This window comes from Sandarakinorhabdus sp., assembly GCF_040398665.1.
Classification (GTDB): domain Bacteria; phylum Pseudomonadota; class Alphaproteobacteria; order Sphingomonadales; family Sphingomonadaceae; genus Sandarakinorhabdus.
This window is the reverse complement of the sequence record NZ_JBBATQ010000001.1, coordinates 166056-223098: the sequence shown is the minus strand read 5'-3', so window position 1 is coordinate 223098 and position 57043 is coordinate 166056. Positions and strand designations below refer to the sequence as shown.

Annotated in this window: 52 protein-coding genes (1 of these 52 running past the window's edge); 22 read left to right on the top strand and 30 right to left on the bottom strand. The window is 65.9% G+C overall.

Annotated features, from left to right (window positions below):
• Together ABWP22_RS01035 and ABWP22_RS01030 are read right to left on the bottom strand one after the other, a co-directional pair.
• Window positions 1-1758, bottom strand: partial view of a transglycosylase domain-containing protein gene (locus tag ABWP22_RS01035; protein ID WP_353198068.1) — the 5' portion only. 213 nt of this gene lie to the left of the window's left edge; the window shows 1758 of its 1971 coding nt (coding positions 1-1758); its start codon is at window positions 1756-1758; its stop codon lies off the left edge, out of view.
• Window positions 1758-3350 (bottom strand): peptide chain release factor 3, encoded by a 1593-nt coding sequence (locus tag ABWP22_RS01030; RefSeq protein WP_353198067.1) that lies wholly within the window; start codon window positions 3348-3350, stop codon window positions 1758-1760. Before ABWP22_RS01030 ends, ABWP22_RS01035 begins: the two co-directional genes overlap by 1 nt.
• A 202-nt stretch (window positions 3351-3552) precedes the next feature.
• Between ABWP22_RS01030 and ABWP22_RS01025 the strand changes: the two genes are divergently transcribed.
• The 3 genes from ABWP22_RS01025 (at window position 3553) to ABWP22_RS01015 (ending at window position 6718) form a co-directional block, all read left to right on the top strand.
• Window positions 3553-4602 (top strand): D-alanyl-D-alanine carboxypeptidase family protein, encoded by a 1050-nt coding sequence (locus tag ABWP22_RS01025; RefSeq protein WP_353198066.1) that lies wholly within the window; start codon window positions 3553-3555, stop codon window positions 4600-4602.
• 10 nt (window positions 4603-4612) lie between these two features.
• Window positions 4613-4999: a RidA family protein gene (locus tag ABWP22_RS01020; RefSeq protein WP_353198065.1), complete on the top strand. Its 387-nt coding sequence runs from the start codon at window positions 4613-4615 to the stop codon at window positions 4997-4999.
• 612 nt (window positions 5000-5611) lie between these two features.
• The gene (locus ABWP22_RS01015; RefSeq protein ID WP_353198064.1) at window positions 5612-6718 is read left to right on the top strand and encodes a hypothetical protein; all 1107 of its coding nucleotides are present in this window, start codon (window positions 5612-5614) and stop codon (window positions 6716-6718) included.
• Window positions 6719-6773: 55 nt separating this feature from the next.
• On the opposite strand, the gene ABWP22_RS01010 is transcribed toward ABWP22_RS01015, so the two are convergent.
• Window positions 6774-7520, bottom strand: coding sequence for a class I SAM-dependent methyltransferase (locus tag ABWP22_RS01010; protein WP_353198063.1), 747 nt, complete (start codon window positions 7518-7520; stop codon window positions 6774-6776).
• A gap of 89 nt (window positions 7521-7609) precedes the next feature.
• Between ABWP22_RS01010 and ABWP22_RS01005 the strand changes: the two genes are divergently transcribed.
• The 7 genes from ABWP22_RS01005 (at window position 7610) to ABWP22_RS00975 (ending at window position 13001) form a co-directional block, all read left to right on the top strand.
• The gene (locus ABWP22_RS01005) at window positions 7610-8029 is read left to right on the top strand and encodes an ABA4-like family protein (protein WP_353198062.1); all 420 of its coding nucleotides are present in this window, start codon (window positions 7610-7612) and stop codon (window positions 8027-8029) included.
• Window positions 8026-8220, top strand: coding sequence for a DUF1289 domain-containing protein (locus ABWP22_RS01000; RefSeq protein WP_353198061.1), 195 nt, complete (start codon window positions 8026-8028; stop codon window positions 8218-8220). Before ABWP22_RS01005 ends, ABWP22_RS01000 begins: the two co-directional genes overlap by 4 nt.
• Entirely contained in the window at window positions 8217-9224 is a 1008-nt protein-coding gene (locus ABWP22_RS00995; protein ID WP_353198060.1) for an LLM class flavin-dependent oxidoreductase, read from the top strand. The genes ABWP22_RS01000 and ABWP22_RS00995 overlap by 4 nt, the downstream gene beginning before the upstream one ends.
• Before the next feature lie 97 nt (window positions 9225-9321).
• A complete protein-coding gene (locus ABWP22_RS00990; RefSeq protein WP_353198059.1) occupies window positions 9322-9756 on the top strand; it encodes a UDP-N-acetylglucosamine--LPS N-acetylglucosamine transferase in 435 nt (144 codons plus the stop codon).
• The gene (locus ABWP22_RS00985; RefSeq protein ID WP_353198058.1) at window positions 9753-10241 is read left to right on the top strand and encodes a glycosyltransferase; all 489 of its coding nucleotides are present in this window, start codon (window positions 9753-9755) and stop codon (window positions 10239-10241) included. The genes ABWP22_RS00990 and ABWP22_RS00985 overlap by 4 nt, the downstream gene beginning before the upstream one ends.
• A complete protein-coding gene (locus ABWP22_RS00980) occupies window positions 10238-11038 on the top strand; it encodes an acyl-CoA thioesterase (RefSeq protein ID WP_353198057.1) in 801 nt (266 codons plus the stop codon). The genes ABWP22_RS00985 and ABWP22_RS00980 overlap by 4 nt, the downstream gene beginning before the upstream one ends.
• Before the next feature lie 31 nt (window positions 11039-11069).
• Window positions 11070-13001 carry an alkyl/aryl-sulfatase gene (locus ABWP22_RS00975; protein WP_353198056.1) on the top strand — a complete coding sequence of 644 codons (1932 nt, stop codon included), beginning with the start codon at window positions 11070-11072 and terminating at the stop codon, window positions 12999-13001.
• 71 nt (window positions 13002-13072) lie between these two features.
• Here ABWP22_RS00975 and ABWP22_RS00970 read toward each other — a convergent pair whose 3' ends face one another.
• The 4 genes from ABWP22_RS00970 to ABWP22_RS00955 are packed head-to-tail and all read right to left on the bottom strand — an operon-like array spanning window position 13073 to window position 22452.
• On the bottom strand, window positions 13073-17293 hold the full coding sequence (locus tag ABWP22_RS00970; protein WP_353198055.1) for a hypothetical protein: 4221 nt from the start codon (window positions 17291-17293) through the stop codon (window positions 13073-13075).
• 2 nt (window positions 17294-17295) lie between these two features.
• Entirely contained in the window at window positions 17296-19149 is a 1854-nt protein-coding gene (locus ABWP22_RS00965) for a hypothetical protein (RefSeq protein ID WP_353198054.1), read from the bottom strand.
• 1 nt (window position 19150) lies between these two features.
• The gene (locus ABWP22_RS00960) at window positions 19151-21127 is read right to left on the bottom strand and encodes a heme-binding protein (protein ID WP_353198053.1); all 1977 of its coding nucleotides are present in this window, start codon (window positions 21125-21127) and stop codon (window positions 19151-19153) included.
• Window positions 21124-22452: a multiheme c-type cytochrome gene (locus ABWP22_RS00955; protein WP_353198052.1), complete on the bottom strand. Its 1329-nt coding sequence runs from the start codon at window positions 22450-22452 to the stop codon at window positions 21124-21126. The genes ABWP22_RS00960 and ABWP22_RS00955 overlap by 4 nt, the downstream gene beginning before the upstream one ends.
• 293 nt (window positions 22453-22745) lie before the next feature.
• Between ABWP22_RS00955 and ABWP22_RS00950 the strand changes: the two genes are divergently transcribed.
• The 7 genes from ABWP22_RS00950 (at window position 22746) to ABWP22_RS00920 (ending at window position 27953) form a co-directional block, all read left to right on the top strand.
• Window positions 22746-23516, top strand: a complete 771-nt coding sequence (locus ABWP22_RS00950) for a helix-turn-helix transcriptional regulator (RefSeq protein ID WP_353198051.1) — start codon at window positions 22746-22748, stop codon at window positions 23514-23516.
• 45 nt (window positions 23517-23561) lie between these two features.
• Window positions 23562-24149 (top strand): outer membrane lipoprotein carrier protein LolA, encoded by a 588-nt coding sequence (locus tag ABWP22_RS00945; RefSeq protein WP_353198050.1) that lies wholly within the window; start codon window positions 23562-23564, stop codon window positions 24147-24149.
• A 244-nt stretch (window positions 24150-24393) separates the two neighbouring features.
• The gene (locus ABWP22_RS00940) at window positions 24394-25188 is read left to right on the top strand and encodes an exodeoxyribonuclease III (RefSeq protein WP_353198409.1); all 795 of its coding nucleotides are present in this window, start codon (window positions 24394-24396) and stop codon (window positions 25186-25188) included.
• The gene (gene ribA / locus ABWP22_RS00935; RefSeq protein ID WP_353198049.1) at window positions 25185-26258 is read left to right on the top strand and encodes a GTP cyclohydrolase II RibA; all 1074 of its coding nucleotides are present in this window, start codon (window positions 25185-25187) and stop codon (window positions 26256-26258) included. Before ABWP22_RS00940 ends, ribA begins: the two co-directional genes overlap by 4 nt.
• 86 nt (window positions 26259-26344) lie before the next feature.
• A complete protein-coding gene (locus ABWP22_RS00930) occupies window positions 26345-26857 on the top strand; it encodes a L,D-transpeptidase family protein (RefSeq protein ID WP_353198048.1) in 513 nt (170 codons plus the stop codon).
• A 433-nt stretch (window positions 26858-27290) separates the two neighbouring features.
• Complete coding sequence (locus ABWP22_RS00925) at window positions 27291-27545, top strand: type II toxin-antitoxin system RelE family toxin (RefSeq protein ID WP_353198047.1); 255 nt, start codon at window positions 27291-27293, stop codon at window positions 27543-27545.
• Window positions 27546-27554: 9 nt separating this feature from the next.
• Window positions 27555-27953: a helix-turn-helix domain-containing protein gene (locus ABWP22_RS00920; protein ID WP_353198046.1), complete on the top strand. Its 399-nt coding sequence runs from the start codon at window positions 27555-27557 to the stop codon at window positions 27951-27953.
• A gap of 259 nt (window positions 27954-28212) precedes the next feature.
• On the opposite strand, the gene ABWP22_RS00915 is transcribed toward ABWP22_RS00920, so the two are convergent.
• From ABWP22_RS00915 to ABWP22_RS00900, 4 genes are all read right to left on the bottom strand, one after another.
• A complete protein-coding gene (locus ABWP22_RS00915) occupies window positions 28213-29436 on the bottom strand; it encodes a DUF3644 domain-containing protein (RefSeq protein WP_353198045.1) in 1224 nt (407 codons plus the stop codon).
• A gap of 42 nt (window positions 29437-29478) precedes the next feature.
• Window positions 29479-30162 carry a hypothetical protein gene (locus ABWP22_RS00910; RefSeq protein ID WP_353198044.1) on the bottom strand — a complete coding sequence of 228 codons (684 nt, stop codon included), beginning with the start codon at window positions 30160-30162 and terminating at the stop codon, window positions 29479-29481.
• A gap of 272 nt (window positions 30163-30434) precedes the next feature.
• Window positions 30435-31967: a S10 family peptidase gene (locus ABWP22_RS00905; RefSeq protein WP_353198043.1), complete on the bottom strand. Its 1533-nt coding sequence runs from the start codon at window positions 31965-31967 to the stop codon at window positions 30435-30437.
• 59 nt (window positions 31968-32026) lie between these two features.
• Window positions 32027-34246, bottom strand: coding sequence for a ribonuclease R family protein (locus ABWP22_RS00900; RefSeq protein WP_353198042.1), 2220 nt, complete (start codon window positions 34244-34246; stop codon window positions 32027-32029).
• Window positions 34247-34467: 221 nt separating this feature from the next.
• Here ABWP22_RS00900 and ABWP22_RS00895 point away from each other — a divergent pair, with 221 nt between their 5' ends.
• On the top strand, window positions 34468-36291 hold the full coding sequence (locus tag ABWP22_RS00895) for an ABCB family ABC transporter ATP-binding protein/permease (RefSeq protein ID WP_502951073.1): 1824 nt from the start codon (window positions 34468-34470) through the stop codon (window positions 36289-36291).
• A gap of 90 nt (window positions 36292-36381) precedes the next feature.
• Window positions 36382-37578 (top strand): trypsin-like serine protease, encoded by a 1197-nt coding sequence (locus tag ABWP22_RS00890; protein WP_353198040.1) that lies wholly within the window; start codon window positions 36382-36384, stop codon window positions 37576-37578.
• 63 nt (window positions 37579-37641) lie between these two features.
• Here the strand turns inward: ABWP22_RS00890 and ABWP22_RS00885 are convergent, their stop codons facing one another.
• From ABWP22_RS00885 to ABWP22_RS00860, 6 genes are all read right to left on the bottom strand, one after another.
• Complete coding sequence (locus tag ABWP22_RS00885) at window positions 37642-38193, bottom strand: fasciclin domain-containing protein (RefSeq protein WP_502951070.1); 552 nt, start codon at window positions 38191-38193, stop codon at window positions 37642-37644.
• A gap of 132 nt (window positions 38194-38325) precedes the next feature.
• A complete protein-coding gene (locus tag ABWP22_RS00880) occupies window positions 38326-39105 on the bottom strand; it encodes an anti-sigma factor (RefSeq protein WP_353198039.1) in 780 nt (259 codons plus the stop codon).
• Entirely contained in the window at window positions 39102-39677 is a 576-nt protein-coding gene (locus ABWP22_RS00875) for a sigma-70 family RNA polymerase sigma factor (RefSeq protein WP_353198038.1), read from the bottom strand. Before ABWP22_RS00875 ends, ABWP22_RS00880 begins: the two co-directional genes overlap by 4 nt.
• The gene (locus ABWP22_RS00870) at window positions 39674-40429 is read right to left on the bottom strand and encodes an ABC transporter ATP-binding protein (RefSeq protein WP_353198037.1); all 756 of its coding nucleotides are present in this window, start codon (window positions 40427-40429) and stop codon (window positions 39674-39676) included. Before ABWP22_RS00870 ends, ABWP22_RS00875 begins: the two co-directional genes overlap by 4 nt.
• The gene (locus ABWP22_RS00865) at window positions 40426-41202 is read right to left on the bottom strand and encodes an MlaE family ABC transporter permease (protein ID WP_353198036.1); all 777 of its coding nucleotides are present in this window, start codon (window positions 41200-41202) and stop codon (window positions 40426-40428) included. Before ABWP22_RS00865 ends, ABWP22_RS00870 begins: the two co-directional genes overlap by 4 nt.
• Window positions 41199-42218: an alanine racemase gene (locus tag ABWP22_RS00860; RefSeq protein WP_353198035.1), complete on the bottom strand. Its 1020-nt coding sequence runs from the start codon at window positions 42216-42218 to the stop codon at window positions 41199-41201. The genes ABWP22_RS00865 and ABWP22_RS00860 overlap by 4 nt, the downstream gene beginning before the upstream one ends.
• 80 nt (window positions 42219-42298) lie before the next feature.
• Between ABWP22_RS00860 and ABWP22_RS00855 the strand changes: the two genes are divergently transcribed.
• Window positions 42299-42529 (top strand): hypothetical protein, encoded by a 231-nt coding sequence (locus ABWP22_RS00855; protein ID WP_353198034.1) that lies wholly within the window; start codon window positions 42299-42301, stop codon window positions 42527-42529.
• A 9-nt stretch (window positions 42530-42538) separates the two neighbouring features.
• Here the strand turns inward: ABWP22_RS00855 and ABWP22_RS00850 are convergent, their stop codons facing one another.
• From ABWP22_RS00850 to trmB, 5 genes are all read right to left on the bottom strand, one after another.
• Window positions 42539-43474 carry a ribose-phosphate pyrophosphokinase gene (locus ABWP22_RS00850; protein WP_353198033.1) on the bottom strand — a complete coding sequence of 312 codons (936 nt, stop codon included), beginning with the start codon at window positions 43472-43474 and terminating at the stop codon, window positions 42539-42541.
• Window positions 43475-43550: 76 nt separating this feature from the next.
• Window positions 43551-43949: an 8-oxo-dGTP diphosphatase MutT gene (gene mutT / locus ABWP22_RS00845; RefSeq protein WP_353198032.1), complete on the bottom strand. Its 399-nt coding sequence runs from the start codon at window positions 43947-43949 to the stop codon at window positions 43551-43553.
• A complete protein-coding gene (locus ABWP22_RS00840) occupies window positions 43949-45379 on the bottom strand; it encodes a M48 family metalloprotease (protein WP_353198031.1) in 1431 nt (476 codons plus the stop codon). Before ABWP22_RS00840 ends, mutT begins: the two co-directional genes overlap by 1 nt.
• 44 nt (window positions 45380-45423) lie before the next feature.
• On the bottom strand, window positions 45424-46374 hold the full coding sequence (locus tag ABWP22_RS00835; RefSeq protein ID WP_353198030.1) for an acetyl-CoA carboxylase carboxyltransferase subunit alpha: 951 nt from the start codon (window positions 46372-46374) through the stop codon (window positions 45424-45426).
• A 70-nt stretch (window positions 46375-46444) separates the two neighbouring features.
• Window positions 46445-47161, bottom strand: coding sequence for a tRNA (guanosine(46)-N7)-methyltransferase TrmB (gene trmB, locus ABWP22_RS00830; RefSeq protein WP_353198029.1), 717 nt, complete (start codon window positions 47159-47161; stop codon window positions 46445-46447).
• Window positions 47162-47317: 156 nt separating this feature from the next.
• Here trmB and ABWP22_RS00825 point away from each other — a divergent pair, with 156 nt between their 5' ends.
• Complete coding sequence (locus ABWP22_RS00825) at window positions 47318-48736, top strand: NAD(P)H-dependent flavin oxidoreductase (RefSeq protein WP_353198028.1); 1419 nt, start codon at window positions 47318-47320, stop codon at window positions 48734-48736.
• A 105-nt stretch (window positions 48737-48841) separates the two neighbouring features.
• Here the strand turns inward: ABWP22_RS00825 and ABWP22_RS00820 are convergent, their stop codons facing one another.
• From ABWP22_RS00820 to ABWP22_RS00810, 3 genes are all read right to left on the bottom strand, one after another.
• A complete protein-coding gene (locus ABWP22_RS00820) occupies window positions 48842-49525 on the bottom strand; it encodes a DUF1223 domain-containing protein (RefSeq protein WP_353198027.1) in 684 nt (227 codons plus the stop codon).
• A gap of 62 nt (window positions 49526-49587) precedes the next feature.
• Complete coding sequence (locus tag ABWP22_RS00815; protein ID WP_353198026.1) at window positions 49588-50595, bottom strand: zinc-dependent alcohol dehydrogenase family protein; 1008 nt, start codon at window positions 50593-50595, stop codon at window positions 49588-49590.
• A gap of 165 nt (window positions 50596-50760) precedes the next feature.
• On the bottom strand, window positions 50761-51756 hold the full coding sequence (locus tag ABWP22_RS00810) for a 2-hydroxyacid dehydrogenase (protein WP_353198025.1): 996 nt from the start codon (window positions 51754-51756) through the stop codon (window positions 50761-50763).
• A 77-nt stretch (window positions 51757-51833) separates the two neighbouring features.
• On the opposite strand from ABWP22_RS00810, the gene ABWP22_RS00805 reads away from it, so the two are divergent.
• Window positions 51834-52331, top strand: coding sequence for an SH3 domain-containing protein (locus ABWP22_RS00805; protein ID WP_353198024.1), 498 nt, complete (start codon window positions 51834-51836; stop codon window positions 52329-52331).
• 170 nt (window positions 52332-52501) lie between these two features.
• On the opposite strand, the gene ABWP22_RS00800 is transcribed toward ABWP22_RS00805, so the two are convergent.
• From ABWP22_RS00800 to hemC, 5 genes are all read right to left on the bottom strand, one after another.
• Window positions 52502-53011 (bottom strand): DUF1003 domain-containing protein, encoded by a 510-nt coding sequence (locus ABWP22_RS00800; protein ID WP_353198023.1) that lies wholly within the window; start codon window positions 53009-53011, stop codon window positions 52502-52504.
• Between the two features lie 73 nt (window positions 53012-53084).
• The gene (locus ABWP22_RS00795; RefSeq protein WP_353198022.1) at window positions 53085-54479 is read right to left on the bottom strand and encodes an MFS transporter; all 1395 of its coding nucleotides are present in this window, start codon (window positions 54477-54479) and stop codon (window positions 53085-53087) included.
• Window positions 54476-55483: a hypothetical protein gene (locus ABWP22_RS00790; protein WP_353198021.1), complete on the bottom strand. Its 1008-nt coding sequence runs from the start codon at window positions 55481-55483 to the stop codon at window positions 54476-54478. The genes ABWP22_RS00795 and ABWP22_RS00790 overlap by 4 nt, the downstream gene beginning before the upstream one ends.
• A 9-nt stretch (window positions 55484-55492) precedes the next feature.
• The gene (locus ABWP22_RS00785) at window positions 55493-56161 is read right to left on the bottom strand and encodes a uroporphyrinogen-III synthase (RefSeq protein WP_353198020.1); all 669 of its coding nucleotides are present in this window, start codon (window positions 56159-56161) and stop codon (window positions 55493-55495) included.
• A complete protein-coding gene (gene hemC / locus ABWP22_RS00780) occupies window positions 56161-57042 on the bottom strand; it encodes a hydroxymethylbilane synthase (RefSeq protein WP_353198019.1) in 882 nt (293 codons plus the stop codon). Before hemC ends, ABWP22_RS00785 begins: the two co-directional genes overlap by 1 nt.
• Window position 57043 lies beyond the last annotated feature (1 nt).

Sequence of the window (57043 nt, the reverse complement as noted above, 5' to 3'; positions counted from 1 at the left end):
GAAGCCCCGCCACAGCCGCGCCGGCAGGCCGCCGCCCACCAGGCTGGCCGCCATCGGCGAATTGTCATCATTGCCCACCCAGATGCCGACCACCAGATCGCCGGCAAAACCGATGAACAGCGCGTCGCGGTGGTTCTGCGTGGTGCCGGTCTTGCCCCAGGTCGGCATCGACAGCCGCGCGGCGTTGCCGGTGCCATTGCGCACCGCCGATTGCAGCAATTGCATCATGTCGGCGCGCACCGGCCAGCTTGTCGCGGTGGCTTCGGGCGGCGTGACCTTTTCAGGCCAGGGATCGGCGCGCCACAGGCCGGTGGCGCGCACAGGATATTTGCCGCTGGCCACCGCCGCAAAGGCGCGCGTCATGTCGATCAGCGGGATCGGCGTGGTGCCCAGCGCCATCGCCGGATAGATGCTCACGCCGCCTTCGATGCCGAGTTTGCGCACCTGCCGCGCCACTGCCGATATGCGGACCTGCTGCGCCAGCTTGACCGCCGCGATGTTGGAGCTGGCCGCGAACGCCGTGGCGATGCTGATCGGGCCGCGGAAGCGCAGATCATCATTCTTCGGCGCATAGCATTCACCCGGCTGCTGGCCCGGCTCGCAGATTTCGATGGGTTCATCGACGATGGTGTCACCGGGCTTCACCCCGGCTTCCAGTGCGGCCAGATAGACGAACAACTTGAACGAGCTGCCCGGCTGGCGCTGGGCCTGGGTGGCGCGGTTGAAGCTGCTTGTCCGGTAATCCGTCCCGCCGACCATCGCCACCACCCGGCCATCCAGCCGCATCGCCACCAGCGCGGCCTGCGTGACGTTCAGGCCCCGGGCGCGCGCCAGACCATCGGCGATCATGTCTTCGGCGATGCGCTGCAATTTGGGATCGAGCGTGGTTTTCACCACCGTCTCGCCATAGGCGGCATCATTGGCTTCCCGCGCTTCGGCCAGCACCCAATCGGCAAAATAGCTGCCGGTGGGCAGCGGCTTGCGCCCCGGGCGATAATCGGCGGCGCGTGCGGCCTTGGCCTGCGCCGCCGTGATCGCACCGGTTTCCACCATCGCTGCCAGCACCTGCACGGCGCGCGCCCGCGCCCGATCCAGATGCCGCGATGGCGCCAGCCGCGACGGCGCCTGCACGAGGCCCGCCAGCATCGCGGCTTCCCCCAGGGTCAGTTGTTCGGGGGCCTTGTCGAAATAGGTGCGCGCCGCCGCGCGGATGCCATAGGCGCCATCGCCGAAATACACCGAGCTCAGGTAATTCTGCAGGATCTCGTCCTTGCTCAGCCGCGCTTCCAGATAGAGCGCGATGATGATCTCCTGCAGCTTGCGCTTGATGCTGCGTTCGGCGGACAGGAAACTGGTCTTGGCCAATTGCTGGGTGATCGTCGATCCGCCCTGGCGCACCCCGCCAGCCTGGGCATTGGTGACCAGCGCACGCAATATGCCCATCGGATCAACGCCGAAATGCTCATTGAACCGGCGATCCTCGATGGCGATCAGCGCGGCGGGCACATAGGCCGGCAGGCGCGCGATCAACACCGGCTCTTCCTTGTAATCGCCGCGCCGCGCCATCGGCTTGCCGGTCATGTCGGTGATCACCAGGCTGGGCTGCTTCAGTGGCTCCAGCGCCCGGCCGAGTGGTGCGGTCGCCACCAGCCAGGCCAGCAGCGCGGCGAGCAGCCCGACAACTGCCACCACGAACCACCAGCGATACGGCCGCACCTGCCTCCAGATGGTTCCAATGCTGGCGGGCAGGCTGGCCATCACGCACGTTCCCGTGTGGCGGAAAAGCGGATGGCCGGATAACGGCCCTGCACGAAATTCAGATCCCAATTGTCGCGCGCCATGAAAACCGGCGCGCCGTCGCGGTCTTCGGCCATGGCGCTGCGATGCTCCTCCATGAAGCTTTTCACATCGGCCGGTGCGCCGCCGATCCAGCGGGCGGTGTCATAGGGGCTGGCTTCGAAACTGGCGGCGACGCGATATTCGGCCTCCAGCCGGCTGATCAGCACCTCGAGCTGCAACTGGCCGACCACGCCGACAATCCACTGGCTGCCGATGGCCGGCTTGAACAATTGCGTCACGCCCTCTTCGGCCATATCGGTCAGCGCGGTTTTCAACTGCTTGGATTTGGTCGGATCATCCAGCCGCACGCGCCGCAGGATTTCCGGCGCGAAATTCGGGATGCCGGTGAACGTCACGTCGTCGCGCTCCACCAGGCTGTCGCCCACCCGCAGCACGCCGTGGTTGGGGATGCCGATGATGTCGCCCGGCCAGGCTTCGTCGGCAATCTCGCGGTCCTGCGCGAAGAAGAAGATCGGCGAGTTGATGGCGATCATCTTGCCGGTGGCCATCTGTTTCAGCTTCATGCCGCGCCGGAAGCGCCCGCTGGCCAGCCGCAGGAACGCGATGCGGTCGCGGTGCTGCGGGTTCATGTTGGCCTGCACCTTGAACACGAAACCCGAAACCTGCGCGCCCATCGGATCGACCGCCGCGGGCAGCGCCGGTTGCGGGCGGGGGCTGGGCGCCAGATTGGCCAGCGCTTCGATCAGATCGACGACGCCGAAATCCTTCAGTGCCGAACCGAAAATCACCGGGGTCAGCGCGCCGGCACGATATTGCTCGATATCCAGCGAGGCATAGCCGCCTTCGGCCAATTCGGCCTGTTCGCGCAACCGCCCGGCCATCGGCCCGGCCAGCGCATCGATGCGCGGATCATCAAGGCCCGTCACCTGCACGACATCCCCGGCCAGCCGGCTGTCGCTGCCATCGGGCCGGTGAAAGCGATGTGTTTTCAGATCATAAAGCCCGGTGAATTCGCCGCCCATGCCGGCCGGCCAGTTCAACGGCGCGACTTCCAATGCCAGCATGTCGGCGATTTCATCGAGCAGATCGAACGGGTCGCGGCCTTCGCGATCCACCTTGTTGATGAAGGTGATGATCGGCACGTCACGCAGCCGGCAGACTTCGAACAATTTGCGCGTCTGTGCCTCGATGCCCTTGGCGGCATCGATCACCATCACCGCGGAATCGACGGCCGTAAGGGTGCGATATGTGTCTTCGGAAAAATCCTCGTGGCCCGGCGTGTCGAGCAGATTGAAGGTGATGCCGCCGCGTTCGAAGGTCATCACGCTGGAGGTGACGGAGATGCCGCGCGCCTGCTCGATCTTCATCCAATCCGATCGCGCCCGGCGGTTTTGCCCACGGGCGCGCACTTCGCCGGCAGCATGGATGGCACCGCCGAACAGCAGCAATTTCTCGGTCAGCGTCGTCTTGCCGGCATCGGGGTGCGAAATGATGGCAAAGGTCCGCCGCCGCGCGACCGGACCGAGCAAAGGGGAAAGGGGCGCGTTCATCAGGGGAGCGGCATCCAACAACAGGCGCGGCGCATGGCAGATGTGCGCATAAAGGGCAATGGGGCCGCAATCTTGCGCGAGGCCATGCGTGGTTTCACCGTGCATTTGCTGCGACAGGGCGCAGCACCGGCAATCGCCCCCTATGCAGTGGCGCGACAATCAGGTTAGAGTTCGAATTGGGGATGTAGAGGGAGCAAAACGCTTGTCGATCAAGGCTCTGGCGCGATGTCTTGCAGTTCTGCTGGCGTTGCTGGCGCCATCTGCCTTTGCTGCAAGCCTTTATTCCGCGCCGCGCTATGCCGCGATCCTGATCGACAATGCCACCGGCGAAGTCCTCTATGCCCGCCGTGCCGATGAAACCCGCTATCCGGCGTCGATCACCAAGGTGATGACGCTCTATGTGGCGTTCGAGGAAATCGCCGCCGGCCGGCTGGGCCTTGATGACAATATCCGCATCTCCCGCCACGCTTATAATCAGGCGCCGTCAAAGCTCGGCCTGCGCGTTGGCGCCACGATCAGCATGCGCGATGCCATCGGCGTGATGGCCACCAAAAGCGCCAACGACATTGCGGTCGCCGTCGCCGAACATATCAGCGGCAGCGAAAGCGCCTTCAGTGCGCGGATGACGGCAACCGCCCGCCGGCTGGGCATGATGGGCTCGGTGTTTTACAACGCATCGGGCCTGCCCAACCCCGATCACACCACCACGGCGCGCGATATCGCGATCCTGTCCCGCGCCATGCTCCGTGATTTTCCCGATTTCTACCCGGCGTTCAGCCAGGCGCACTATCAATATCGCGGCCAGGCCGTCGCCAATCACAATCATCTGCTGCGCACCATGCCCGGCGTCGATGGCATCAAGACCGGCTTCACCAATGCGGCTGGTTTCACGCTGGCCGCGTCCGCCGTGCGCGATGGCCGCCGCCTGGTCGCCGTCGTGCTGGGCGGCCCAAGCCGTTTGGGCCGTGACAACAATGTCGAGGATCTGCTGAGCATCGGCTTCGATGTGCTGGCTGCGCGCGCGCAAGGCCAGAGCTTCACCGTCGCCAGCCGCTTTGCCGAGCCGGACGATTTGCCCGATGCGGTGATGGATGTGCTGGCCGGCGATGTGGCGGCGATCGACGGTGAAGTCCAGCAACCGGTGCGCGCCGTGCAGCAGGTGGACGTCGCCAGCGCCATCAGCACGCTGGGCGAAACCGGCCTGTCCGCCCCGCGCCTCGCCGGCGGCGGCGGTGGCCTGCCGCGCCGCTGATCCACATCCCATGACCATCACGCGCATCCCCTCCGGCGCGCCGTGGGAGGCCAAGGTCGGTTACTGCCGCGCCGTCGTCGCCGCGCCGTTCGTGTTCGTGTCGGGTACCGTCGGCCGCAATCCCGACACCGGCGACCTGCCGCCCGATGTGGAAGGCCAATGCGCCAACGCACTGGCCATCATCGCCCGCGCGCTGGCCCAGGCCGGCAGCGATTTCGCCCATGTCGTGCGCGTTACCTATTACCTCTCCAACCGCAGCGATTTCGAACCCTGCTGGCCGCAACTGCGCGCCGCCTTCGGTGACAATCCGCCGGCGAGCACGGTGATCTTCGCCGATCTGATCGACCCGGCGATGAAGATCGAGATCGAGGTGACGGCGGTGTTGCCGTCGGAATGAGGGGTAAGGCCCGGAACTCAGATATTCCCGCGGGGTCGTACGCGCTCTGGAAGCCGCCGGTCGTTCCTTCTCAACCGGGCGAGCCACAACGACCGACCCTGGCACAATGCCGCTCATCCATCAGGCTGCGGTGGGCGACAGTTTCCGATAACAAGCCGGAGATTGGCGAGACGGGCCATCGAGCTTTTGATTGGATCACGCCAATGTTGCCAGTGCAGCAACTCTGCCGGATAGAGTGACGTGGCCATCGATCCGCCAAGTCGTGCCGGGGAAACCACTCTTGCCTGCATCTTGTATCGTCCTCTCCGGCAGACGCCGGAACGCCGCCACGGCCAAACGCTTGGTCGTTGCTTTCGCTGCCTGGGGACTTCGCGTCTGGCGGGACACTGCGCTGCGCTTGCGCGAGGCCCATGATCAGGCGGCCAAGGCGGTGGCGGCGCAAGTCTGCCTCCCGTGCTGCCGTCACTTCGCATGAACGGCTACTGGCCCAGCCCGTGGCCTGCCGAGGATGGCGGGTCCCGGCGGCTGGCCGTGCCCGTGCAGGGTCAGGGCTTTGCGATTGCCCCGGGCGAACGGCTGGCCGTCACCACGCGCAACACGCTGATGTCGACGATGACGGTGCTCGGCGATGCGGGCGAGGTCTATCTCCTCACCCACTCTGCGCTGCGCGGGCAGATCGGACTGCCGACAACATCGCGGGTCGAACGGATCGATCCCCTGACGTTGAAGACCATCGATCGTTCGCCCAGGCTTCCGGGCGGGCCGATGTGGCCGGGCGGCATGGCTGTCCACGTCAATGGCGACCTCTACGTGGTTTATGGCCGCTGGGCACACCGGCTGGACCGGCGCTGTCGGCTCAAGGCATCGCTGCGATTGCCCGTTGATCTCGCCTATAATTCGTTCGTCGTGCTCGACAACGGGCTGATCGTCACCAAGAACCTGTCCGAAACAGTAACTGCGTGCCTCACGGTCATCGATCCAGAAACGATGACCCCGGCCTGCGCCGACATTATCTGCCCCGAACCGTCGATCGCGCGGCTGAGCGCGATGGGCGATAAGGTCTATGTCATCGGCGTGCGATCGATTTTTCGTTACCAATGGACAGGCGCCACGCTGACGCGCGATCCCGACTGGCGTTTTGATTATGCGCAGGGCACGCAACAGAGCCACGGCTGGGACGTCGTGCTCGATGGCCAGCAGGCCTGGTTCATGGATAACGGCCGCCATCGCTATCGCACCAGCATGATCGGTCGCGGCGTGGTGCCCACACCCAACCGGCTGATCCGCGTCTCGCTTGCCGATGCGGCCGATCACGATGCGATTGAAATCAGCAGCATGATCGGCGGCAGCGTGACCAACCCGCCGCTGATCGATCCGGTGCGAAAGATCGTGATCGGGTTTGATTCAGCCAATCGTGTGCTGGCAGCGTGGCGATTCGGAACAGGCTTGGTCCCGCTGTGGCGCAAGGACCATATTGGCGCGGCGAGCCATATGCTGCTTGATCCTTGCTCCGGCCAGATCGTGACCAACGATTACACGCCGCGCGGTGGGGAATCCGTGGTCGTGCTCGATATCGAGACCGGTGCCGAACGGGCAAGGGCGCTGATCGGCGGCATGATGCAGGGGGTGGTGTTTCCGTCGATTGGATGGGATCGCGATTTCTACTGGTGTTCGATGAGCAAGCTCGCGCGCGTCTCCATCGCCGGCCAGCCAGGCTGAACAAGGTGCCAGCCCTTGCGCCATCACCCCGGCGAACGCCGGACTGAAGGGAAGATCAGGGCTTCACGAACCGATAGTAGAACCGGTTCGTCTTCCCCCGAACCGACGGATCGAACACCAGTTTCGCCGGATCATCGCCGGCCACTTCCAGGATCGGCACGCTGCCGGCAAAACGGAAGCCGGCGCGGGTCAGGTCGGCTTTCACCACTTCGGCGTCGATGCGGTGGGTCTTGTCGGCCTGGGCGCGGCTGTCCATGCCGGGCAGGCCGTAATGATCGATGATGATCACCACGCCGCCGGGCTTCAGCGCGGCGAACAGCTTGGCGTTGTAGGCATCGACCTCGGTGCGCGGATATTTATACTGGGCGCTTTGCCAATAGAGATCATGGTAGGTCAGGTGGAAGAAGGCGGCGTCCAGCCCGTCCGGCATTTTCGCCTCGCCGGGCGCGCCGACGATCAGTTCGGCGTTGGGCTGGCGTTTCTGCAGGGCGGCCCAGGCGGCGGCGGTCTTGGGATCGTCCATGTAACTGACCGGCTCGACCGCAAACACCCGGCCCTTGGGGCCGACATGGCGCGCCAGCAGCTCGGTGTAATAGCCTTGGCCGGCCATCACATCCATGACGCGGGCGCCGGGGCGGATCAGGCTTTGCGCCAGCACCGCCGCCGGCATCCGGCCCGCATCGAGCGCCACCATTTCGGCCGGCCGCCCCGGCGCGCCGACGCTATCGGCCGCTGCAGCGGGGGGTGCCGCCGCCATCAGCAACAGGGCCATGCCGGCCAGACCAACAATGCGCATCTTCATCCTCCCCTGCGGTTTGTGGCATCCTATCGCAAGCTGGCGCGGCTTGCCATGCTTGACCGCGCACGGCCACACCGTCACTGTCCGCCACGATGACGCCTGACAGCCTGTTCCAGATCGCCAGCACCGTGGTGTTGCCCGGTTGGGCAGCGCTGGCCTTCGCGCCGCTGGCCCGCGCCCGCTGTGTGCTGATTGCGCGCATCATCGCGGTGTTGCTGTCCGGCCTCTATGTCTCGCTGCTGGCGGCGGGGCTGGCCGGTGAAGGCCCGCCGGCCGGTGCCAGCTTCGATACGCTGGAGGGTGTGCGGCTGCTGCTGTCATCGCCGGCGGCGCTGCTCGCCGGCTGGGTGCATTATCTGGTGTTCGATCTGTGGGTGGGCAGTTGGGAGGCCGAGGATAACAAGCTGCCGCACTGGCTGCTGCTGCCCTGCCTGGCGCTGACCTTTGTCGCCGGGCCAACGGGGCTGCTGCTCTATCACCTGCTGAAGGCCGCGCGGACGCTGCGGACATGAGCGAGGCCCGCACTGTCGCCAGCCCGTGCACCAACGTCTGCCGCATCGATCGGCGCAGCGGCTGGTGCGAAGGCTGCCGGCGCAGCATCGACGAAATCACCCGCTGGTCGGTGGCCAGCGACGATGAACGCCGCGCCATCCTGGCGGCGCTGCCGGGGCGCACCATCCCGAAACGGAGCCTGTGGCGATGATTCCCCTCTCGGTTCTCGATCAGACGCCGATTGCGCAGGGCATGACCCCGGCGCAGGCGCTGGCCAACAGCATCGATCTGGCCCGCCACTGCGAGGCGCTGGGCTATCACCGCCACTGGTTGGCCGAACATCACGCCAGCCACGCACTGGCCGGCAGCGCGCCGGAAATCCTGATCGGTGCGGTCGCCAGCGCCACCAGCCGCATCCGCGTCGGTTCCGGCGGGGTGATGCTGCCGCATTATTCGCCGCTGAAAGTCGCCGAACAGTTCAGCCTGCTCGCTGGCCTCTATCCCGGCCGCATCGATCTGGGCCTGGGTCGCGCGCCGGGCAGCGACCAGCGCACGTCGGTGGCCCTGCAGCAGGATCGGCGCCAATATGCGCCGAACAATTTCCCGCAACAGCTTGCCGAGCTGATCGGCTATCTGGAGGGCAGCCTGCCCGAAGATCACCCGTTCGCAGCCTATGCCGCCACACTGCCCGGCCAGCCGCACGCGCCCGAACCCTGGGTGCTCGGCTCCTCGCCGGACAGCGTGGCCTTCGCGGCTGACATGGGCCTGCCCTATTGCATCGCCGATTTCATTGCGCCGCGGCAAGGCGCGCTGGCGGCGCAGTATCGTGCCCGCTTCGTCCCGCGGCATCAGGGGGATCAGCCGCGCGTGATGGTGGCGGTATGGACCGTGTGTGCCGAAACCGATGCCGCTGCCCAACGCCTGGCCGCACCTGCGCGGATGATGTTTGCCCACATGATGATGGGCAAATCCATCGCGGTGCCGGATCCGGATGTGGCGGTGGCGTGGCTCGCCGATCGCCCGGAAGTGGCGCGCGGCTTTGCCAGCCGGCGGGTGGTGGCGGGCAGCCCCGCCACGGTGCGCGCCGGCCTGGAAGCGGTGGTGCATGAATATCGGTGCGACGAGCTGATGCTGGTCAACATCCTGAATGGCCATGATGATCGCAAGGCCAGTTACACGCTTGCGATGGATGCCATGGCGATGGTCCCCGCCTGAGAAGCAATTCTGAACAGTGGATTTTGTGCAGCGCAGCGCCTAATGCCCCCATCCTTGGGCTTCAGCCGAATCACGGGGTCAGACAATGCAGCGGCGGGTGTTGGCAATCGCATCGGGGGGCGGGCATTTCGTGCAGTTGATGCGCCTGGCCCCGGCCTGGGCGGGGCATGCGGTGTCCATCGCCACGGTCGATCCCGGTACCCGCCTGTTGGCCGGCGATGCGCCGTTCTTCACCTTCCGCGATGTGTCGCGATCGGATTGGTGGCGCATCCCGCTGGCCACGCTGGATATTGCCCGAATCCTGATCACCGTGCGCCCGCAGGTGATCATCACCACCGGCGCGTTGCCCGGCCTGATCGCCTCGGCGCTGGCGCGGCCGTTCGGGGTGCGCAGCCTGTGGGTGGACAGCATCGCCAACAGCGAAGTTCTGTCGGGCAGCGGCGGCCAGGCCGGCAAGCTGTGCAACCAGGTGATCACGCAGTGGCCGCATCTGGCCAGCGGCAAGACCGAACACTGGGGCAACGTGTTGTGAGCCTGTTCGTTTCGGTGGGATCGATGATGCCCTTCGATCGGCTGTGCCGCGCCATGGATGAATGGGCTGCGGCCAATCCGGGCGTCGCGGTGGAAATCCAGATCGGCAAGGGCGCCTATGAACCGCGCCACGCCCGCTGGGTGCGCAGCCTGCCGCTGGCCGAATATCAGGCGCGGGTTGCCGGCTGCGCGCTGTTTGTCGCCCATTGCGGCATGGGGTCGATCATCACGGCGATCCAGGCCGGCAAGCCGATCCTGATGCTGCCGCGCAGCCACGCGCTGGGTGAACACAACACCGATCACCAACTCGCCACCGCCAAACATGTCGGCATTCGGCCCGGCCTGCACCTGGCCGCCGATGCCGATGATCTGAAGGCCCGCGCCAGTGCCTTGCTGACCGATGCCGGCCAGGCGCCGGCGCCGATTGCGGCGCATGCCGATCCGGCCTTCACGGCGCGTATCCGCGCCTTTATCGAGGCGGCATGATCCCCATCACCCCCGGCGACACGCCAGGCCATTATCGCCTGACCGTGACCAAACCCCTTTGTGTCGGCCCGCCAGATTCGATGTTCATGTTTGGCGGCATGGGTCTGGCCAGCGCACTGGCCGCGGTGGAGGCGCACACCGGCCGACCGACGGTGTGGGCGGCGGCGCAATATCTGTCGTATGCGCGGCCTGGCACCGATCTCGATCTGGAGGTGGTCGTGCCAGTGGCCGGCAAGCAGACCAGCCAGGCCCGCGTCATCACCCGCGCTGGCCATCAGGAGATCATCACCGTCAACGCCGCGCTGGGCAGCCGGCCAGACAATCCGCATCAGCAATGGGCGGAAATGCCCGACGTGCCGCCACCGCAGGATTGCCCGCCTATGGTGATCCGCTGGAACCGTGACCGGGATGACCTCAACAGCCATTTCGACCGACGGGTCGCCCATGGCAGTTTTGGTGCGGCGCGCGGCACCGCGCCGCCCTCTCCCGATGGCATTGGCAGGCTGTGGGTGCGACCCAGCGATTTGGCTGTGCCCATCGATCGGCTGGCGCTGGCGGTGATGGCGGATTTCCTGCCGTCGGGCGTCGGCAATGCGCTGGGCGCGCATGCCGGCGGCAACAGCCTCGACAACACCATCCGTTTCATGAATGTCGTGCCCACCGAATGGGTGCTGGCCGATATGCGCATCCATGCCGTGCATGCCGGCTTTGCCCATGGCCGGGTGCATCTGTTTGCCCAGGATGGTACGTTGATGGCCACGGCCAGCCAGAGCATGATTGTCCGTATTCACAGTTGAGCAGGGGGCAGCGCAGGCGTAGCCTTCGGTCATGACACCGCATCTCATCGCCCTGCTGCTCGCCTCTGCCGCCGCTGCACCGCCCACCAGCCCGTCGTCAAGTCCGCAGGTGCGGGCCGACAATGCAGCGCTGGCCGCCACGCTGGATTGGGCGGACGAGCAGGATTTCGATTTCGCCTCGCGCGGCTATCTCGGCACCATCGCTGACGGCAAGATCAGGGACGCCGCCGGCAACGTGTTGCGCGATCTGGCCGATGAAGCCCAGTTCAGCGGCGCGGCGCCCCCCACCGTCAATCCCAGTCTGTGGCGCAACGCGGTGCTCGGCGCCAAGCACGGGCTGTTCCAGGTGGCGGATGGCATCTGGCAAGTGCGCGGCCTCGATCTGGCCAACATGACCGTGATCCGCGGCGCCACCGGCTGGATCATCGTCGATCCGCTCACCGGGGCCGAATCGGCGCGCGCCGCGCTGGCGCTGGTGACGGAGAAACTGGGCCAGCGGCCGGTGGTGGCGGTGATCTATACCCACAGCCATGTCGATCATTTCGGCGGCGTGCTTGGCGTTACCACCGCGGCCGATGTTGCGGCCGGCAAGACGGCGATCATCGCGCCCGATGGCTTTCTGGAACATGCGGTATCGGAAAATGTCATCGCCGGCCCGGCCATGCTGCGCCGCGCGACCTACATGTTCGGCACCACCTTGCCGCGCGGGGCGACCGGGCATGTCTCGTCCGGCCTGGCGGCGATGGGCACGCCGGGTACCTATGGTCTGATCCCGCCCACCGACAGCATCACGCCCGGCAACGATCGGCGGGTGATTGATGGGGTGGAATTCCAGTTCCAGCTGACGCCGAACACCGAGGCGCCAGCCGAAATGAACTTCTATCTGCCGGCGTGGCACGCGTTGTGCCTTGCGGAAAATGCCAATGCGTCGCTGCACAATCTGCTCACGCCGCGCGGCGCGCTGGTGCGCGATGCGAAGGGCTGGGCCGATTATCTGGTGACGGCGCGGCGGCGTTGGGGGGCTGATGCCGATGTGCTGTTCACCAGCCATTTCTGGCCGCGCTGGGGCAAGCCGCAGATCAACGATTATCTGCTGCGCCACGCGCAGGCCTACGCCTTCGTGCACAACGAAAGCGTCCGCCTGATGAACCAGGGCCTGAATGCCGTGGAAATCGGCGAGGCGATCCAGTTGCCGGCGCCGCTGGCCAGGGCGTGGTTCAACCGGCCCAATTATGGCAATCTGAAATTCAACGCCCGCGCGGTCTATCAACGCTATCTGGGTGCGTTCGATGGCGATCCCGCCAATCTCGATCCGCTGCCGCGCGCCGATCTGGCGCCCCGGCTGGTGGCGCAGATGGGGGGTGCCAAGAAAGTGCTGGCGGCCGGCAGGGCGGCAGCGGCCAAGGGCGATGACCGCTGGGCCGCGACCTTGCTCTCTACACTGGTCCGCGCCGCGCCCGACACGCCGGGCGCGAAGCCGGCTCTGGCCGCTGTGTATCGGCAATTGGCCTGGCGCGCTGAAGCCGCGCCGTGGCGGGATTTCTACCTCACCGGCGCGCAGGAACTGGAACAGGGGATCAAGCCCAGCCCGGTGACCAATGCGGCGGGCATTGCCGCCAATCTGTCGGTGGCGATGCTGCTCGATTCGATGAGCGTGCGGGTGCTGCCGGAGCGCGCGATCGCGCCGATGACCATCGCCTTCGAGATTCCGGACACCAAGGAACGCCATCTGGTGACGGTGGGCAACGGCGTGATGCTGCACGAACTGGCCTCGACCGACGCGGCGCAGGCAACGCTGGTGGTGCCGCGCCGCGCGCTGATCGGCCTGATCGGCGGCGCGGTGAAAGCGCCCGATCTGATGGCGGCGGGGCAGTTGCAGATCAAGGGTGATCTGGCCGTCATTCAGCGGTTCATGACGTTGTTCCAGCCGCCGAAGGGCGATTTCCCGCTTGTGGCACCGTAGGAGGCAACCCTGTTCAAGTCATGCAGGGTTTGATCCAGCATGACGGGTTGTTTATGGGCGGTGCCGGCCTGTTATTTCCGCAGCGGTGACCAGTCCGTCATGCTCACCCGGTCGGTCACACGATAGGGTTGGCCATTTTCCCCGACGAAGAAGCGCTCCGTCTCCTTGCGGTTGAACGGGCGTGATCCCAGCCGGCCGAGGATGGCGATCTGGCCGCCGGTTTCATCGACGGCGCGGTCCCGGTCCAGCCCCTTGGACACGGCCAGTGCTGGCCGGCCGGTACGGGCAAAGGCGATCAGTTCCGGCTTGGGCCGCGGCGAGAAGCCATAGAAGGCCGGCTGGCTGTCCGGGCTGGTCAGTTGCAGCACTTTCACGCCGTTCTTGCCATCGGCCACATAGGCGAACAGCGTGGCGTTGGTGCTGGCCACCACCACATCCTCGGCATCGTTCAGCGTGCCGTCGGCTGTGAAGCGTTGATAAAGCTGCGGCGCCAGCGGCTTCTTCACATCGACGATGATCAGGCCCTCGCCCTTGGCCGCGACATAGGCATAGGTGCGCGCCAGATAGAATTTGCGCGCGTCGGCAATGGCAAAGGTCGCTTCCGGGCGATGAATGGGTTTGGCCAGATCGGCGATGTCGAAGACTTCCAGGCCCTTGGCGGTGGTCACCCACAGATAACGGAACTGCACCGCACTGGCGCGCGCGTCCGTGAGCGGCAGCGCGCTGGTCAGCTTCGGCGCCTTCGGATTGTCCAGGTTGATCACCACCAGGCTGCGCGGCGTGGTGACATAGGCCATATGGCCGGCCAGCGTGATGTGGCGGGCACCGGTCAGCACGCCATCCGGGTTCCATGCCGACTTGCCGCCTTCAAGCACTGTGCGCTTCAGGAAATTGTTGCGCGGTTCGCCATCGGCCAGCGTGTCCACATCGACCAGCACCAGGCCCTCGATGCTGTCGGTCACCACCGCATAGCGGTAGATTTCGTGCATCTTCTGCTCCTGGTTGAAGCCGGCGAGCGGATCGGCCAGCGCTTCGCCCTTGGCGCGCGCGCTCTGCTCGCCAACGATCTTGTCATTGCGCGCCACCGAGATCGATTGGGTGGTGGCGATGGCCATGCAGGTGGCATTGCTGGTTTTCACCTGGGCATCATGGCCCAGCGCCGAGAAGGGCGATTTGACGATGCGTTCCGAAACGCCCTTGTTCGAAAGATTGGCAATGTCATAGGCGACAAAGCCGCCACGGCCTTCGGCAACATAAAGATACTCGCCGCGGTTCTGGATGCAGCGCACTTCGCCCGACGTGGCTTGCGTGATGTTGCGGATCTCCTCGGCCGGGTTGGTCTCGCCCGACAGGCGCTTGTCGAAGATCTTGCCACGCGTCCAGTTGATCAGCTCGCGCTTGTTGCGCTCCACATGCAGCTTCCAGAAATCCGGATAGGCATAGCGGTGCAGGTAGGAACCGAACACCGCCTGCGGTTCGCCGAATTCGGTGACGCGCACGGCTTCGACGCCACGATCCAGGCCGAAAAACGCGTGCATGCCGACGAAATTGACGAAATTCGTACCCTGCAACGTGAGTTGGGCGAGAATGGCATTGTTGTCGTCATCCTCGCTGACATGGCAATCGGTGCAGGTCTTGGTTTCCTGGGTGCGCACCGTGTGCGGGAAATGCGGCGCGAAGGCCTGGGACGAAAATCCCGATGCCGAGATCGGCGTCTGCTGCACATACAGCCGTTCGCGGTTGATGTTGGTGGAGGTGAGGATCAGCGCCGATGAGGAGCGGATCGGCGCGATGATGCTGCCCTTGCTGGTCTGGTGGCGGCCGAGCTGGAACATCTCGTCGCGCGCCACCTGCGGGTTGTAGGTGGCGTAATTGCGGGTCTCCTGCTCTTCATATTTGTTGGTCTTGGCTTTCCAGTTGGCCTCGATCGGCAGGTGGCAGCCGCCGCAGCTTGTGGTCCAGCTGGTATGGCAGCTGAAACAGGCCATGTTGTCGTCGTTGTGGGCCCGTGCGGCCACGCCGGGGCCAAAGCTCATCTTGCCGCCGGTGGCTGCCAGCGTGCCGACCAGCTTGGCGCGCGCCGCCTTTGCGTTGAAATCCGGGTGGCCCTGGGTGACGCTGTCCTTCACCAGCTTTACCCGCCAGACGAGGCTGGGATCGCTGGCCGAACGCTGCACCAGCACGCGGCGGCCAGCGCTGTCCTGGCTCCATTCGAAGCGCAGCCGGCCATCGGGGTTGCGGATGAAGGACAGATCGGTGCCGGCCGGCGGTGCGGCCAGGTTGGAGGTGCGCAGCGTGGGGTATTTGTCGGCAGTGCCGTGGCAATCCTTGCAGCCGATCTCGACACTGTTGGCGACTTCACCGTGGATGAAGCCATTGCCGTGGCTGTCTTGCGCGAAATGGCAATCGGCGCACTGCATGCCCACTTCGGTGTGGATATCCATCATGTGCACGGCCTTGCCGGGCTGGCCGGGGCCGGGCACGGCGGCGGGCTTCACGAACTGCGGGGTGCCGGCCTTGCGGAATTTTTCCGGGTCATTGGGATCGATGATGTGCGCGGTATCGGTGCCCCAGGTCGCCATGTTGCCGCCGGCATCGAGCAGATTGCCTTCACGGTCGCGCTTGTAGACGGCGCGGAAATTCCAGCCGTGGCCGTGATAATCGGCCATCTGCGTGTCCTTCATGGTGCCGTTGCGATCGTTGACCGTGCGCAGGAAGTCCACGTCGCTCCAGGCCCCGCGCGCGGCAGCGCCTTCCGGGTTGCGATCATTGGTTTCGCGCACTTGCGCCGCGGTCGGGTAACGCTGGCGTTTGAACAGGCGCTGATACTCGTCCTCGCTCATCCCCGGCGGCTTGGGATAGGGATTTTCGGCGCCCGGCCACATGCGCGGCGCATCGCTTTCATAATCCCACATCGTGTAGCCATAGTAGGTGTTCACGAACATGTTGGGCTGGTGCATGTGGCAATTCATGCACAGGGACGACGGCATGGCCCGCGTGAAGCTGTGCTTGAGCGGGTGGCCGCTTTCGGTTTTGGAAATCGTCGGGTCGGCGCTCTGGCTCTGCCCGTCGCGGCCACCGGCGGCATAGACGCTGCTGTGCCGGATCTCGCGATCATTGGCATAAACGACATGGCAGGAACCGCAGCCGGAGGTGCGATAGTCGCCCGGCTGATCATTGGTGCCCATGAACCAGGTGAAGGGATCGTTGAGGCGGGTCTTGTGGATGTTGATCACCGGCACGGCGATGCGCAGGCCGGTGCCGGGGCCGCGGTTCGATTGGCGGATGTCGGGACGGCCGGGCTCTTCCAGCCGCTGGATGGCGCCCAGGCTGTTGGGCAGGCCGATTTCGGGAAAATTCGGGTTGATGTTGCGGCCGCCGCGCTCGAACACGCGGAAAATGTCGCCGGGCGGGATCACCTGCCAGGCCGGCAGCGGCGCCAGGAACGGCAGGCTGCCACGCGCCCGTTCGGCGGCGGTGAGGCTGCCGATGCCCGTGCCGCCATTGCCGGGCGCCCACACCAGCGCCGGCAGGCTTTCATCGTGGTGGCCGCCCGCGGCTGCTCCATGCCCACCGGTCGCCGTACCATGGCCGGCTTCGGGGGCGTGGCCGGCATCATGCTTGATGCCGACCTCGCCATGGCCCGAAGCATCGCCATTCCACGCGCCGAGCAGCGCACTGGCCTGGCCGGGGCGCACATAGGCTTCGCCCAGCACATAGTTTTTGTACGGCAAGATGCCGTTGTTGTACGATGCGCCGCCGAACAGCATCGCGCCAGTGGCCATCAGGCTGCGTTCGGCGCGCTCGATGATCTCAAGGTGGCAGGCGCCGCAGGCATCACGCGCCGCGCGATAATCGGACGGGTTCACGAACCGCACGAATTCCGGCGTTTCGCGATTGAGCAATGTGTAGCTGCGCTTGGGGTTCGCCGAGGATGGGAAATGCCAGGCTTCGGGGAAGCGTGGCAGCACATGGGCTTCATCGCGCAACTTGATATAATTGCGGTCAGTCGCTGCAAGCGTGGCAGATGCCACCACCTTCGGGTCACCACCATGGCAATCGGTGCAGCCGAGCACGACCGATTTCGGCGCATGCATCGTCACTTCGTCGCTGGCGGTGTGGCAACTGATGCAACCGGCCGATTTGGCATCGGCATCCGTCTGCACCTGCCATTTCGGGGCCGGGGCGGCGCGCACGCGGGCGTAGTCGCGCTCCACGGGCAGCTCGCCTTCGGATGCGATGGCAACGCCGACCAGCGGAATCAGAGCCAACAGGGCGAGACGTTTCCACATGATCAATAAGCCAGCACAGCGTTGAACAGCACCGAATAATAGCTGCCGTTGCGGGCAGAGTTGGTGAACAGATCGCGGAAACCCGCGCCGGGTTTCAGCGTAGCGCCTGACAGGCGAAACACCAGATTCTGATTGAAATGCGGGCGATAGGTCGCCGCGGCCGACACATCCCAGCCGATATCCTTCGGGATGGAGCCCTCAACGCGCAGTGCCTGCAAGGTGGCCGTGGTGGCAAACCACAGATGGTTCACATTGCCGGACACACGCAGTTCCGGCAGCACGTCGAAATCCGCGCCCGCCCCCAGCAACATCGTGCCGGGATTGGTGAAATTGGCCTGGCCCTGTTCCTTGGATGATCTGAGATCATTGAGGATGCCGTTGCGGCTGTTCACCGAAATCACCCGGCCGCCGCCCGCGAACGGAATGGTCTGCCGCACCCAGTAACTCGTGTCGGCGCCGGCGAACTGCGGATTTTCAAAGATCGCCGCATAGCCGCTGTCGACATCGTCATGGGGGTCGCTGTCCCCCGACGCATAGAGCGCCGAACCGCGAAACCGCACCCAGCCGCGATCATAGCTGGGCTCGAACGCCACGAACCAGCTGTTGATCTTGGCGCGTCGGTCGGTGAAAATATTGTTGCGATTGCTGCCCGTCGCGTGCGTGGCGCTGAAGGTCAGGTTCAGCCGGCCGATATGGCCATCGGCGTTGTAGCCGAGATAGACGACATCATAGGCGCGACCCCGCAATGTGCCGACCAGCGCCGGCCGCACCGGGAAGCCGTTGGTATCGAGCTGCACATCATCGCGTTCACGGTTGATGTTCCATGTCACGCTGACCTGGCTGGTCAGGCCTGGCAACGGCAGATCCTGACGATAGAGATTGGCGACCAGCACATAATCCTCGCGCGGGCGGCGCAGCACGGCGTTCAGGCCGCTGTTGCTGTCCTTCTCCAGCCGCAGGAACGCGGCGAGGTTGTATTGAAACCGGTTGTTGTCGCGGTTGCCGAACAGACGGATGCCGAGCTGATTGTCCTGAAACAGGAAGCCGCGGAAATCGCTGGAGAAGGGCTGGATGCCGAAGCGGATCGAATCGAAATCATAGCGATCAGACGTGTTGCGCAGGTGATAATCGAAGAACAATTCCTGCACGCCGACAAACGCATCGGATCGCAAGCTGCGCCGCGACGGCAGCACCGACAGCACCCGGCGCTCCGGCACATCGACATGGTTGAAATTGAAGGCGATGACGGCGCGCAGCTCATATTCGGGCGGCTTGAAATTGGTGCTGCCCTTGATCAGCGCGGCGCCCAGAATGAAGGTCTGCGCGAATACTTCGCTATATTGCCGGCCGAACACATCGTTGCTGCCCGGCCGCTCGGTGGTCTGCACGCCAACCGGGATGGGGAAGCTGCGCGGTTCAGCGAGCGTGTCCGAAATTGCCGTCAGTTGCACGAACAGATCATGGGTGCCGCAGATCGGTCGGTCACCTTTCAACGTGTTCTGATTATAGGGGTCCTTCCAGTTGGACTTGACCAGCCCCAGCGTTTCGATCAGCCGCCAGCGATCCGGCACCGGCAGATGATCGGCCGGAAAATCACCCTGTTTTGGCCAGGCCACCGCGCCATCATTGGCCTGGACGATCGGATCCCAGGTTTGCGCGCCGCCAAGGCCGGGCACACGGCGGCCGGGCGGGGCTTCGGCATCGGGATCGACCGGCATCGATTCCGCTTCGGCCGGCAGGCGATCCTTGGGCGGCGCGATTTTCGCATAGCAATCAAACCATTTGCCGAACATTTTGGCTTCGGCCGGCGCCGCGCTGGCCAGCAGCGCCAGCATCAGAAGACGGCGGCCCGCCATCTCAGCGCGCCTGGCAGACATTGTTTTCCGCCGTATCGACAAAGGGCGCGAACGGGCAGCCGACAAAGCGCAGCCGCACGCGCGTGCCGCCGGCCAGCGGCACCTCCACCTGATCGGACCGGATGCCGGCGGGCGGCAGGCCGATGGCGCCCGACAGCCGCAACCCGGCGTTCGATGCGCCGAGGAAGCTGATCATGTCATCCTGATCGATGCCGTCGCCGGACACGCCGATGGCGCCGACCAGCGTGCTGCCGCGATAGATCGGCACGGCGCCGGGGAAGATCTGAATGCCGTTGGCCAGCCGGTTCTGCCCGCCCGGCGTGTTCGGCAGGAAGGTGCATTGCCGCGGATCGCCGCCGCCCAGGACCTGCACCAGATTCTGGATGATCAGCGCCGATTGCAGCCCGGTGGAAAACGGCGACCAGCCGCGAATGTCCCGCGACAGCGCGCCGGGCGGCCGCCCGGCTTCGCCATCGGGGAAATAGGGGCGGGCAATATTGCCGATGGCGCGATTGCTCACGCCCACGGCCCCGGTGAGGAAGCCGGTGTTGCCGAAGAAGGCATTGGAGCGGCCGACGAAATCGCGGACATTGGCATCGCCGGCGCCGGCCGCTGTGGTCACCGCGCCCAGATCGGCGGCGGCGCGCGGATTGGAGAAAAAGGCGGCCGTGCGTGCCTTCTGCAAGCTGACATCGATGCCGAACACCGGCGCATCGGGGGAGCGCACCAGCCCCAGCACGGCACCGCGTGTGTCCACCACGCTGATCGACACCTGGGCGCGGCTGTCGAGCGGCTGGCGGATCTGGGCGCGGGCACGGGTCATGATCGCGAACGCCTCTTCCAGCACGGCGCGCGCTTCGGCTGCCGTGATCGGCTGCGCAACATCGCCGGCATCGGTAGCGGCGCGCAGCGGATAGCGGCCCAAGCCGGCCCCGTCTGACAGCAGATAGGCATCGGGATGGTTGAATTCGGCCAAAGTCGCCGGGCGGACGCCGCTGGCCTCGCTGCCATAGGCGGTGCCCGCGATGATGCTGGCCGCGTTGAAACCGGCCACGGCCACCAGCGCGCCGGTCAGGCCCGCGAACGGCGGCGGGCTGGCGGGATTGCTCTTGAATCCGCTGGCGACGGCATCGCTGTAACGCAGCAGCGTGCCATCCACTGAAATCCGTTCGGCGCGGATGGCTTCGGGTGCGGCATGGCCCGCCGTGGCGGCCAATGCGATATGTTCTTCATCGTCGTTGTCGACATCGACGACTTCGGCATCAAAGCCATAATCGCCATCGGCCATGATGCCGACTCCGCCCACCACCACGCCATTCTTGTACAACGGAAAGCCACCCGGATCGGCGGCGAGCCCAAGCGGCGAGCGCTTGGGGCCGATGAACGGACTGCCCACGCCAAAGCGCGTCACCAGATCGGAACAGGGCAGTTGTGAAAACTGCACGCCATAAAGCGGGCCGGATTCAAGCCCGACGGTGCGCGCCGAGGGCGGAAAATGCGGCTGCACGATCATCGATGCAGTGCGCGTGGAAAACGCATTGCCGCCCGACGACAGATAGGCGCCGGTGACCGCCTTGGCGATGGCGGCCAGTTCGGCGGGCACCGTCACGCCCTGCGCATCGATATTGGCGCCATTGGCATTGGCGCGGGTGGTGGCGGTCGTGCGGGCGCCGGCCATGCGATAGACCGCCAGCACATTGCCGACCCGGTCCACCACGGCGATCACGGCCGGCAGGCCGCGCGCGCTGGCCTCTGCGGCGGCGCGGGCGATGATCGATTGCACGTCGGTTACGGTCAACGCTTCAGCGGCGGGCCGTGTGAACACGCTGGCTGGCACCGCGGGCGCGGTTGGCGTGGGCGTCACGCCGCCAACACCGCCGCCAGCCACCGGGCTGGGCGGCGCGCTGCTGCCACCGCAACCGGCCAGCAGCAGTGCCAACGCCGCCACGCCGCCCGCGATGCGTGGGCGCAGCTTCATTGCAACGCCTGAACCCGGTTTGCCACCTGGGCCAGTGTGGATCGGAAGGCTGCCGAATCCCAGCGATTGGCGTCGCGGGCCAAGGCATAGGCCCGGTCCAGTTCGGGCCGCAGCGCCAGCGCTGCGCCGCGATCAATCTGGCCGGCTGCCACCAGCGCGCCAATCAGCGTGTCGGCGGCCATCACCGCCTGCACCCCGCCCTGATAGTCGGTGTAGGCCGGCGCATTGCCGACCAGCACGGCGTTGATCAGCGCAAAACTCTGCGCGCGATCAAAGCTGGCCGTGGCCATGCGCCGGGCCAGCGCCGCAGCCGTGGTTTTCAAGGCCGCCGCCGCCTTCATGGCCGTGGTGCGATCCCCGGCCATGGCGGCATGGAAGGCGCGCGACTGCCCATCGAAACTGCGCGCCAGATCGGGCGCCGCGACCCGCGCCGCGGCCATCAGCATGATCATCTGTTCATCGTTCCACACCGGCTGACCGGGCGGAATCGGCCGCCAGCCGTTGGTGCGCGCCTGCGGGGTCGCCGCCGGATCGTCGCTGAAGCTGCGATGGCAACTGCGGCAATCATAGAAATAATAATCCGCCCCCGCCACGCTGGCCGGCACCATCGGCAGCAACGCCAGCGCGCGCTCCACCGCCAGCGCCTGGCCCACCGCCCAGGTTTTCACACCGCCGGCGATGCCCTTGCGGGCGCGATAATCCGCATCCTCATCATGATGGCGTTGCAGGCTGGTGAACAGATCAAGTTCAAAGGTGATGCGCGGGTGGCCTGCGGCCATGATGCGGTGAAACACGAATTGGCCCGGCTTGTCCGAACCGAAATGGCAATCCAGGCACACGCGGGCGCGCACCAGCGGATCGTTCATCGCCCACATGCCGCGCCCCACATTGTCGGCATGGCTGGCCTTCACGCTGGCATGGCTGGCCAGCCAGTTGGTCGATCCGCCGTGGCATGCCTCACAGCCCACACCATCGGATTGCTGCCATCCAGGCCCGCGCACCGGCGCCGGATCGCCGTGGCAATTGATGCATTCCGGGCTGGCGTTCACATTGGCGATCCCCAAACGCCGGCCGATGGCCTGAGCGCGCGGCTGTTCCAGCACCCGCCAGGCGCGGCTGTGCACGCCGGTCAGGCTGGCTGGATCGCTCCAACTCATTACTTCATTCTGGCGCACCCGCGGCCCGGTGGCTTCCTGCCGGCCATGGCAGGTTGAGCCGGCGCAGCTCGCGACGCCCTGGTGCAGGGCACGGTCATGCCCGGCGGCCAGCGCAGGGCGGCCAAAACCAACGCCCAGCAGGATCAGCAGGGCAGCAGCGCGCAGCATCCGCTGAAGCTGCGTGCCGGATGCCCCCTGGCCCACGCCTGTTCGATGCCATTGCACGCCTTGTACCCCCGGTGCCGTACAGCCTAGCAAAGCCGGCGATGGTTGCAAGCATCTGAAGAACCATAGCATGCTGCGATCGCAAACGGCGGCCACTGAGGCGCCTCTGATGTCAAAGCCCATTGCGGTCACCGGCTGCGTGTGATTAGTTCCCGCTCGAATTTGGGAGGGGGCGTGGGGAACACGTGCCCGACGAGGCAGCCACCTCCGATTCGTGAGCTCTGGGGAGTGATGTCGTGGACCTGCATGCCAATCTTGCCGCCGTTTCCATCCGTTGCATGGGCGATGTGCGCATCGCTGCCGAGGCCCTGCGTGATATCGCGCTCGGCTGCAGCGGACTGCACATCGTGATGACCGACAATATCGCTTCCAAGGCACCGATGGAGGATGCCGAGGGCAATGTGCTGGCCGCCGATGTTTATGGCTGGACAGGCGAGAACGAACATTGGTGGAAAGACAGCAAGTTGGCGCTGTCGTCGCCGCTGCCGCGGGCCTGTCGTTATGAATCCGAAGTGTTCTGGGCCAATGCCGAAGGCTTCCGCACGCGCCAGCCCAACCCCTATCTCGACGAAATGAGCCTCGAGAATTTCGAGAAGCGCGCGCTGACCAAGGCCGCCATCGTCGTGCCCGTGCACCTGCCGTTCGGCCAGATCGGTGCAGTGTGCTTCGTGTCGCGTGATCCGGCCCGCGCCGATCTGTCGGCAGAATATGATGCCTTTGCCGATGAATTCGCGCTGCTGTCGCACCGATTCGTTGCCGGATATGTCAAGGCACACCGCACCCGCCGCTGGCTGCCGTGCGATTGCCAGCTCACCAAACGCGAAGTGGAATGCCTGCGTTGGGCCAGCATCGGCAAGACCGACAAGGAAATCAGCCTGATCCTGTCGCGCAGCCACGCCACCGTGCGTTTCCATATCCAGAATGCCGGCGAGAAATTGAACGCCGTCAACCGCAGCCAGACGATCTTCAAGGCCGCGCAACTCGGCTATCTGGGCGCTGCAGCCTGATTTTCATTCATGGCGGGTGAAGCCGTGGCCCGATAAGGCTGCGCCATGAAGAAGCTTGCCCTCCTTATGGCCGCGATGCTGGCCTCCCCCGCTGCTGCCACCAGCCTGGCCGAAATCGCGGCCTCGTTGAAAGGCACCACCAGCCTGGCCGCCGATTTCACCCAGGCCGGCGCCGACGGCCGCGTGCTCTCTGGCAAATTGTGGCTGGCGCGTCCCGGGAAGGTGCGGTTTCAGTACGATACGGCCCGCATGCTGCTCGTTGCAGATGGCCGCACCTTGTCGTTTGTCGATTACGAGGTGAAACAGGTCAGCCAGTGGCCGGTACGCCGCACGCCGTTGCAGATCCTGCTCGCCGCCGAACCTGATCTGGCGCCGATCGCCCGCATCACCACCGACAATGCCGATCTGGTCGAAGTGGCGGCGCGCGATCCCAAACGGCCGGAATTTGGCACCTTGTCGATTCGCTTCACCCGCACGGCGGGCGCACCGGGCGGTCTTGCCCTGGCCGGCTGGTCCGCGCTGGATGCGCAAGGCGGCCGCAGCGAGGTGCGGCTGGCCAATGTCCGCTATAACGCCAGCCTGAACGGGGTCTCGTTCGGTTTTGCCGATCCCCGCCGCGATGCGGTGCGGTGAACTTCACCCCCAAAATGAACCATGAAGGCCAGTCTCGTTCATGGGGCGGCAAGGTCGACTCCGCCATAACGGTCGCAGCAGACGACACGTCGCCTTTCGGGTTTGCCCCCCTGTTGACCGGAAGGGACACGTAACAAGGTCGTTCTGCTTGCGTGACGAGCGCACATAGGAACCCCTGGTGCCACACCCCCGGCGCCAGGGGTTTTTGTTGGCAGGTGACGAACCGCGCGGCTTCGCCTAAACGCTGGCCATGGCCATCCGTATCGCCACCTGGAACATCAACAGCGTTCGCGCCCGTATCGACATTGTCGAACAATTCCTGCGCGATCATGAACCCGACATCCTGTGCCTGCAGGAAACCAAGGTCGCCAACGATGTGTTTCCCCACAAATTGTTCGAAGCCATGGGCTATGATCACCGCTTCCTGAACGGGCAGCGCATGCACCACGGCGTTGCCACCATCAGCCGCGTGCCGCTGGAGGGTGCCTGGCGCTATGACTGGCAGGACAATGGCGAAGCGCGCCACATCGGCGTGCGCCTGACGAATGGGATTCTGGTGGAAAATGTCTATGTGCCGGCCGGCGGCGATGTCGCCGATCGCACGCTCAACCCGAAATTCGGCCAGAAGCTGGATTTCGTCGAACGCATGACCCGCTGGTCGCAAACGCTGGCCGAACCCACCGTGATCGTTGGTGATTTCAATATCGCGCCGCTGGAATGCGATGTGTGGAATCACAAGGCGCTGCTCGATGTCGTGTCGCACACGCCCATCGAGATCGAGGCGCTGGCCGCGTTCCAGCAAAGCCACAACTGGGTGGATGTCGCCCGCCGTTTCGTGCCGGAACCGGAAAAATTCTTCACCTGGTGGAGCTATCGCAACAATGACTGGCGCGCCTCCGATCGTGGCCGGCGGCTCGATCATGTCTGGTGCTCGCCCGTGCTGGCACCGGCGGTGACCGCCTTCGAAGCAGTGCGCAACGCGCGCGACTGGGGCAAGCCGTCCGACCATATCCCGCAGATCGTCACGCTCGATCTGTGAGCATCGCGCCGGCCTATCTTGCCGAAGCCGCCAGCGATGCGCTGCGCCGCGGGCGGATCGTGGGCGTCGGGTCATTGGCCATCCTTTCCGCCGAACTGGCCGATGCCGATTCGCTGGCGGCCCTGGAAACCGCATCGCGCGCCGGCCTGATCATCACCGCCCGCCGCGCTGCCGTGCTCAACCTCGCCAACCAGATCGCCGCCGCTGCGCCCGATCCCGAACCGGTGTGGGTGGATCGGCCCGATTGGCTCGATCTGCCCGGCAGCCGCGCCGTCGCCGATCCGGTGCTCGATCTCGCCACCCCGTTCAAAGGCCCGTTCCGCACAAGGGCGCTGGCCGGCGACACGGTTTCCGCCCGCGCCACCATCGCGCTCGCCAAACATGCCGGGCTGATCCCCGCCGTCTATGCCGCACCGCTGGCCGGCGTAGACGCGGCGCTGACCTGCCCCGCCGATGCCGTGCTCGCCCTGCCCCCCGCAATGGCCCGCGTCCGCCTGTCCAGCCGCGCCCGCCTGCCGCTGGCGGCCGCCGAAGACTGCGACGTCGTCGCCTTCCGCCCCGACGATGGCGGGCCGGAGCATCTGGCGCTGGTGATCGGCAGCCCCGCCACCGATCAACCCGTGCTCACCCGCCTGCACAGCGCCTGCCTCACCGGCGATGTGCTCGGCAGCCTGAAATGCGACTGTGGCCCCCAACTCCACGCCGCCATCGCTGCCATCGCCGGCAATCCCCAAGGCGGCATCCTCCTCTATCTGCAACAGGAAGGCCGCGGCATCGGCCTGCTCAACAAGCTCCGCGCCTATGCCCTGCAGGATCAGGGCTGGGACACGGTCGACGCCAACACCCGCCTCGGCTTCGAACCCGACGAGCGCGATTTCAGCCTGGCCGCCGCCATGCTGCGCGCGCTTGATGTCGGCAGCGTCACCCTGCTCACCAACAACCCGCTGAAAGTCGCCGGCCTTGCCGCCCACGGCCTGGCGGTGGACCGCATCGCCCACGATCTCCCTCCCAACCCCCACAACGCCGCCTACCTCGCCACCAAACGCGACCGGCAGGGGCATCTCCTTTAACCCCTCTCCCCTTGCGGGAGAGGGAGGGGCCCGCCGCGCAGTGGCGGGAGGGTGAGGGGTTGCAAACGCCGTGATAGAGGCAACCCATGACCATCTTCCACGCCAACCCAACCACCCACAGCATCACCGGTCTCGGCCAAACCCACCCCGCCAGCTTCGGCAAAGGCGGATATTGCCCCGCGCCCGACAAACGCGAAGGCGACGGCAAGACCCCGCTGGGCCTCTGGCCCATCCGCGCCGCCCTCCTGCGCCCCGATCGCCTGCCCACCCCGCGCACGGCACTCCCCTGGCGCTGGCTCCGCCCCTGGGATGGCTGGAGCGACGCCATCACCGACCCCGCCTACAACCGCCCCGTCTTCATGCCGCACCCCTTCAGCGCCGAGTCCCTCTGGCGCGACGACCACGCCTACGATCTCATCCTCATCCTCGCCCACAACGACGCGCCCCCCACCCCCGGCCTGGGCAGCGCCATCTTCTGGCACTGCCGCCAACCCGACGGCCGCCCCACCGAAGGCTGCGCGGCGCAAGACCGCGAAACGCTCTTCCACTGGCTGGAAGCGATGGCGCCGGGGGACGCGGTTTCGATTCTTGCAGCGTGAAAGAGGCCTCCGGCGGGCAGGGCCTGAGGCCCTGCACCCACTTTCGTTTTCATTTGCACCTGCCGCCAACGCGCACTCGTCACCCCGGACTTGATCCGGGGCTTGGCTTCCTTGGCGCGTCGGATCAGCATCCTTGCCAGCCACCAAATTCCCAAGAATGTTATTTACAAGGTTACAAAGGTTCCGCTTTTTCGGGTTTGCCGGCACATGATGTGCCAATATCTGTCGGTGGTTTTCGCCACCCCATGCGCCGTTGCAGTTTTGACGCATTGGACGGATCGGCCGGGATTCAGCCTTGTTTTCATTGATCAACTCAATTCCGCCGCACAAAATCAACCGACTTCGCCATGATGACAGGCTTTACCCGTGTAGGACAGCTATGGTGCCAACACCTCGGGGTTGATGTTTATAACAAAACGCTATAAACACTTGTATGGTCAAGCCCATCGCGTATAGCCGGGACGCCCTGAAAAGCCTGTCGAGGATGGACCGGGCCACGGCCACGCGGATTGTCGCCAAGATCGAACAATTGGCGACAGCGCCCGAAACGCTGGCCAACAATATCAAGCGGCTGGCCGGCGGCGATGATCTGATGCGGCTGCGCGTGGGGGATTGGCGGGTGGTGTATCGCGATGGCCAGGTGCTGGCCATCATCCGCATCGCCAGTCGCGGCAGCGTTTATGAATGAGGATGGACGATGAACCACCAACCCCAGCGTTTTCAGGCCCCTGATGGCACCGAAATGGTGGTGCTGACGGCGGCTGACTATGAACGGCTGTCCCTGCTGGCCGAAGATGCCGAAGACATCATCGCCGGCCGCGCCGGCCTGGCGAGCATCGCGCAGGACGGCGCGGTGCCGGGCGAGGTCGTGGCGCTGATGATCAGGGATGGCCTCTCGCCCCTGGCCGCCTGGCGCCGCCATCGCGGGCTGACCCAAACCGAACTGGCCCGCCGCGCCGGCCTCTCCCAAGTCTGGGTCAACCGGATCGAAGCCGGCAAGGGGTACGGCACGCCGACCACGCGCGCCAAGCTGGCCGCCGCGCTAGAGGCACCGGTCTGGGCGCTGGATGAAGCTATTGAGGTGCGCGAAAGCTGAGGTGCGCCGCGGGACATGGGCCGGGCTTGTGCGGTGCCGGAAGACCGGCGCTGGTGGCAACGGAGTGAGGAAAGAAGGCCTCCGGCGGGCAGGGGCGAGGCCCCTGCACCCATGAGTTTCTGGGTGCCCTTGGTGGCAGGTATGGGGCGGTGAGCGGAATTTCGGGTCCGAGTCGCTCTTTCTGGGGAAGCAGACATACGTTGCCCAATTGCAATAGCTTATCGCTGATCGTGCACATGCCGATGGCGCTCGATTTCCTTTAGACGGCTGGTACTGGCCCATATTGATGAGCATTCGCTTGTAAATGCGCCCGCACGTGGTCGACCCACGCCGGGTACCAATACCATGCCCCATCAGCCAGAGTCGTCCCAAATGCTTTGCCTGGAGCCTTAGCGTCCGCCGCCTGCCAAAGCTGTGTATGATTATGAAAATTGAAGCGCGGATAGCCCTCCTCTCTCATCAAAGAGACGATCTGACCCGGCTTAAGCTTCGGTTTTTCGACTTCTTTCAACGCCAGTCGAACATGGTCACCCTTCTCAGTGCCCGGACGGAGAAACTCAATGACTTGATCTGCCTTGCCTCGCGAGTTCACGGCTTGCTCGATGTACGCGACGCGATAAGAGTAGCGTGGATCAGCCACCATCTCGTCGGTCAACCCATCCTCATATTCAGTGTGAGCTGCTTGGATGTGAGCCGGCATATCCGTCGCGGAGAGCAGAATGTTACGATGATCTCTGCTGATACCGCTGAACTGCAGGGCGAGGGATAGATCTCGGTCGAGGCCGTGCTGCGCGCCGGCAATCTCCTTTATAGCACGGTTAAAATTCAAGCAGCAGGCCTGCAGCTTCGCTGAGATCGTGTCATCGATCTGGTTTGTGAGTTGGTGCTCAATCTCATGCCGAATCGTGATCAAAAACCTGAGGTTCGCAATCGTCGGAGCATCGAGAGGACATTCGGCGTAGTCGATGCACGCCTCAAGCTCCCAATGTTTGTCTGCTCCGTGCCGCGTTTTCAGGACGGTCTCAACACCGTCCACCGTTCGCTTATAACGGATATCGACACCGTTTCGACGGTAATGCCAGTGAAGAAGGTACACGTAAGCAATTACCGCGATGACAATGAACATTTCGCTCTTAAAATAGGCACGGGGATTATTGAAGCCTTGCACCGCTTGGAGCATCGCTTCGCGCGCTTTAACAAGCAACTCGTCGCCGCGAAGGTGAGCTCCGGTGACCGGATCAATCTGTGGCCAAGCCTGCAAAAATGCATCAAGTTCTGCTTGGCTGGCGGCAGCAACGTTGCGGTGTTTTGTTTGATTCCGAATTTCGGCAATCCGTGCATGGTTGATGCTACGAGTTGGCCTCGTAAAGTAGGCAAGGATGTCCTGATCGATTAAATTAAGTTCTGAGATCATGCGCTTAATCAGCGCGATTTCCCAACGTTCCAGTTTATTTGCGGCATTGCGTTTCGGTCTCTGCGCCATTCCCACCATCCCCGCTGCCTAAATTGGTTCATACCGGCGATATTAGGATAGGAGGTCAAGCCTACCGACCTTCGTCAACTGATTCTTGATCCAGATTTTATATTTTGCACTCGTGCCTTCGAGTTCCTCACGCATACTGATCTCGGTAATCGAAAAATTGTTAGGAATACTAAATTTGAGTCCTCTTCGGATCAGCGAGCAGACAACATAGTCGTACCCGACGTTTGGGTCTTCATGATATTCGATCGCGCATAAGCCAAATACCTCCATTATGAGCGGATCGACGATGGTGTAGATGAACTCAAGTGACAAGGTCCGGAGATCATCCTTCTCCGGGGCGCAAAAGTGCTGGATGGAATTGCGCGCCAACCTCACCCGCTCGTAGCATTCTCGGTTAGGAATGCGCCTGCCCGTGGTCGCCCAAAGCACCTGGGGCAGACGCTCAAAATCATGTGTCCTGCCCCGCCTGATCAGCGCTTCGATATCGAGAAGCTTGCCATTGTTTTCGTCCAAGGCGAACAGATCTTTGAAAATTAGGAGTGGATGCTCTCGGGCAATAATTGCCTTCAAAAAGAGCTCACCTGCGTGAGCCGCGTTGAGAATGCACAAATGATCCCAATATTCCCGGCCAGGATCGGAGTAGACAGCGTGTGTGTTAGCTTGGCTGAGCGCGCCGATCGCGAGGTTTAGAATGCGATCCGGTATGTTTTCCAAATCCGAATTCAAGCGTCAGCTCCTTCAGATCCGAGTTTAGTTACCGCCTGCAATATGAAAAAAGCAGATCTTACGTTCAGTAGACGAGTAGTCTCACGATCGGAACTGAGGCGCAAGGCAGCCTGACTGCCGTTAAGTCCATAGCAGAGCGTCCGCTTGTGGGAATAAACTCGACCTACTCAGACGTCCGAAAATAGCGCGAATTGCTGCCGCCCAGCGCACCCGAAAACAATCGGGTGCAGGGTCCTCGACCCTGCCCGCCGGAGGCCCCCCTTCCTTGAAACCTACCGGAGCGCCTCATCGTACCAAGCCGCCACATCATCGCGCAGCTTGGCCAATTCCGGCTCCGACAGATAGATCATGTGGCCGGACTGGTAGTAGGTGAATTTGATGTTCTTCCGGATGTCGGCGGGCAGGGCCATGTGGCTGGCGTCGAACTCGGCGCCGAAGAAGGGGGTGGCCATGTCGTAGTAGCCGTTGAGGAACAGGACTTTCATACGCGGGTTGGCGCGCATGGTGTAGGCGAGGTCGACGGCGGTGTTGGGGGTGGTTTGGACGCCGCCGCCACGGGGGCCCCGGTGGGTCCAGTCCCAGCTCCAGCCGGGTTCGCGGGCGGTGAGGCGGTAGGGGAGGTCGGTCTTGATGCCGAGGGTCTTCACCGCATAATCCTGGAAGGCGCTGAAATAGGCGCCGGTGATGGCGGTGCTGGCCGGGTCTTCGTCGGGGCTGTCGGCGTTGAGGTCGGTGGGCGGCAGGGTGTAGCGGGTGTCGAGCCGGCCGATGGACTGCCCACGCGTGCGCAGCAGTTCGGTCTGGAAATGCGCCAGGTCCACGCGCAGGTTGGCGCGTTTCAGGAAATCGATGGGCAGGCCGGTGTAGGCGTGCATTTGCGCGGCGATGGCGTCCGCTTCGGCGTCGGAGAGGTTGCTGCCCTTCATCAGCGCGGCGGCGTAGGGGCCGAGCGTCCAGGCGCGGACTTCGTTGACGAAGGCGTCGATATTGGCGGGCTTCGCGCCGGGCATTGTGCCGTGATACCAGGCGGTGGCGGCATAGCCGGGGAACAGGGTGAGGTAATTCTGGTCATAGCCGGCCTGGCGCACGCCATAGTTCATGATGGTCGACAGCAAGGCGACGCCGTTCAGCGACAGGCCGCGTTCTTCCAGCATGCGCGCCAGCACGCCGGAGCGCAGCGTGCCGTAGCTTTCACCGAACAGGAATTTCGGCGATTTCCAGCGGTTGTTCTTGTTCACATAGCGGATGATGGCGCGCGCGAAGGCATCGCCATCCTGATCGACGCCGTTGAAATCGCGGAATGTCTTGTCACCCAGCGGGCGGGACCAGCCAGCGCCGGGGGCATCGATGAAGACGATGTCGGTCTTGTCGAGCAGGGTCCACGGATTGGGGCCGACGGCATAATCCTGCGGCGGCACATAGGCGGGCTTGTCGGTTTTCACGCGGACGGGGCCGAAGCTGCCCATGTGCAGCCAGATTGTCGCCGAGCCGGGGCCGCCGTTGTAGAAGAAGGTGACAGGCCGGTTGGGTTCTCCGGTCGTGTAGGCGGTGTAGAAGAGGCTGCCGGTGGGCCGGGCGTTGTCGTCGCGGATGGTGAGCGTGCCGGCGGTGGCGGTGTAGGCAATCGCCTTGCCCTTGACCGTGACGCTGCCCTTGGAGACGGCGGTTTGTTCCTCCACCGGCGCGCGGGCGGTGGCGGCATCGGCTTCGGCGATCATCGCGTCGCGGGGGGATTGGCGCTTGTCCTGGGCCAGCGCCGGGTGGGCGGTGGCCAGCAGCAGGCCGGCGAGCAGCAGGTTTTTCATGTGTAGTGTCCCCGTTTCATTCGCAATTGCCGCCCAGATGACATGACCGCCCGATGCAATCAACGCCGCCCGCGGCGCACGCCGGGCGGCACGCGGGATTGTCCGGGGCGGGGGGTGAAGCCGCCGCGCGGGCGGGTGCGGTCCCGGCGCGGCCCGGCGCTGCTGCCGGCTTCGGGCAGTTCATAGCGCAGCGCGCCGGTGATCGGGCTGGCCTCCACCAGGCGCAGTTCCAGCCGCTGGCCAACGGCATAGCGGGTGCCGCTCTCCGTGCCTTCCAGCACGCGGGCGTCTTCATCAAACACGAAGCGTTCGGCACCCAGCGTGGAAACCGGCACCAGCCCGTCGCCGCCCAGGCCTTCGACCGTGGCGAAGAAGCCGAACTTGGCGACGCCGGTGATGCGGGTTTTCAGCACGTCGCCGACCATGGTCGACAGGTAGGAGGCGACATAGCGATCGATGGTGTCGCGTTCGGCCTCCATGGCGCGGCGTTCGGTCATGCTGATGTGGTCGGCGGTCTTGCTGAGCGTCTTGTCTTCTTCGGCGTGCAGCCCGCCATCGCCCAGCCGATAGGCAGCGGCGAGGCTGCGGTGCACGACCAGATCGGCATAGCGGCGGATCGGCGAAGTGAAGTGGGCGTAACTGCCCAGCGCCAGGCCGAAGTGGCCGACATTTTCCGGCGTGTAATAGGCCTGCGTTTGCGTGCGCAGCACCTGTTGGGAGACTTCCTCATAATGCTCGCCGTCCTTGGCGCGGGCGAGGATGCGGTTGAAGATGGCGGGGCGGGCGACCTGGCCCATGGCGAGATTCTGGCCGAGGGTTTCGAGATAATCCTTCAGCGTGATCAGCTTCTCGCGGCTGGGGGCTTCGTGGCAGCGGAAGATGCAGGCGGCTTTCTTCTTCTCCAGCGCGCGCGCCGCCGCCACGTTGGCGGCGATCATGTAATCCTCGATCACCTGATGCGCGGCGAGATGCTCGCGCACCGCGATGCCGGCGATGCGGCCCTGTTCATCAAGCACGACGCGCTTTTCGGGCAGTTCCAGTGCCAGCGGTTCGCGATGGTCGCGCGCGTGTTTCAGCGCGGTCCAGCAATCCCACAGCGGTTGCAGCACGGGCAGATATTCGCCCGCCCCGCTGTCCATGGTGGCCTGCGCCTCTTCATAGGCGATGTTGGCGACGCAGCGGATGACGGCGCGGGTGAAGCGCCAACTGAGCAATTTGCCGTCGGCATCGATGTGCAGGTGGCAGGCCATCACGGCGCGGTCTTCGTTGGCCACCAGGCTGCACGCGTCGGCCGACAGGACTTCCGGCAGCATCGGCACGACGCGATCGGGGAAATAGACGCTGTTGCCGCGGCTGCGCGCCGAACGGTCCAGCGAACTGCCGGGGCGCACGTAGAAACTGACGTCTGCAATGGCGACGATGGCGCGAAACTGGCCCTTGTGGTCTGGATCGGGCGCCGCCCACACGGCATCGTCATGGTCGCGCGCGTCGGACGGGTCGATGGTCAGGAACGGCAGCGCACGCAGATCCTCGCGATGGCCCAAAGGCTGCTTGGCAATGCGGTCGGCCTCCTCCAGCGTCGATTCATCAAAGCGGTGGGGAATGCCCTTGGCGTGGATGGCGATCAGGCTGAAGGCGCGCGGCAGGAACGGGTCGCCCAGCACCTCGACGACGCGGCCGGTGACACGCGGCGGGCGGCCGCTGGGTTCGGCCAGCACCAGATCGCCGGCCTGGGCGTCGCCGGGGTCGCTGATGGCGAGATCGCTCCGCGCCTTCTTGTCCACCGGCACCAGCCGCCAGCCCAGCGGTTCGCGGCGCAGGATGCCGAGGATATACTCTTCCGATTTGGCCAGCGCCTTCATCGGGAAGGCCGCCAAGCCGCCGCCCTGTTCCTCGATGCGCGCCAGGAAACGATCGCCCAGGCCAAAGGCACCGCGCTTGCGGCCTTCGATCACGCGCAGGCGCGGGGGCGGGCCGGGGTGTTCCCAGCGGTCGGGCACGGCAATGGCCTGGCCATCGGCGATATCGGCCACGCGCAGCACGGTGACCTTGGGCAGGCCGCCACCCTTGTGGAGATTGCGGCCAGGGCCGGTTTCCAGTTCGCCGGCCTCCATCATTTCTTTCAAAAGGGATTTCAGCGCGATCTTGTCTTGCGCGTGCAGGCCGAACGCCTTGGCGATCTCGCGCTTGCCGACGCTGGTTCTCTGGGTGGCGATGAAATCGAGGATTGCCTGCCGGTCTGGCAGGCCGGGGGCAGGGCGGCGCGGCGGGCGGGACATGGGCAGCACCATGGGCGCTTGGGGGGCCAGGGGCAACCCCACCCCCAGCCCCTCCCGCGAGCGGGAGGGGAGCAGATTGTGCGTGTGGGGCATTCCCCCCCCACCAGCCCGAACGACTCTCCTCCCGCTTGCGGGAGGGGCCGGGGGTGGGGTTTGGGGTGAGCAAATCGGCCCCATTGTGCGCAGCGCTCGCCCGGCCCATATGCGCAGCCATGCAATCCATGGCCGCCCCGCACGCGCCGCCGCAAGGTGATGCCGATTTCCGGACGTTGCGGCGGTTCCTGCCCTATTTGTGGCCGGCGGGGCGCGGCGATCTGAAACTGCGCGTGGTCGCGGCCTTGGCTCTGGTGCTGCTGGGCAAGGGCGTGACACTCGCCATGCCCTACACGCTGAAACTGGCGCTGGATGCGATGGCGGCCCCCAAGGCCCTTGCTCCACCTGATGGCGTGATGGTGGCGGCGGCGCTGGTCGCGTCCTATGCGCTGGCGCGCTTTACCGGCGTGTTGTTCGACAATTTGCGCAACGCCGTGTTCGAACGCGTCGGGCAGGAAGCGGCGCGGCACCTGTCGCTGGACGTGTTCACCCACATCCATCAATTGTCGCTGCGCTTTCACCTCGAACGTCGCACCGGCGCGCTCACCCGCCTGATCGAACGCGGCACCAAGAGCATCGATACCATGCTCTATTTTCTGCTGTTCAACATTTTCCCGACCGTGATCGAGCTGACCGCGGTGTGCCTGCTGTTCTGGCGCGGCTTCGGGCCGGAACTGGTGGCGGCGACGCTGGTGATGGTGGTGGCCTATATCGTCTATACCCAGCGCATCACCGATTGGCGGGCCGCGCTGCGCCGCGAGATGGTGGAAAGCGACCAGCGCGCGACGGCGCGGGCGGTAGACAGTTTGCTGAATTACGAAACGGTCAAATATTTCAATGCCGAAGCCCATGAGAATGAGAATTATGGCAAGGCGATCAAGCGCTACACCGATGCCGCCACCAAATCCGAAGTGTCGCTGGCCTGGCTGAACGTCGGCCAGAGCCTGATCACCAACCTGCTGATGGCCGGCGCGTTGGCCTATGTCGTGTGGGGCTGGAATCAGGGCCGCTTCACCGTGGGTGATATCGCCTTCGTCAATGGGCTGCTGCTGCAATTGTTCCGGCCGCTCGACATGCTCGGCATGGTCTATCGCGAAATCCGCCAGGGCCTGATCGACATGGATGCGATGTTCCGGCTGACCGATACGGCACCGGAAATCGCCGATGCCGCCGATGCCGCGCCGCTGATCGTGAATGGCGGCCACATCCGCTTCGATGCGGTCAATTTCGGCTATGATCCGCGCCGGCAGATCCTGCACGAGGTCTCGTTCGACGTGCCGCCCGGTACCAAGCTGGCGGTGGTCGGCCATTCGGGCGCCGGCAAATCGACGCTCAGCCGCATCCTCTATCGCTTTTACGATATTCAGGGCGGGCGGGTCATGATCGATGGGCAGGATATCGCGCGCGTCACCCAGAACAGCTTGCGCCGCGCCATCGGCATCGTGCCGCAGGATACGGTGCTGTTCAACGACAGCATCCGGTACAATATCGCCTATGGCCGGCCCGATGCGAGCGAGGCCGACATCATCGCGGCGGCGCGCGGCGCGGCCATCCACGATTTCATCCTCGGCCTGCCCGACGGCTATGCCACGCAAGTGGGCGAACGCGGCCTGAAACTGTCTGGCGGCGAGAAACAGCGCGTGGCCATCGCCCGCACCATCCTGAAGAATCCGGCCATCCTGATCCTCGATGAGGCGACCAGCGCGCTGGACAGCGCCACCGAAGCCAGCATTCAGGATGCGCTGGGCGGCGTGAGCCAGGGCCGCACCACCATCGTCATCGCGCATCGTCTGTCCACCATCACCGATGCCGATGAAATATTGGTGCTGGATCGAGGCCGCATCATCGAACGCGGCCGCCATGAAGCGCTGCTGCTGCGCGGCGGCGCCTATGCCGAGATGTGGGCGTTGCAACAGGCCGAAGCCGAAATTGCCGGCCTCGCTCCGGCGTAATTAACGATTATTGATCATCATTCACCATGCTGGCGCTTGCCAGCATGCCCCATTCTGTCGCACTATCTGTTACGAAAGTGAGGCGGTGAGATGCGCTATTTTGTCCTGAGCCTTGCGATGCTGGCCAGCGTCAGCGGTCCAAGCGCCGCCAGTGGCGCTGCCGGAACCATGCCGGATGGCAATGGGTGGCAAGCCGAAAGCCTGATCGTCGGCAGGGGTTCCACCCTGACGATCGCAGGGGGCTACACCCCGACCATGCCGCGCCACAGTGGCGTTTCCCACATCACCATCCAACGTGCCAATGGCAGCACGTCGGCCTGTTCGGGTGCCTTGCTGGCCGATCGGATCCATGTGCTGACCGCCGCCCATTGCCTGAGCACCGGTCCAGGCTCGGCAGCGCCAAGCAAAACCACGGTGCGTTTCTCGGCCAATGTCCACGCCGATTCCGATGTCAGCCGGTTCACCACCGATGGCAGCAACCGCGCCTTGATCATGGCCAGCAGCAGCTTCGTCCATCCCAACTATACCGGCCAGGTTGTCGATCAGAATGATATCGCGGTGCTGCGCCTGTCCAAGGCCGCCCCCAGTTGGGTGCAGACCTATGATCTGGCCACGGATGTATCACTGGCCGGCCGGGGCTTTGAAGTGGCCGGCTATGGCATGCGCTCGACGGTCGGCGGTGCAGTGGGCAGCAATACCGGCAGCGGTCTGTTGCGGGTGGGACAGAATGATTTCGATTTCCGGTTGGGCGATCTCAGCTTTGGCGGCCTGTTCACCAGATTGTTTGGCACGGCCCCCAACAGCTTCAACTGGCTGTCGGATTTTGACAGCGGGCTGGCGGCCAACGATGCCAGTTGCATCGTGGCGGGCGTCTGCGGGCTGGGCCGCGGCAACCGCGAAGCCGCCGTCGCTCCGGGCGATTCGGGCGGCCCCGCGTTTGTGGATGGCCGGCTGGCCGCCCTGACCTCCTTCGGCCTCAGCTTTGGTCGCGCCAATGGTGATGTGGACACAAGGCTCAACAGCAGCTTCGGCGAGTTCAGCGGCTTCGTGCCGGTTTCGATCCACAGCCGCTTCCTCAGCGCCATCACCGGCTTGCGCTTTGCCGCGCCGGTCGCGCCCCAGGCGCTGAACAACGGTTTCCAGTCGGTACAGATCGGGTTTCTGGCCCGCGCCGCCAATCTGGCGGTGCCTGAACCAGACAGTTGGCTGATGCTGATCCTTGGCTTTGGCCTCACCGGTGCGGCACTGCGCCGCCAGCGCCAGACCCGCCGCCTGTCCCCCGCCTGACCCGCGCGCATCAAAAAAGGGCCGGTGTTGCCACCGGCCCCCTGGCCTTCAGCGACCGCGAGATTACGGCAACATAACCGCATCGACGACATGGATGACGCCGTTCGACTGCATCACGTCGGCAATGCGCACATGGCTCATGCCGCCCTTGGCGTCGGTCAGCATCACGACATTGCCCATCAGCGAGGCGGTCAGCTTGCCACCCTGCACGGTGGTCAGTTCGGCCTTGCCGCCGCCCGCCTTGATGGCGGCAACCACATCGGCGGCGGTGAAACGGCCAGCGACCACATGATAGGTCAGCACCGCGGTCAGCGTGCCCTTGTTCTCCGGCTTCAGCAGCGATTCAACGGTGCCGGCCGGCAGCTTGGCAAAGGCGGCGTTGGTGGGGGCAAACACCGTGAACGGACCGGCGCTCTTCAGCGTATCGACCAGGCCGGCGGCCTTCACGGCGGCGACCAGCGTGGTGTGATCCTTGCTGTTCACCGCGTTGTCGATGATGTCCTTCGTCGGATACATCGCCGCACCGCCGACCATCGTCTGGGCGCTGGCCGCAGGCGCAAGGCCGGCCGCTGCAATGGCAAACAGCGCGGCGCGCAGCATGTTGGTTTGACGCATGGGGGATGCTCCATAATCTCGCAGGCCCGCCAGGTTCGGCGGACATGGCAAGTACGCCATATGGGCATCGATTGCTGCAGTGCCGAGTGCCGCTGCGACAAAGCAGGCTGGCCACCCCAGTGAACCGCCGCCTTATGCGGCAGACAGTGCGCCAGTGGCGATGATCGGACCAGTCGGTGCCCCGGTGGGGGACCCGCCGACCGGTTCGATGGAGATCGCCAGGATCGAACCAGGTTTCAACCCGGCCAGCCGTTCGCGCGGGATGGCGTGGCTGCTGCCGGCCGATATATCGATCACGCCCAGCGATTTGGGCGCCGCCTGGCCTTCGATCACCCACAGTTCCGGCACTTTGCCCGCCTGATTGGCGCCGCCCTGTGCCACGGGCGCAAAGCGCACGGCACCGCCCACCGGATCATAGGCCGCCGCCAGCAGCGGCCGCCCTTCGGCATCGGCCAGCGTGGCCACCAGTGCGGGACCGGCATTGACAGCGGCCGGTGCGACCGTGGTTGCGGGCGGCATGGCCAACAGGGCGACGGTGATCGCCGCCAGCACCGGGCCACCAATGCCCACGGCGCGCCACAGCGCCAGATTGTGCCACCAGCCGCCGCGCGCTGCCGGAACCGCCGCTGCGGGCGTCGATGTCTGCCGGGCCGACTGCACTTCGGCGGCGATCGCCTGCCACAGCGACGCCGGCGGAGCCACGGGCGCGGTGGTTTCATCGAGCGGACCGAGCAATGCCTGCCAGCGTGCCACGGCTTCGCGGAACGCGGCATCGCTGGCCAACCGCACTTCGGCGGCCTTGCGCTCGGCGCGGCTCATGCCGCCCAGCGCATAGTCCATGGCCAGCGCTTCGGCTTCGGTCAGACCGGCCAGGCCATTGTCGCGGCTGCCATCGCGCGGCGTCATGCTCATGCCTCGCTGCCTTCCAGCTGGCCGCGCATGCGGATCAGGCCGCGACGGACCCAGCTTTTCAGCGTGCCCACCGGCACCGCCTCGCGAACGGCCAGTTCCTCATAGGTCACGCCTTCGAAATAGCAGGCGCGGATGGCGGCGGCATGGCGCGGTTCCAGAAGGCCAAGCGCGGCGTGCAGGCGTCGGGCATCCTGGCTGGAGACCAGCGCCGCATCGGGGGCCGGGCCCGTGTCGGCAAGATCATGGGCGGCTTCGACAGGCACGTGGGCGCGGGCCGGGCGGGCGCGCAGCCGATCGATGGCGCGGTTGCGCGCAATCGTCGCCACCCAGGTGATCGGGCTGGCCCGAGCCGGGTCGAACGTGGCCGCCTTGCGCCACACAGACACATAAACCTCCTGCAACACATCTTCGGCTTCCTGCCGCTCGATCAATATACGCAGGGTGATGCCGAATAGTTTTGCACTGGTGCGATCATAAAATTGCTGGAAGGCCTGGGCATCGCCATCGGCCACCCGCGCCAGCAAGGCGGCAAGCTCGGCGGCGCCGGCGCTATGGGCGTGTGGCGCGGTCACGATGCGACCAATCCACCGATCGGCCCTTCTGCGCTGCCGGTAACGAACTGGCGCACATATGCATTGTCGCAGCCGTCCAGTGCGGCCAGCGGTCCCTGCCAGATAATTCGTCCTGCGTGCAACATTGCAACCTTGTCTGCGATAACCCTGACGCTCGTCATATCATGCGTAATCGTGAGCGCTGTTATTTTCAAATCCTTAACGAGAGTGCGGATCAAATTATTGATTTTTGCCGCGTTGATCGGATCGAGACCGGTGGTGGGCTCATCAAAGAAGAGGATCGGCGGGCGCGCGGCAATGGCGCGGGCCAGCGCAACGCGCTTCAGCATGCCGCCCGACAGCTCGGATGGTTTGAGATCGGCAACTTCGGCGCCCAGCCCCACGCGCGCCAGATTGTCGATCGCCACAGCGCGGCGGTTGGCGGCACTGCCACCCAGGGCAAAGCTGATGTTGCGCCAGACGCTGAGCGAATCGAACAGGGCGCCACCCTGGAACAACATGCCGATGCGGGTGCGGTGGGCGGCCAGCGCCGCGCCGCGCAGCCCGGCCACCTCTTGCCCATCCACGCGGATCGATCCGGCATCGATGGGGATCAGGCCCAGGATGGATTTCAGCAGCACCGATTTGCCCGTGCCCGATCCGCCGATGATCACCAGGCTGGTCCCCGGCTGCACGGCCAGATCGACGCCGTCCAGCACCTGGCGGCGGCCAAAGCGCTTGGCGACGCCGGACAGGGCGATTGAGGGCGTCATGATCCGAACACGATCACGGTGATGATCAGGTTGGACAGCAGGATCAGGATGAAGCTGGACACCACCGCGTTGGTGGTCGCCCGCCCGACGCCCGCCGCGCCGCCGCCGCTGTGATAGCCGTGATAACAGCCCATCAGCGCAATGAAGAACCCGAACACCGCCGCCTTCACCAGGCTGGAGACGACATCGTCGATCTGCAGATAGCGCGCCGTCGTGGCGAGATATTGCGCGCTGTTGAAGCCCAGCCGCTGCGTGGCCAGCAGCCAGCCGCCCATCACGCCCAGCGCGTTGGAGACCAGCACCAGCGCCGGCATCACCAGCACGGCCGCCAGCAGCCGCGGCGCCACCAGCCAGCGGAACGGATCGGTGCGCAGCGTGACCAGCGCGTCGATCTGTTCGGTGACACGCATCGTGCCCAGTTCGGCCGCCATGGCCGATGCGACTCGCCCGGCGACCATCAGCCCGCCCAGCACCGGCCCCAGCTCGCGCACCACGCCGATCACGGTCACCGCCGGCACGGTGGCGGCGGCATTGAAACGGCTGCCGCCAATGAAGATCTGCTGCGCCAGCGCGGAGCCGGTGAAGATCGCCGTCAGCCCCACCACCGGCAGCGACAGCCAGCCGATGATCAGCATCTGTTGCGCCAATTGCCCCGGATACCAGGGCGGCCGCAGCAGCGCCGCCACTGCCGCCGCGGCAAAGCGCGCCAGCCGGCCGATGGCGGCAAGGCCGGCAAGCACCGGCGCACCGATGGCGGCGAGCACGCCGATCATGCCCAGATCCGTTCAAAACGCTGGCCCAACGCCACCAGCAATTCGTAACTGCTGCGCCCGGCCAAGGCCGCCACGGTTTCCGGATCGAACGGGATATCGAGCCAGTCGCCCTCGGCCAGGCCGGGGGCATCGGTGACGTCAAAGCTGCACAAATCCATGGAAACCCGCCCGGCCACCGGACAGCGCACGCCGTCAACCAATGCCCAGCCGGCACTGGAAAGCCCACGCGCATAGCCATCGGCATAACCCAGCGCCACCGTGGCAATCCGGCTTGGCCGTGTCGCAGTGAACGCGGCGGCATAGCCCACGGTGCCGCCAGCCGGCACGTCGCGCAGTTGCAGGATGCGGGCGGCGATGGCGGCAACCGGGCGCGACGGCCGGCCATCGGGCAGCAAGCCCCCGCCGAACAGGCCGATGCCGGGCCGCACCCGATCGAAATGATATCCCGGCCCCAGCGCCACGCCGGCCGAATTGGCCAGCGCGCGCATGCCGGCCGGAATCTGCGCCGCGAGCCCGGCAAAAACGTCGCGCTGCGCGGCGTTCATCGGATGCGCGCGCTCATCGGCACAGGCGAGATGGCCATGCAGCACCGCAATCTCGATCCCGGCCAGCGCGGCGGCGGCGTCGGCCGGCGCCAGGCCGAGCCGGTTCATGCCGGTCTCGATCATGGCGTCGGCCGGCCGCCCGGTCTGCCGCCACAACGCCGCCTGCGCGGCCGTCATCAGCACGGGGCGCGCCGGCAGTTGCAGCGCCGCGGGCAGCTCCGCCGCGGTCACGCCGTGCAGCACCGACAGCGTGACGCCATCCGGCAGTGGCAATAACGGCGGCACTTCGTGCCAGTGCGCGACATAGAAGGTCCGGCAGCCGGCGGCGGCCAGCCGCAGCAGTACGGCGCGGGCGCCCAGGCCATAGGCGTCGGCCTTGATCGCGGCACCGCAATCGGCCGGCCCGACGGCGGCGGCAAAATCCTGCCAATTGGCCACCAGCGCTGCGGCGGACAGGTGCAAACGGGCCATGGGGGGCGGGCGAAGGTCCACGCCTGCGAATAGCCAGCTTGTTCATGGCCACGCAAGCGTTTGCGCGCTATTGCGTGCGCATGAACAAGTCTGTCCTTCTCGCCGCGCTGGGCGCCGGCACCCTGATTACGCTGGCCATCGGCACCCTGCCGGCGGCCGCCCAGGCGCAACCGCGCCCCGATACCGAATTCTGCGCCAAGATGCGCGCCCAGGATCCGGGCGGCATCTGCACGCCCAAGGGCGAATATGTGACGCCGGAGAAGGTTTATCTGCCGGATGGCACGGTCAAGATCCGCTCCACGGGCAATTGATCACCGAATTCAGTCGAACAGCGACGAGACCGAGCTTTCTTCGGCGGTGCGGCGCATGGCTTCGGCGAGCAGCGGCGCGATGGTGATCAACCGTACCCGGCTGGAGGCGCGCACCGCCGGGGTGGCGGCGATCGAATCGGTCACCACCAGTTCCGACAGCGCCGATGCATCGACCCGCGCCACCGCGCCGCCTGACAAAACACCGTGGCTGACATAGGCGGTCACGCCGGCCGCCCCGGCCTGCATCAGCGCGGCCGCCGCGTTGCACAAGGTGCCGGCCGAATCGACGATGTCATCGACCAGGATGCAGCGCCGGCCGCGCACGTCGCCGATGATGTTCATCACCTCTGATTCGCCCGGCCGCTCGCGGCGCTTGTCGACGATGGCCAGCGGCGCATTGCCCAGCCGCTTGGCCAGGGCGCGCGCCCGCACCACGCCGCCAACGTCGGGCGAGACGACCATCAGATCGGCCAGGCTCATGCGCGACAGGATATCGGCCGCCATCACCGGCGCGCCGAACAGATTGTCGGTGGGGATATCGAAAAAGCCCTGGATCTGGCCGGCGTGCAGATCGAGGCTGAGCACACGATCGGCCCCCGCCATGGTGATCAGATTGGCCACCAGCTTGGCCGAAATCGGCGTGCGCGATCCGGATTTGCGATCCTGCCTGGCATAGCCGAAATAGGGGATCACCGCCGTGATGCGCCGCGCCGACGCGCGTTTCAGCGCATCGATGCAGATCAGCAATTCCATCAGATTGTCGTTGGCCGGCGCGGCGGTGGGCTGCACCACGAACACATCCTCGCCGCGCACATTCTCATGGATTTCGACGAAAATCTCCTCGTCGGCAAAGCGCCGCACCGAGGCGTGGGTCAGCGGAATTTCCAGATAGGCGGCGATGGCCTTGGCCAGTTCGGGATTGCCGTTGCCAGCCAGGATCTTCATGTCGCGTACCGCTCGCTGTCGCTTCGTCGCCGCCGCATAGCCGCCCTGTCACACAGGTGCAACCTTGTGGACTTCGTCAGCTTGCCAGCGCCTGCTCCAGCGCCGCCACCAACGGCACATCGGCGGGCGGCATCGGCAAGGCGGCCATGGCTTCGGGGCGTTCCCAGCGCAGTGCCTGGCCGTCGCGCCCCACCGGCTCGCCAGTCCAGGCCCGGCACCAATAGAGCAGCATCACCAGATGGAAATCGGCGTACATATGGCTGACGAAGGTGAACGGCTGCAGCGGCCCGGCGATGATGCCGAGTTCCTCCTCCAGCTCGCGTGCCAGCGCCGCTTCGGGCGTCTCGCCAGGCTCCAGCTTGCCGCCGGGAAACTCCCACAGCCCGGCCAGGGATTTGCCGGGCGGGCGCTGTGCCAGCAACACGCGTCCATCATCGGCGATCAGGGCGGCCGCCACCACATGCACCAGCCGCATCAGCGCCAGACCACCAGCTTGACCCGGTCCCCGGCCTGCAACCGGGCATTGCCGGCCAACTGATTGAGCGTCAGGAACCGCGCCAGCCGATCATCGTCATAGGCCATGCGGGCGGCGAGGCCCTGCACGGTATCGCTGGCTGCCACCCGCACCACCTGGATACGGCGGGTGCGAATCGTGCCGATTTCCTGCGCGCTCAGCTTGCGGACGCTGGCGGCGACCGGCGCAATCGCCGCCGCCTGGCCCTGCGGTGCGATGGCGATCAGCGTGAAGGCCAGTTGCGGCGTCCAGCGATAGACCGTGAGCGTGGCCTCCACCGGGCCCTGATTGGTGCCGGCGCGGATGCTGCCGGTCACCGCATCAAGCCCGTTGATGCTTGTGGCTCGCATCGGCGGTGCGGTCACGCCCAGTTGCTGCCAGCGTGCCGCGGCAATGGCGTTCAGATCGCCGGCGCGGGTGGTGGCGGCGCGAAATTCGAAACTGGCGCCATTCGGCCCGCGCCCGCTCAACGCCTCGGCGCCATTGCCGAGCACATAGCCGGCCGGTGCGGACAGCGCCAATTGCAGCCCGCCGTGGCGGAAACTGCTGCCCTGCACGACGCCTTCGGCCGGATCATCATCATAGGCCAGGCCATCGATGGCATTCAGGAACGCATCGCGATTGTGGGCGCGCGCGCCGGCACGCGGCAGCAGCGTCTGGGCTTCGCCGCGAATGCGCGCCACCCGTTCCTCATTGGCCGGGTGGGTGGAGAGCCATTTCGACGGTTCGGCGCCGCTCTGGCCCTTCAATCGTGCTTCCAGCGCGGTCTGCGCGCCCAGCGCCGCCAGGCTGTCGACACTGCCCAACGGATCATAGCCGGCAGTGGCCAGGTAGCGCACGCCCAGGCTGTCGGCCTGGCGCTCCTGCTCGCGGCTGTAGCCCAGCGTGGTCAGCCCGGCGACCAGCCCGGCCCCGCGCCCGACCAGATCGGAACCGGTGATGGCGCCGGCCACGCCGGCCAATATGTTGGACAGCATGGCGCGATTCTGCCGCTTCTGGCCGTGGCGGGCCGCGACATGGGCGACCTCGTGTCCCATGACGAAGGCCAGTTCGGCTTCGTCGTTCATCAGCGCCAGCAATTGCCTTGTGATATAGACATAGCCGCCGGGGATGGCGAAGGCGTTGTTCACATTGCTGTTGAGCAAGGTGACATTGTAATCCTGTGCCCGCGCGCCGCCGCCCGATTGCACGGCAATCTTCTGCCCGACGCCGCGCACATAATTGGCCACCGGGCCGCTCATCGCGCCGCCGAATTGTTGCAGGATCTGCGGATGGGCCTGCGCGCCTTCACGGCGCTCGCTTTCGGTCAGGCCGGGCGGGGCCTGCGCCAGCACAGGGGCGGCAAGGCCAAGCAACAGGGCCGCGGACAACAGGGGGGGGAGGCGGTTCATGGGGCAATATTACCCCAAAGCGTGCGTTTCGCGCCAGCCGCAGATCAGAGCTGGCGGCCCATGCCGAGATACTTGGCCCGGCGCTGGGCAATCAGTTCGGCCGGGCGCTGTACCAGCAAGGGCTGCAGTTCGGCCGCGATCGCCATGGTCAGGGACGCAATGGCCGCGGCCGGATCGCGGTGGGCGCCGCCCAGCGGTTCGGCAACGATATTGTCCACCACGCCCAGATTCCTGCACTCGCTGGCGCTCACCCGCATCGCTTCGGCGGCGTCGCCGGCGCGGTTGGCCTGTTTTTCGGCGGCGCGCCACAGGATGGAGGCGCAGCCTTCCGGCGAAATCACGGCATAGACGGCGTGTTCCATCATGATCACCCGGTCGGCCGCGGCGATGCCGATGGCACCGCCCGACATGCCTTCGCCGGTGATCACCGCGATGATCGGCACGGGAGCGGCCAGAAACGCGGACGTGGCGCGGGCAATGGCTTCGGCCTGGCCGCGCGCTTCGCCATCGACGCCGGGGTAGGCGCCGGCGCTGTCCACGATGGTCACCACCGGCACATTGAAGCGCCCGGCCAGTTCGACCAGCCGCGCCGCCTTGCGATAGCCTTCGGGGCGGCCCATGCCGAAATTGTGGCGCACGCGCGCGGCGGTATCACGACCCTTTTCGTGGCCGATCACCATCACCGGCACATTCTGGCCGCGCAAGCGCCCGATGCCGCCGATGATCGCCGAATCCTCGCCAAAGGCCCGATCGCCGGCCAGCGGCAGGAAATCTTCGACCAGCACCTTCACCATGTCGGAAAAATGCGGGCGCTGCGGATGGCGGGCGACCAGCGTCTTCTGCCAGGGCGTCAGGCGCGCATAGGTTTCGGCCAGCAGCCGCCGCGCCGCGCCATCAGCATGGCGCGCGCCGGCTTCATCGCCGCCGGCGCGATAATCGGCGGCGCGCTGTGCGATCTGGGCGATCGGCTTTTCAAAGTCGAGATAGGTGCTCACATCTGTGGGCCTAGGCGAAAATTCGCGCTTTGGTCAACTGCCGCCATGGTTTCACCCTGTCGCAGGCCGGTCAGGCGCGCTGCCAGCGGAAATACCAGACCTCGTGGCCCAGCCGCCGCGCCTTGGCTTCATACCGGGTTTGCGGCCAATCATCGGGGCGCACCTGGAAATCGGCCGGCCCGTCGATCAGCCAGTGAAAATCGCGGCGCTTGGCCATCTGCATCAGCGCCCACTGGCAATAGATCGGATGATCGGTGCCGAAACGATACTCGCCGCCGGGTTTGAGCACGCGGGCGATTCGGTCGATCGGGCCGGGGTTCATGAAACGGCGCTTGGCATGACGGGCCTTGGGCCACGGATCGGGATGCAGCAGGAACACCCGATCCACACTGGCCGGCGCCAGCCGCTCCAGCACATCCAAGGCATCGCCGTGATGGATGCGGACATTGGCAAGGCCGTCATCGCGCACGGCCATCAACGCGCCCACCACACCATCAACGAACGGTTCGGCACCGATCAGGCCGACATCCGGATGGGCGGCGGCCTGGGCGGCCATATGCTCACCCTTGCCGAAGCCGATTTCCAGCCACAGCGGGCAATCGTGGCCAAACAGGCTTGTCGCTGTCAGCGCGCCGGCTTCGGGCACGGCGATATGCGGCAACAGATCGGCAAACAGGGCCGCCTGGCCGGCCCGCAGCGCATGGCCCTGCCGCCGGCCATAAAGGCGGCGCAGCGTGGTGGGGTCTGAAACCGGCGCTGCGGCGTCGGATGCGGTCGAATCGGCCATGCAGCGGCCAATGCCCGATTGCCGGCGCGGCGAAAAGGCCGCCCAGCATTGCCGCACCAAAACGCCGTCGGCACGCGCGCTGCTTGCGCTTTGCCACAAATCTGCCGCAAGAGAGGTTTCGCCGGAACCAAGCCGGCCGTTACAGATTGGGGCCGGATGTTGTCGGGTGTGAAATCGCTGGTAATGGGCGGTCGCGAAGTGTGGCCGCTTGTGGAAGGCGGCAAGGGCGTTTCCGCCACCAACCATGCCTCGTCGGGCGCCTGGGCGCTGGCCGGCGGCGTCGGCACGGTGAGCGCGGTCAATGCCGACAGCTATGATGACGATGGCAACATCGTGCCGCAGATTTACCGTTCCGCCACGCGCCGGGATCGCCATGAGGAACTGGTGCACTATGGCATCGCGGGCGGCATCGCCCAGGTCCAGCGTGCCTATGAGATCGCCGCCCCGGAATTGCAGCGCGGCATCGGCGCCATCAACATCAATGTGTTGTGGGAAATGGGCGGGGCGCAGCGCATCCTGCACGGCGTGCTGGAAGGCACGCGCGGCCTGGTGAACGGCGTGACCTGCGGGGCGGGCATGCCCTACAAACTCTCCGAAATCGCCGCGCAATATGGCGTGCATTATTATCCGATCATCTCGTCTGCCCGCGCCTTTCGCGCGTTGTGGAAACGCGCCTATTCCAAGGCCGCCGAATGGCTGGGCGCGGTGGTATATGAAGATCCCTGGCTGGCCGGTGGCCACAACGGCCTCTCCAACGCCGAAGACCCGCGCAGCCCCCAGGACCCGTATCCGCGCGTCGCCGAACTGCGCGCCACCATGCGCGAACTCGGCGTGTCCGAATCGGTGCCGATCGTCATGGCCGGCGGCGTGTGGCGGCTGGACGAATGGGCCAACTGGTTCGACAATCCCGAACTGGGCCAGGTGGTGTTCCAGTTCGGCACCCGGCCTTTGCTCACCCAGGAAAGCCCGATCCCGCAGGCGTGGAAGGAACGGCTGCTGCATTTGAACGAGGGCGATATCCTGCTGCACAAATTCTCGCCGACCGGGTTCTATTCGTCGGCCATCCGCAACCCCTACCTGCGCGCGCTGGAAACCCGCAGTGAACGGCAGATCGCGTTTTCGACCACAGCGACGGGCGATCACCAGTTTGCGCTGGATGTCGGCGTGGGCAGCAAACGCTTTTTCGTCACCGGCGGCGATCTGCTGCACGCACGCGAATGGCACGGCGCCGGTTTCACCGAAGCGCTGAAAACGCCGGACAACACATTGGTGTTCGTCACCCCGGCCGAACGCGCCGACATCCGCAAGAATCAGGCCGATTGCATGGGCTGCCTATCGCACTGCGGCTTTTCGGCCTGGAAAGACACCGACACCAATAGCACCGGGCGGCTGGCTGATCCCCGCAGCTTCTGCATCCAGAAGACGCTGCAGGATATCGCCCACGGCGGTGATCCGGAGCAGAATCTCGCCTTCGCCGGTCACAGCGCCTATCGTTTTTCCAGCGATCCCTGGTATTCGAACGGCTTCATTCCGACGGTGAAGCAACTGGTGGAGCGGCTGCGCACTGGGGAGTGAGGTCGCCCGCACGCGGCAAACGCACCAGTCATCCCGAACTTGTTTCAGGATGACTGGGTGTTTTGGGGCGCGCGTCACCTTCAGCGAGCGTGGATTGGCGGCTTTTCAACGCAGCCGCAGCACCGTGAGGATCGGGCCGCCGCCCGGCCGCTGCACCAGCACCGCGTCAGCCAGCCCCGGCGTTGCCGCCGGCCGCGCCCAATGCGCGGCACTTCCGGTCCATGCGCCGAGCTTGACCAAATCGTGCACGACATTGCGGTGCGGCAGGGTGCGGCCGGCATTTTCGCCGGCGCGTACCGGAACCTGCACGATCCTGGGATCATAGCGCACCAGCCAGACGTCCGCCTTGCCAGTGCCGGCACCCAGATCGATGCGGCCGGCCTTTTCGGTCAGGCTCGGCGTCGCGTCGGTTCGCGCGCCCCCCGTCACCGCGCGGCCCAATTCGGCGGCGCGGATGCCGGTCACGTCCACGCGGCCGTTGATCACGGTTTGCGGGGTCCAGACATTGTCGTGCTTGAGGCCATCGCGGTAGGCATATTGGCGCTGGGTGAATTCCGGCTTGGCAAAACGGTCCTTCCAGCCGAGCCGATCCCAATAGGTGACGGCGAAGCTGAGCACCAACAGGTCGGGCCGATCGGCCAGCGCCATCACATTTTCATTGGCGGGCGGGCAGGAGGAGCAGCCCTGGCTCTGGAACAATTCGATCACGCTGGGGTGCGCGGCATCGGCCGCGAGCGCCGGCGCGGCGATCAGGGACAGGGCGGCGAACAGGACGGCGAGGCGGCGCATGGGAGGGCTTTCGAACAGGGGCCTCTCCTGTTCGTGCCAAACGCCGCAATCGATACAGGCGCTCAGAGATCGACGCAGATCTTGCCGAAATGCTTGCCCGATTCCTGGTGGCGGAAGGCGGCGCCCAGCTCGGCGAGCGGGAACTGCGAATCGATCACCGGGCGGATGCCGTTCTGGTTGATGGCGCGGATCATGTCCTGCTGTTGGCGGCGGGTGCCGACGGTGATGCCGATCAGGCGGATCTGCTTGGCCATCAATTGCACGGTGGGCACCGGCCCGGCAAAGCCCGCCAGCACGCCGATCAGGCTGATATGGCCGCCGATCGCGCAGGCGGTGATCGATTCGGGCAGGGTGCCGGCGCCGCCGATCTCGACGATATGATCGACACCGCGGCCATGCGTGATGCGCATCGCCTCGCCGCCCCAGCCGGGGGTCGTCTTGTAATTGATCACATGATCGGCCCCCATCGCCTGCAGCCGCGCCAGCTTCTCGTCGCTGCTGCTGGTGGCGATCACCGTCGCGCCCATGGCCTTGGCGAACTGCAACGCAAAGATCGAGACGCCGCCGGTGCCCTGCACCAGCACGACATCGCCGGCCTTCAGCTGGCCTTCGGTCACCAGCGCGCGCCAGGCGGTCAGGCCGGCGCAGGTCAGCGTCGCGGCTTCGGCGTGGCTGTATCCGAAGGGCGCGTGGGTGAAATTGGTGGCCGGGGCGATCACCTCCTCCACGGCATAACCATCGGCGCCATCACCCGGCACGCCAGCAAAGCCGGCCATCGAGGGGCGGCCATCCAGCCAGGTCGGGAAGAAGGTGGAGACCACCAGGTCGCCCGGCCGGAATTCGGTGACGCCTTCGCCCACGGCCAGCACATCGCCGGCGCCGTCGCTCATCGGGATGCGGCCATCGGGTGTGGGGATGCCGCCGACCACGACGATATAATCATGGTAATTCAGGCTGCTGGCGCGGATGCGCACCTTGATCTGGCCAGGGCCGGGATCGCCGGGGCTGGCCATGTCTTCATGGCGCAGATTGTCGATGCCGGCGGGGTGGCGAAGGCGGATGGCTTTCATGGGGGGGCTCCTGTGGGTTGGGAGCAGCCTAGGCCGATTTGCGCGCGCGGCTCCCCTCCCGCTTGCGGGAGGGGCTGGGGGTGGGAATGTCGAACTTCAGTGATTGAGGTTGGTAATTGCGGTGAAACCCACCCCCAGCCCCTCCCGCAAGCGGGAGGGGAGCCGTCAGATCCAACCTTCCAAAACAATATCCGGCGGGCGATGCCCGTCCATCCACACGCGGATATTGGTGATCACCTTCTCGCCCATCGCCTGGCGGCCTTCGAAGGTCGCGCTGCCCATGTGGGGCAGCACCACGACGCCGGGCAGTTCCAGCAGGCGCGGGTCGACGGCGGGTTCATGTTCGAACACGTCCAGCCCGGCGCCGGCGATCTGGCCGCGCTCCAGCGCTTCGCACAGGGCATTTTCGTCGATGATCTCGCCGCGCGCCGCGTTGATCAGATAGGCGCTTTTCTGCATCAGCCCAAAGCGGCGGGCGTCGATCAGATGGTGGGTGTCGGGCGTGTGCGGGCAGTTGATGGTGATGATGTCGACGCGCGCCAGCATCGCATCCAGATCGGCCCACCAGGTCGCTTCCATCTCGGCCTCGGCGCTGGCCGGCAGGCGGGTGCGGTTGTGATAATGCACGGTCAGGCCAAAGGCCCGCGCCCGGCGCGCCACCGCGCTGCCGATGCGGCCCATGCCGACGATGCCCAGCCGTTTGCCCGTGATGCGATGGCCCAGCATCCCGGTGGGCGACCAGCCCTGCCAATCGCCAGCGCGCACCAGTTTCTCGCCTTCGCCCAGCCGGCGCGGCACGGACAGGATCAGCGCCATCACCATGTCGGCAGTGTCGTCGGTCAGCACGCCGGGCGTGTTGGTCACGGTCACCTTGGCGCCGCGCGCCGCGTGCAGATCAAGATGATCGACGCCCACCCCGAAATTGGCGCACAGCTTCAGCTTGCCGCCGTCGCGGCCGGCGTCAAACACCGTGGCATCCAGATGATCGGTCACCGTGGGCACCAGCACATCGCAGCGCCGCGCCGCATCGGCCAGTTGCGCCTGGCTGAACGGCGTGTCGGTCAGGTTCAGTTCCACATCGAACAATTCGGCCATGCGGGTTTCCACGGCCTGCGGCAGGCGGCGGGTGACGATGACCTTGGGGCGCGGCGTGTTCGGCATGAGGGGAACCCGAATTCAGGAGCGTTGGCGAGTCGCCAAGGCTTGCGCGGCAACGGCCGAACGGTCAAGAGAAAGCCATGCTGCGCCTGTTGCCTGTGGCCGCCTTGCTGGCCTTTTTTGCCGCGCCTGTCGTGGCCACGGATTTTGCTGACGGCACCACCGATCTGCCGAAGCCGCGCTTTGTGTCGATCAAGCGCGGCAAGGCCATGATGCGCAGCGGCCCCGGCGAACGCTTCCCGATCAAATGGGAATATCGCCGCCCCGGCCTGCCCATGGAAATATTGAAGGAATATGAAATCTGGCGCCAGGTGCGCGACCCCGATGGCGAGATCGGCTGGATGCAAAAGGCGCTGCTGGCCGGCCAGCGCACCGGCATCATCAAGGATCAGGTGCGCCTGATGTATGTCGCCCCCGATGTGAACAGCCGCATCGCCTGGCGCATCGCCCCCGGTGCGGTGGTGACCATCACCCTGTGCGAAGACATGTGGTGCCGGGTGAGCAAGGACGGCAAATCCGGCTATATCCTGCGCGGCGAGATGTGGGGCACCTACGCCCGCGAGAAGATCGAGGGATAGGGTCGATCGCACCGAGACTGGTGCGCCCCTCTCCCTTGAGGGGAGAGGCGACTCGCCGTCTTCGGCGAGCGGGTGAGGGTGGCCTCTTGTTTCGGGGTGCGGGTTCACCCTCACCCGGCGCGCTGGCGCGCGTCTCGCCTCTCCCCTCAAGGGAGAGGGGCGCGTCAGCATCAGGCCGGCGCCTTGCCCGGCGGCAGATGGCCGGCGGCATGCAGCAATTGCGTCAGCTCCTGCACGGCCCTGGTCAGCATCACCACTTCCTGCTCGCGCAGCGCGTCGATCTTTTCGTGGAGCAGTTCGATCTCCAATTCGGCCTTCACGTTGATCTCGTAATCATTGGCGGCGTCGCGGCGGTCGATATCCTGCTGCCGGTTCTGGCTCATCATGATGATCGGCGCGGCATAGGCCGCCTGGAACGACAGCACGAGATTGAGCAGGATGAACGGATAGGGATCCCATTGGCCCATATAGGCGGCGATATTCAGGGTCACCCAGATCGCCAGCACCACCGACTGGATGATGATGAACCACCATGATCCCATCGTGATCGCCACCCGGTCCGCCACGCGCTGGCCCAGGGTGAGCGGCGCTGCGGCTGCGGCCGGCTGCTTGCGGTTTTCGGCACGGCGCTCCCGCAGGCGGCGCAACCGGTCGATGTCGATATGGTCTGCGTTGCGCATCTGGCGATGATCCCGTGGTGAAGCGGCCCGGCACAGCCATGGTGATCGACAAGCAGGTCGCCGGCAATCCGGTTCACCCGTCAGCCTGCAACCGCCCGCCGCCACGCACGAAGCCCACCAGCAGCAGCCCCACCGCCAGCAGGCCGATCACTGGAATGAACCCCGCCGCCTGGCTGCCACCGGCGCGCGTCGCATGTTCCACCAGCAGCGGCCCCAGCCACATGGTCGCCGAACCCGACAGCGCATACAGGCCGAAAAACGCCCCCAGCCGTTCCGGCGGCACCAGCCGGGTCATCAGCGTGCGCGATGAGGCATAGGCGGCGGTCACCGTGATGGCGAGGCCGCAGCCCAGCCCCAGGAACACCAGTTCCTGAAGCGTCGCAAAAAATGGTGCATCCCACACGCGGATCGGCGCCACCGTCTGATACAGGATGCGCGCACGGCCGCTGCCCAGCAACGCCGCCTCCATGATGATCAGCACCGCCAGTTCGGCCATCAACGCACGCCGCGGGCCCAGCCAGGTATCCAGCCGGCCGGCCAGCAGCCCGCCGGCCACCGCCGCCGTGCTGAGCGTGACCGCATAGCCCAGCATCTCCAGCGTGCCCCACTGCATCACGCCTGCGGCAAACACGCCGCCGAACAGCAGGATCGCCGTCAATCCATCTGTGAACAGCATCCGCGCCAGCAGATAGAGCAGGGGATTGGCATTGCCGCGCACCTCACGGAACAGACGCAGCAGATCGCCCAGGCCGCCCACCAGCGCCGCACCCATTCTGGCCTGCGTGCGCGGCCGATCCGGCGACCACAGCAGCAACGGCACGATCCCCACCGCCATCAGCACCGCCGCAATCGGGCCGGTCAGCCGCGACGGTTCGCCCAGCGCCGGATCGAGCCCGAACAAGGGCTGGGCCGGCAGGAAGGCCCAGTCCACCGTGCCGGGCAAGGCAAAGCCGAACAGCAGCGCCACCAGCATCACCACGCCCGTGGCATTGCCCATCGCCAGGCCAAGCCCGCTGGCCCGCGCCGCGCCGGAGATCCCGGCCGCGGGCACCAGCAAAGCATTGTGCAGGGTTTCATGTGCAGACAGCAGCCAGGTCATGCTGGCGCCGACGAACATCACCCAGGCCACCCCCAGACCATCAAGGCCGCTGTCTTTCGGCACCACAAACCACAGGCTGGCGGCCAGGCAGGTCATCAGGGCCGCGACCAGCGCCAGGAAGGGCTTGCGCGGCCCCAGGCGATCGACCGCGGCGCCGAGCACCGGCATCGTCGCCATCACCGCCCAGCCGCCCCATTTGCCGATCTGCGCGATCAGCGCCTGCCCGATCACCGGATCGCCGACGACATTGGCCACAAACCACGGGGCAAAAATATAGATGGAGACCAGGATGATATAGGGGTCACGCCCGGCCTGGGCGATCACCCAGCCGGCGGCGGCTCGGGATGGTGGCGCGGCGGCTTGGCTCAAGGATTTGCGCCGGGTGCCAGAGCCGGCCCAGGCAGGGGCACCGCTTCGGCCGCCGCGCCTTCCAGTTCGGCCAGCGCCGCTTCGGCCGCGCGCAATCGATCGGTGTCGGCCAGCCAGGCGCGCACCAGCGGTTCGGAGCGGGCGGCCGGGCTGGCCCGCAGCCGCGCGGCCGCGCCGGCCAGATCGCCGCGCGCCATCGCAGACTGTGCCTGGGCCACCGGGCTGCCGGTGGCCGCGCCGGAAAATGCCGCTTGCACCCGGTCCATCAATGCCTGCCACCAATTGGGCCGCGCATCGCCGCGCGCCTGATCGGCCAGCCCGGCCAGATCGCGCGCCAGCCGCGCCGGTGTGACCGGCTGCGCCGACACCGCGGCCACCGCGGCCACCGCGTCGCCATGGCGCGGCTCGAACAATCGGCGCGTGGCGGGCAACAGCGCATCGAGCGGCCGGCCGGCGGCCACCGCCCGGCGCAGCAGCAGCACGGTCAGCATGGCTTCGGCGCGATCGGCGCTGGCCTGAACGGCGGTGATCAGATTGGCGTCGCGGGCTTCCTCCACCGCCAGCCGTGCGGTCAACTGGCTGACCTGCCCGGTCAGGGTGTCGATGCGCTGGGCATCACGTTCGATCTGATCGGTGCTGCTGTCCACGCGGGCTTCGGTTGCGGCGAGGCGTTCGGCGGCAACCACCGGTGCCCCGGCCGCCGCCGTTTGCGCCCGCGCTTCCAGGGTCTTCAGCCGCGCGGCAAGTGCTGCCGTGGCCGGATCGGCGATCACCGCCGGCGTCGGCACGAACGGCAGCCGGCCGCGCACCGCCTGTTCGAACCAGGGATTGGCGATGATGCCGGCGGCAAAGGCAAACAGCGCGGCGGCCACCGCCCAGGGCAGTCCGCTGCGCGGCGCCGGGCGGGTGCTGGTGGCGGGCTGCGACATCAACCGGGCGCGCAGACGCTCGGTCGCGGCCAGGCTGGCCTCGTTGATGTCACCCCGGTCGAACGGCTCGTTCATGGCCTCACCCTAGCCGGCTTTGGGCAGCGTCGCCAGCAGGGCATCGTCGTCCGGATGGGCGGCGGTGTGGGCGGCGCGCCAGCCCGGCCCGGCGGCGGCCAGGGTGGCGGCGCTGATGGCATGCACCGCGATCTCCGCGCGCTGCCCGCCCAGCCGATCCCATTCGCTGGCAAACTGCCGGGCGGTGCGCGGCGAATGCAGCAGCACGGCCGTCGCATCGGGCAGCAGCGGCAGCGGCTGCAGCACGGCGCGGTACAGGATCACCACGTCAACCGTCAGGCCGGGGGGCACTTGGGTGGCGGTGCGGTCTTCGCCGGCCAGGTGCAGCAGGTGGCGGTACGGGCCGGCGGTTGCGCCATCGAGCAGCGCCTGCACCGTGCCCGGCCCCATCGGATCCTGCGCCTGCACATCTGTCCAGCCGGCGGCGCGCGCGGCAGCGGCGGTCGCGGTGCCGACACACAGGGCGGGCAGGTGGAGCAGCGATTGTGCCTGTGGCCCGGCCAGCCGCGCGGCGGCCGCGCTGGTCAGGATCACGGCGTCGGGCGGGGTGGCTGGCAGCGTCCAGTCCGCTGGCTCTGTGGCCAGCAGGGGGTGCAGCAGCGGCGCATGGCCCAGCGCCGTCACCCGCGCCGCGGTCGCCGCTGCGCCGGGCTGGGGGCGAACGACAAGTACGCGCATCAGGCGCCGGGCGGGTGGAACAGTCCGCGCAGGGCATGGCCGGCGCGGCCGAGCAGTTCGGCAGCCAGCGCCTCGACGCGCGCCTGTGCGTGATCAATCCGGGCGCTGAAACTGCCCGCCTGCACTTCGCTGCCGTCTTCGGCGAGAAGCTGGGCCCGGAACGCGATGGTGTCACCGGTCAACTGCGCCAGCGCCGCGACCGGGGAATGGCAGGTGCCGCCCAAGGCCGCCAGAAAGGCGCGTTCCAGCGACACGCACATGAATGTATCCGGGTGATTGATCGGCGCCAGCCGCAGCAGCGTCATCACATCGCCTTCGCGCGCCGTGATGCCCACCGCGCCCTGGGCGCTGGCCGGCAGCATCGCGTCCAGCTCGATCAGGCTGCCGACCGACTGGCCGAGTCGATCCAGCCCGGCGGCGGCCAGCAAGGTGGCATCGATGGCGCCGGATTCCACCTTGGCCAACCTGGTGGCGACATTGCCGCGCAGGATTTCGGTGCTGATATCCGGGCGCTGCGCCTTCACTTGCGCGGCGCGGCGCGGGGATGAGGTGCCGACCCGCGCTCCCTGTGGCAGCGCGGCGATGCTGGTCGCGCCGATCAGCCGTTCACGCACATCGGCGCGCGGCAGCATGGCGGCCAGCGCAATGCCGTCCCGCAACTGGGTTTCGACATCCTTCATCGAATGCACGCCAATATCGATGCGGCCATCGATCAGCGCGGCGTCCAGCTCCTTGGTCCACAGCGCCTTGCCGCCGATTTCGGCCAGCGCGCGATCCTGCACCTTGTCGCCGGTGGTCTGGATGACGACGATCTCCACGTCGTCGTCGGCCCAGCCATGGGCGGCTTTCAGCGCCGCGGCGGTCATGTGCGCTTGTGCCAGC

Bases quoted from the DNA above. Each gene is read 5' to 3' on its own strand.
- ABWP22_RS01030 (WP_353198067.1), bottom strand. From the start codon at position 3,350: ATGAACGCGCCCCTTTCCCCTTTGCTCGGTCCGGTCGCGCGGCGGCGG.
- ABWP22_RS01020 (WP_353198065.1), top strand. From the start codon at position 4,613: ATGACCATCACGCGCATCCCCTCCGGCGCGCCGTGGGAGGCCAAGGTC.
- ABWP22_RS01015 (WP_353198064.1), top strand. From the start codon at position 5,612: ATGACGGTGCTCGGCGATGCGGGCGAGGTCTATCTCCTCACCCACTCT.
- ABWP22_RS01010 (WP_353198063.1), bottom strand. From the start codon at position 7,520: ATGAAGATGCGCATTGTTGGTCTGGCCGGCATGGCCCTGTTGCTGATG.
- ABWP22_RS01005 (WP_353198062.1), top strand. From the start codon at position 7,610: ATGACGCCTGACAGCCTGTTCCAGATCGCCAGCACCGTGGTGTTGCCC.
- ABWP22_RS01000 (WP_353198061.1), top strand. From the start codon at position 8,026: ATGAGCGAGGCCCGCACTGTCGCCAGCCCGTGCACCAACGTCTGCCGC.
- ABWP22_RS00995 (WP_353198060.1), top strand. From the start codon at position 8,217: ATGATTCCCCTCTCGGTTCTCGATCAGACGCCGATTGCGCAGGGCATG.
- ABWP22_RS00980 (WP_353198057.1), top strand. From the start codon at position 10,238: ATGATCCCCATCACCCCCGGCGACACGCCAGGCCATTATCGCCTGACC.
- ABWP22_RS00975 (WP_353198056.1), top strand. From the start codon at position 11,070: ATGACACCGCATCTCATCGCCCTGCTGCTCGCCTCTGCCGCCGCTGCA.
- ABWP22_RS00970 (WP_353198055.1), bottom strand. From the start codon at position 17,293: ATGTGGAAACGTCTCGCCCTGTTGGCTCTGATTCCGCTGGTCGGCGTT.
- ABWP22_RS00965 (WP_353198054.1), bottom strand. From the start codon at position 19,149: ATGGCGGGCCGCCGTCTTCTGATGCTGGCGCTGCTGGCCAGCGCGGCG.
- ABWP22_RS00960 (WP_353198053.1), bottom strand. From the start codon at position 21,127: ATGAAGCTGCGCCCACGCATCGCGGGCGGCGTGGCGGCGTTGGCACTG.
- ABWP22_RS00955 (WP_353198052.1), bottom strand. From the start codon at position 22,452: ATGCTGCGCGCTGCTGCCCTGCTGATCCTGCTGGGCGTTGGTTTTGGC.
- ABWP22_RS00945 (WP_353198050.1), top strand. From the start codon at position 23,562: ATGAAGAAGCTTGCCCTCCTTATGGCCGCGATGCTGGCCTCCCCCGCT.
- ABWP22_RS00930 (WP_353198048.1), top strand. From the start codon at position 26,345: ATGACCATCTTCCACGCCAACCCAACCACCCACAGCATCACCGGTCTC.
- ABWP22_RS00925 (WP_353198047.1), top strand. From the start codon at position 27,291: ATGGTCAAGCCCATCGCGTATAGCCGGGACGCCCTGAAAAGCCTGTCG.
- ABWP22_RS00920 (WP_353198046.1), top strand. From the start codon at position 27,555: ATGAACCACCAACCCCAGCGTTTTCAGGCCCCTGATGGCACCGAAATG.
- ABWP22_RS00915 (WP_353198045.1), bottom strand. From the start codon at position 29,436: ATGGCGCAGAGACCGAAACGCAATGCCGCAAATAAACTGGAACGTTGG.
- ABWP22_RS00905 (WP_353198043.1), bottom strand. From the start codon at position 31,967: ATGAAAAACCTGCTGCTCGCCGGCCTGCTGCTGGCCACCGCCCACCCG.
- ABWP22_RS00900 (WP_353198042.1), bottom strand. From the start codon at position 34,246: ATGTCCCGCCCGCCGCGCCGCCCTGCCCCCGGCCTGCCAGACCGGCAG.
- ABWP22_RS00895 (WP_502951073.1), top strand. From the start codon at position 34,468: ATGGCCGCCCCGCACGCGCCGCCGCAAGGTGATGCCGATTTCCGGACG.
- ABWP22_RS00890 (WP_353198040.1), top strand. From the start codon at position 36,382: ATGCGCTATTTTGTCCTGAGCCTTGCGATGCTGGCCAGCGTCAGCGGT.
- ABWP22_RS00885 (WP_502951070.1), bottom strand. From the start codon at position 38,193: ATGCGTCAAACCAACATGCTGCGCGCCGCGCTGTTTGCCATTGCAGCG.
- ABWP22_RS00880 (WP_353198039.1), bottom strand. From the start codon at position 39,105: ATGAGCATGACGCCGCGCGATGGCAGCCGCGACAATGGCCTGGCCGGT.
- ABWP22_RS00870 (WP_353198037.1), bottom strand. From the start codon at position 40,429: ATGACGCCCTCAATCGCCCTGTCCGGCGTCGCCAAGCGCTTTGGCCGC.
- ABWP22_RS00865 (WP_353198036.1), bottom strand. From the start codon at position 41,202: ATGATCGGCGTGCTCGCCGCCATCGGTGCGCCGGTGCTTGCCGGCCTT.
- ABWP22_RS00860 (WP_353198035.1), bottom strand. From the start codon at position 42,218: ATGGCCCGTTTGCACCTGTCCGCCGCAGCGCTGGTGGCCAATTGGCAG.
- ABWP22_RS00855 (WP_353198034.1), top strand. From the start codon at position 42,299: ATGAACAAGTCTGTCCTTCTCGCCGCGCTGGGCGCCGGCACCCTGATT.
- ABWP22_RS00850 (WP_353198033.1), bottom strand. From the start codon at position 43,474: ATGAAGATCCTGGCTGGCAACGGCAATCCCGAACTGGCCAAGGCCATC.
- mutT (WP_353198032.1), bottom strand. From the start codon at position 43,949: ATGCGGCTGGTGCATGTGGTGGCGGCCGCCCTGATCGCCGATGATGGA.
- ABWP22_RS00840 (WP_353198031.1), bottom strand. From the start codon at position 45,379: ATGAACCGCCTCCCCCCCCTGTTGTCCGCGGCCCTGTTGCTTGGCCTT.
- trmB (WP_353198029.1), bottom strand. From the start codon at position 47,161: ATGGCCGATTCGACCGCATCCGACGCCGCAGCGCCGGTTTCAGACCCC.
- ABWP22_RS00825 (WP_353198028.1), top strand. From the start codon at position 47,318: ATGTTGTCGGGTGTGAAATCGCTGGTAATGGGCGGTCGCGAAGTGTGG.
- ABWP22_RS00820 (WP_353198027.1), bottom strand. From the start codon at position 49,525: ATGCGCCGCCTCGCCGTCCTGTTCGCCGCCCTGTCCCTGATCGCCGCG.
- ABWP22_RS00815 (WP_353198026.1), bottom strand. From the start codon at position 50,595: ATGAAAGCCATCCGCCTTCGCCACCCCGCCGGCATCGACAATCTGCGC.
- ABWP22_RS00810 (WP_353198025.1), bottom strand. From the start codon at position 51,756: ATGCCGAACACGCCGCGCCCCAAGGTCATCGTCACCCGCCGCCTGCCG.
- ABWP22_RS00805 (WP_353198024.1), top strand. From the start codon at position 51,834: ATGCTGCGCCTGTTGCCTGTGGCCGCCTTGCTGGCCTTTTTTGCCGCG.
- ABWP22_RS00800 (WP_353198023.1), bottom strand. From the start codon at position 53,011: ATGCGCAACGCAGACCATATCGACATCGACCGGTTGCGCCGCCTGCGG.
- ABWP22_RS00790 (WP_353198021.1), bottom strand. From the start codon at position 55,483: ATGAACGAGCCGTTCGACCGGGGTGACATCAACGAGGCCAGCCTGGCC.
- ABWP22_RS00785 (WP_353198020.1), bottom strand. From the start codon at position 56,161: ATGCGCGTACTTGTCGTTCGCCCCCAGCCCGGCGCAGCGGCGACCGCG.